Source organism: Sphingobacterium composti, assembly GCF_009829075.1.
Taxonomy (GTDB): domain Bacteria; phylum Bacteroidota; class Bacteroidia; order Sphingobacteriales; family Sphingobacteriaceae; genus Sphingobacterium; species Sphingobacterium composti.
Window position 1 is genome coordinate 1 of record NZ_WUQZ01000026.1, and the last position, 44,011, is coordinate 44,011.

Annotated in this window: 38 protein-coding genes; 25 read left to right on the plus strand and 13 right to left on the minus strand. The window is 34.6% G+C overall.

Features of this window, described 5'->3' with window-relative positions; translation table 11 throughout:
* On the minus strand, positions 1 to 455 hold a 455-nt coding region (locus GOQ17_RS13980; RefSeq protein WP_159638365.1), incomplete at its 3' end, for a DUF4372 domain-containing protein.
* An 88-nt stretch (positions 456 to 543) separates the two neighbouring features.
* Between GOQ17_RS13980 and GOQ17_RS13985 the strand changes: the two genes are divergently transcribed.
* Positions 544 to 1,815, plus strand: a complete 1,272-nt coding sequence (locus GOQ17_RS13985; protein WP_159638367.1) for a DUF2851 family protein — start codon at positions 544 to 546, stop codon at positions 1,813 to 1,815.
* Here the strand turns inward: GOQ17_RS13985 and GOQ17_RS13990 are convergent.
* On the minus strand, positions 1,812 to 2,465 hold the full coding sequence (locus tag GOQ17_RS13990) for an ankyrin repeat domain-containing protein (protein ID WP_159638369.1): 654 nt from the start codon (positions 2,463 to 2,465) through the stop codon (positions 1,812 to 1,814). The two genes, GOQ17_RS13985 and GOQ17_RS13990, sit on opposite strands and share 4 nt — an antisense overlap.
* Before the next feature lie 348 nt (positions 2,466 to 2,813).
* On the opposite strand from GOQ17_RS13990, the gene GOQ17_RS13995 reads away from it, so the two are divergent.
* From GOQ17_RS13995 to GOQ17_RS14035, 9 genes are all read left to right on the plus strand, one after another.
* The gene (locus tag GOQ17_RS13995) at positions 2,814 to 3,383 is read left to right on the plus strand and encodes a UbiX family flavin prenyltransferase (protein ID WP_159638371.1); all 570 of its coding nucleotides are present in this window, start codon (positions 2,814 to 2,816) and stop codon (positions 3,381 to 3,383) included.
* Between the two features lie 194 nt (positions 3,384 to 3,577).
* Entirely contained in the window at positions 3,578 to 4,846 is a 1,269-nt protein-coding gene (locus GOQ17_RS14000; protein ID WP_159638373.1) for a dihydroorotase, read from the plus strand.
* A gap of 4 nt (positions 4,847 to 4,850) precedes the next feature.
* A complete protein-coding gene (locus GOQ17_RS14005) occupies positions 4,851 to 5,519 on the plus strand; it encodes a hypothetical protein (protein WP_159638375.1) in 669 nt (222 codons plus the stop codon).
* Between the two features lie 3 nt (positions 5,520 to 5,522).
* Positions 5,523 to 6,128 carry a DUF4199 domain-containing protein gene (locus GOQ17_RS14010; protein ID WP_159638377.1) on the plus strand — a complete coding sequence of 202 codons (606 nt, stop codon included), beginning with the start codon at positions 5,523 to 5,525 and terminating at the stop codon, positions 6,126 to 6,128.
* Between the two features lie 35 nt (positions 6,129 to 6,163).
* Positions 6,164 to 7,114 carry a glycosyltransferase family 2 protein gene (locus GOQ17_RS14015; RefSeq protein ID WP_159638379.1) on the plus strand — a complete coding sequence of 317 codons (951 nt, stop codon included), beginning with the start codon at positions 6,164 to 6,166 and terminating at the stop codon, positions 7,112 to 7,114.
* 4 nt (positions 7,115 to 7,118) lie between these two features.
* Positions 7,119 to 8,126, plus strand: a complete 1,008-nt coding sequence (locus GOQ17_RS14020; protein ID WP_159638381.1) for a glycosyltransferase — start codon at positions 7,119 to 7,121, stop codon at positions 8,124 to 8,126.
* Positions 8,127 to 8,263: 137 nt separating this feature from the next.
* On the plus strand, positions 8,264 to 8,410 hold the full coding sequence (locus GOQ17_RS16430; RefSeq protein ID WP_236537158.1) for a hypothetical protein: 147 nt from the start codon (positions 8,264 to 8,266) through the stop codon (positions 8,408 to 8,410).
* Positions 8,411 to 9,181: an MBL fold metallo-hydrolase gene (locus tag GOQ17_RS14030; RefSeq protein ID WP_159638385.1), complete on the plus strand. Its 771-nt coding sequence runs from the start codon at positions 8,411 to 8,413 to the stop codon at positions 9,179 to 9,181.
* Between the two features lie 88 nt (positions 9,182 to 9,269).
* Positions 9,270 to 9,422: a lmo0937 family membrane protein gene (locus GOQ17_RS14035; RefSeq protein WP_159638387.1), complete on the plus strand. Its 153-nt coding sequence runs from the start codon at positions 9,270 to 9,272 to the stop codon at positions 9,420 to 9,422.
* 9 nt (positions 9,423 to 9,431) lie between these two features.
* Here GOQ17_RS14035 and ispD read toward each other — a convergent pair whose 3' ends face one another.
* Together ispD and queA are read right to left on the minus strand one after the other, a co-directional pair.
* Positions 9,432 to 10,124 (minus strand): 2-C-methyl-D-erythritol 4-phosphate cytidylyltransferase, encoded by a 693-nt coding sequence (ispD, locus tag GOQ17_RS14040; RefSeq protein WP_159638389.1) that lies wholly within the window; start codon positions 10,122 to 10,124, stop codon positions 9,432 to 9,434.
* A 77-nt stretch (positions 10,125 to 10,201) separates the two neighbouring features.
* Positions 10,202 to 11,251, minus strand: coding sequence for a tRNA preQ1(34) S-adenosylmethionine ribosyltransferase-isomerase QueA (gene queA / locus GOQ17_RS14045; protein WP_159638391.1), 1,050 nt, complete (start codon positions 11,249 to 11,251; stop codon positions 10,202 to 10,204).
* 248 nt (positions 11,252 to 11,499) lie between these two features.
* On the opposite strand from queA, the gene GOQ17_RS14050 reads away from it, so the two are divergent.
* Genes GOQ17_RS14050 through GOQ17_RS14065 form a run of 4 tightly spaced genes read left to right on the plus strand, consistent with a single transcriptional unit; the run spans position 11,500 to position 18,593 of the window.
* Positions 11,500 to 13,950 carry a glycoside hydrolase family 31 protein gene (locus GOQ17_RS14050; RefSeq protein ID WP_159638393.1) on the plus strand — a complete coding sequence of 817 codons (2,451 nt, stop codon included), beginning with the start codon at positions 11,500 to 11,502 and terminating at the stop codon, positions 13,948 to 13,950.
* A gap of 9 nt (positions 13,951 to 13,959) precedes the next feature.
* The gene (glgB, locus tag GOQ17_RS14055; protein ID WP_159638395.1) at positions 13,960 to 15,870 is read left to right on the plus strand and encodes a 1,4-alpha-glucan branching protein GlgB; all 1,911 of its coding nucleotides are present in this window, start codon (positions 13,960 to 13,962) and stop codon (positions 15,868 to 15,870) included.
* Positions 15,871 to 15,900: 30 nt separating this feature from the next.
* On the plus strand, positions 15,901 to 17,319 hold the full coding sequence (locus GOQ17_RS14060; RefSeq protein WP_159638397.1) for a glycogen synthase: 1,419 nt from the start codon (positions 15,901 to 15,903) through the stop codon (positions 17,317 to 17,319).
* A gap of 2 nt (positions 17,320 to 17,321) precedes the next feature.
* Positions 17,322 to 18,593, plus strand: a complete 1,272-nt coding sequence (locus GOQ17_RS14065; RefSeq protein WP_159638399.1) for a glucose-1-phosphate adenylyltransferase — start codon at positions 17,322 to 17,324, stop codon at positions 18,591 to 18,593.
* A 62-nt stretch (positions 18,594 to 18,655) separates the two neighbouring features.
* Here GOQ17_RS14065 and GOQ17_RS14070 read toward each other — a convergent pair whose 3' ends face one another.
* Positions 18,656 to 19,861: a pyridoxal phosphate-dependent aminotransferase gene (locus GOQ17_RS14070; protein ID WP_236537159.1), complete on the minus strand. Its 1,206-nt coding sequence runs from the start codon at positions 19,859 to 19,861 to the stop codon at positions 18,656 to 18,658.
* 289 nt (positions 19,862 to 20,150) lie between these two features.
* On the opposite strand from GOQ17_RS14070, the gene GOQ17_RS14075 reads away from it, so the two are divergent.
* Together GOQ17_RS14075 and GOQ17_RS14080 are read left to right on the plus strand one after the other, a co-directional pair.
* Positions 20,151 to 20,579 (plus strand): CBS domain-containing protein, encoded by a 429-nt coding sequence (locus tag GOQ17_RS14075; RefSeq protein ID WP_159638401.1) that lies wholly within the window; start codon positions 20,151 to 20,153, stop codon positions 20,577 to 20,579.
* A 65-nt stretch (positions 20,580 to 20,644) separates the two neighbouring features.
* The gene (locus GOQ17_RS14080) at positions 20,645 to 21,607 is read left to right on the plus strand and encodes a bile acid:sodium symporter family protein (RefSeq protein ID WP_159638403.1); all 963 of its coding nucleotides are present in this window, start codon (positions 20,645 to 20,647) and stop codon (positions 21,605 to 21,607) included.
* 6 nt (positions 21,608 to 21,613) lie between these two features.
* Here the strand turns inward: GOQ17_RS14080 and GOQ17_RS14085 are convergent, their stop codons facing one another.
* Positions 21,614 to 22,474: a PPK2 family polyphosphate kinase gene (locus tag GOQ17_RS14085; protein ID WP_159638405.1), complete on the minus strand. Its 861-nt coding sequence runs from the start codon at positions 22,472 to 22,474 to the stop codon at positions 21,614 to 21,616.
* Positions 22,475 to 22,662: 188 nt separating this feature from the next.
* Here GOQ17_RS14085 and GOQ17_RS14090 point away from each other — a divergent pair, with 188 nt between their 5' ends.
* The 5 genes from GOQ17_RS14090 (at position 22,663) to GOQ17_RS14110 (ending at position 26,440) form a co-directional block, all read left to right on the plus strand.
* On the plus strand, positions 22,663 to 23,268 hold the full coding sequence (locus tag GOQ17_RS14090) for a hypothetical protein (RefSeq protein WP_159638407.1): 606 nt from the start codon (positions 22,663 to 22,665) through the stop codon (positions 23,266 to 23,268).
* Positions 23,262 to 23,990, plus strand: coding sequence for a DUF3307 domain-containing protein (locus GOQ17_RS14095; RefSeq protein ID WP_159638409.1), 729 nt, complete (start codon positions 23,262 to 23,264; stop codon positions 23,988 to 23,990). Before GOQ17_RS14090 ends, GOQ17_RS14095 begins: the two co-directional genes overlap by 7 nt.
* 15 nt (positions 23,991 to 24,005) lie before the next feature.
* Entirely contained in the window at positions 24,006 to 25,136 is a 1,131-nt protein-coding gene (locus GOQ17_RS14100) for a serine hydrolase domain-containing protein (protein ID WP_236537160.1), read from the plus strand.
* Between the two features lie 100 nt (positions 25,137 to 25,236).
* Positions 25,237 to 25,737, plus strand: a complete 501-nt coding sequence (locus GOQ17_RS14105) for a hypothetical protein (RefSeq protein ID WP_159638411.1) — start codon at positions 25,237 to 25,239, stop codon at positions 25,735 to 25,737.
* Between the two features lie 64 nt (positions 25,738 to 25,801).
* A complete protein-coding gene (locus GOQ17_RS14110) occupies positions 25,802 to 26,440 on the plus strand; it encodes a YciE/YciF ferroxidase family protein (protein ID WP_159638413.1) in 639 nt (212 codons plus the stop codon).
* Positions 26,441 to 26,584: 144 nt separating this feature from the next.
* Here the strand turns inward: GOQ17_RS14110 and GOQ17_RS14115 are convergent, their stop codons facing one another.
* The 6 genes from GOQ17_RS14115 to GOQ17_RS14140 form a co-directional block, all read right to left on the minus strand.
* Positions 26,585 to 29,131, minus strand: a complete 2,547-nt coding sequence (locus tag GOQ17_RS14115) for a DUF5686 and carboxypeptidase-like regulatory domain-containing protein (protein WP_159638415.1) — start codon at positions 29,129 to 29,131, stop codon at positions 26,585 to 26,587.
* 279 nt (positions 29,132 to 29,410) lie between these two features.
* A complete protein-coding gene (locus GOQ17_RS14120) occupies positions 29,411 to 31,258 on the minus strand; it encodes a glycoside hydrolase family 2 protein (RefSeq protein WP_159638417.1) in 1,848 nt (615 codons plus the stop codon).
* Positions 31,259 to 31,289: 31 nt separating this feature from the next.
* A complete protein-coding gene (locus GOQ17_RS14125; RefSeq protein ID WP_159638419.1) occupies positions 31,290 to 31,958 on the minus strand; it encodes a DUF3823 domain-containing protein in 669 nt (222 codons plus the stop codon).
* A gap of 5 nt (positions 31,959 to 31,963) precedes the next feature.
* On the minus strand, positions 31,964 to 33,775 hold the full coding sequence (locus GOQ17_RS14130; protein WP_159638421.1) for a RagB/SusD family nutrient uptake outer membrane protein: 1,812 nt from the start codon (positions 33,773 to 33,775) through the stop codon (positions 31,964 to 31,966).
* Between the two features lie 4 nt (positions 33,776 to 33,779).
* A complete protein-coding gene (locus tag GOQ17_RS14135; RefSeq protein WP_201288627.1) occupies positions 33,780 to 36,950 on the minus strand; it encodes a SusC/RagA family TonB-linked outer membrane protein in 3,171 nt (1,056 codons plus the stop codon).
* Between the two features lie 282 nt (positions 36,951 to 37,232).
* A complete protein-coding gene (locus GOQ17_RS14140; RefSeq protein ID WP_159638423.1) occupies positions 37,233 to 38,171 on the minus strand; it encodes a LysR substrate-binding domain-containing protein in 939 nt (312 codons plus the stop codon).
* Between the two features lie 102 nt (positions 38,172 to 38,273).
* Between GOQ17_RS14140 and GOQ17_RS14145 the strand changes: the two genes are divergently transcribed.
* Both GOQ17_RS14145 and GOQ17_RS14150 read left to right on the plus strand, forming a co-directional pair.
* Positions 38,274 to 39,800: a catalase gene (locus tag GOQ17_RS14145; protein ID WP_317163277.1), complete on the plus strand. Its 1,527-nt coding sequence runs from the start codon at positions 38,274 to 38,276 to the stop codon at positions 39,798 to 39,800.
* A 69-nt stretch (positions 39,801 to 39,869) separates the two neighbouring features.
* Positions 39,870 to 40,382 (plus strand): ankyrin repeat domain-containing protein, encoded by a 513-nt coding sequence (locus GOQ17_RS14150; protein ID WP_159638425.1) that lies wholly within the window; start codon positions 39,870 to 39,872, stop codon positions 40,380 to 40,382.
* A 107-nt stretch (positions 40,383 to 40,489) separates the two neighbouring features.
* Here GOQ17_RS14150 and GOQ17_RS14155 read toward each other — a convergent pair whose 3' ends face one another.
* Positions 40,490 to 41,239: an isocitrate lyase/PEP mutase family protein gene (locus GOQ17_RS14155; RefSeq protein ID WP_159638427.1), complete on the minus strand. Its 750-nt coding sequence runs from the start codon at positions 41,237 to 41,239 to the stop codon at positions 40,490 to 40,492.
* 112 nt (positions 41,240 to 41,351) lie between these two features.
* Here GOQ17_RS14155 and GOQ17_RS14160 point away from each other — a divergent pair, with 112 nt between their 5' ends.
* On the plus strand, positions 41,352 to 42,218 hold the full coding sequence (locus GOQ17_RS14160; RefSeq protein WP_159638429.1) for a DUF808 domain-containing protein: 867 nt from the start codon (positions 41,352 to 41,354) through the stop codon (positions 42,216 to 42,218).
* A gap of 21 nt (positions 42,219 to 42,239) precedes the next feature.
* Positions 42,240 to 43,841 (plus strand): glycoside hydrolase family 31 protein, encoded by a 1,602-nt coding sequence (locus GOQ17_RS14165; protein ID WP_159638431.1) that lies wholly within the window; start codon positions 42,240 to 42,242, stop codon positions 43,839 to 43,841.
* Positions 43,842 to 44,011: the final 170 nt, after the last annotated feature.

Genomic DNA, 44,011 nt, shown 5'->3' on the forward strand with positions numbered 1-44,011 from the left:
TTAACAGCTCCCTTTGCACTGCGGAATTTAGCCCAGTCAAATACACTTAAGCATAAGGGAATAATAGTAGCATCCATGAGATATACTTTACGTTTAAGCCTATTAAGCTCAGCTCGTCTAGGAGAATTTTTATGCCACAGATGATCTAAAAGTTTGTAGTAAAGATCTCGGAATAGACGATGATCACGATGTTTGTTAATGTAGGAAAGATTGGATTTGCTAGGCGTTCTAGAGATACCCATATGACTCATGTTTCCTGTAGTACTACGAAGACCATTAGAGATATCACGAACGGAATCAGCCGATGAAAGATGGCAGAAAAGCATACTCACAAAATGTGTCCAGCTATTAATTCCCTTGTGATGTTTATCGGACTGATATTGTTGAACCAATTTGTTGAAAATATTGCGATTTACTAGTCCTAATATTTGAAAAAATACATTTATATTTACCATGGCGGTTGGTGGTTTTTAGCGAAATAAATATAGCAATCTCTGCTATATAAATCCACCGCCATTTTTTTCCTTATTTAGGACGCTTCTGTTGCTTCATTTTATTTGGCGTTATAAGCTAATTAATCAATCCTCCTTAATTACAACGAATGGAGATCCGATACGTATTTTAGATTTTGGACAACTAAATAATGATGCTGGTCCTGATTTTGAGTTAGCAAAAGTTGAAATTCATAATAGATTGTGGGTTGGCAATATTGAACTGCATGTCAAATCTATTGATTGGCAAAAACATGAGCATCATCTTGATCCTCGTTATAATTCAACGATATTGCATGTAGTATGGGATAATACTTCTGAAGAGCGAGTTATTCGTATGGATGGATCAATTATGCCTACTTTAGAATTGAAGAGGTATGTAGATCATACGTTATTGCAGCAATACCAATACTTAATGGAAAATGAGCAATGGATAGCTTGTCAAAATCTTCTATATAAGGTATCGGAATTAACTATTTCTACATGGCTAGATCGCTTGGTTATAGAACGCCTTGAGCTAAAAATTAAAGATATAAAATTGTGGTCTAACATTATAGGATATGATTGGGAGAAGATTCAATTGATAGCATTGGGAAGAGCATTTGGAATGAAGGTCAATAGCGGTGCTTTTGAGAAGTTAATGTTTAATATAAACGTTAATTTGCTATTCAAATACAGCAATAATTCTTTTAAATTAGAAGCATTATTATTTGGCAGTGCAGGATTTTTGTCAAGCGAAAAGAATACTGAAGACTATTATTTAGATTTAAAAACAGAATTTGACTATTTAAGACAGCTACATGGTTTAAAAAGTATGAACGCATTAGAATGGAAATTCTTGCGTATGCGACCATTTAATTTTCCGACTTTCCGTTTAGCACAATTTATCGGTCTTATAAGTAAGCGAGTACAATGGTTTGAGTTTATGCGCTCAGCTTCTCTTGGAGAGCTGAAAGAAAGTCTGGAATCGATAAGCACATCAGGATATTGGGCAGAACATTTTCACTTTAATAAACCTTCACGACGCCCTCATGAAACATTCTTAACGAAAGACTTTATAGAGCATATTCTCTTAAATGCCTTTGTGCCTGTATTGTTTGCCTATGGAAAATATGTTGGTGATGCTGACCTACAAAACAAAGCTATTGATTGGTTACAACAATTACATGTAGAAAAAAATAAAGTCATTACCAGTTTTCAAACATGTGGCATAAAGGTGCATAACGCAGCTGATTTGCAAGCATTATTGCATTTATACAAAAATTATTGTGCACAAAAAAAATGTTTGGATTGTGCGATTGGATATAGTGTTTTAAGTCGTTAAGAAATATTTAAAATTTCAGCAATTTCTCTAAATCCTTTCTTTGCAGCTAGGTCAGCAGCAGAATCGCCAGCATCTGTTTTAAATGTGATATCAGCACCTTGTTCCAAGAGTATAATTATTAAATCAATATTTCCATGTTGTGCAGCAAAATGCAAAGGCGTAAGACCGCCATGTTGTCTCACATTCACGTCTGCACCTGCCTCTATGAGCATTTTACTAATTAAATCGTTGTTGTTATTGAAAGCTGCATGAATAGGAAATACCTGATAGCCATTTTGAGAAGGGATATTCGGATTTGCTCTGTGTGTTAATAATAGGCGAATTATGTCCTCTTGGTTAAAGTGTGTCGCTATTCCTAATGGTGTAAAACCATGAGAAGAAAATTCCTCAATAATTTCTTTTTTATGCTCAATCATCATTTGGACGTGTTGGAGCAAACCTGCAGCACATGCTTCATGAATAGTAATACTGGTGGTATAATTAAGGATTACTTGAATAATTTGAGGCTTATTATAATAGCAAGCAAGCAAAAGTGGAGAGATATCATGACTAGTTTTCTCTTTGAGTAAGGAAGCATTATTATTCAATAGTCGTTCTAAATCCAAATGATTTCCTGTCTCAATATATTCTTCAAGATTTGTAATCCCCATAGTCTATAATATTTGTGCTTCCTAAGTAAATAAAAATATTTAAAATAATCAGATTATGTGGATAATTTTTCAATTCGGGTCTTAATAAAATTTTAATTCAAAGTGTCATAAAGTAAGCGATGTGATATTAAGTTTTTGTGATTTTTGCTTACGTTTTTGCTTGTTAAAATGCTTTGTAGTACGATAACTACAAATTTATTTGAAGTGTTAATGAATTAATGCATTTTTCTTGTAGTTAAGAAAACTCTTCTTACTTTTGTTATGCCCTCCCCAAGGGCATGTTTTTCATAGGTAGATGTAGGGGTCGAATATTTCTTATTCGACCCTTTTTTATTTAGCTTTGTTTTTATGAATAAAAGGAAGATAATTGTTGCAATTACGGGAGCGTCTGGATCTATTTACGCTAAAGTTTTATTGGACAAACTCACTATGCTTGGAGATGATCAAATTGCTAATGTAGGAGTAGTCATGTCTGATAATGCAAAGGATGTGTGGCGATATGAGTTAGGAAATGATTCTTACCAAAATTATGATTTTACCTTTTATTCAAAAAATGATTTCATGGCACCCTTTGCGTCTGGATCTGCACAATACGATAGTATGATCGTTTGTCCTTGTTCGATGGGAACATTAGCGCGTATTGCAACAGGGACTTCGTCAGATTTGACTACACGTGCAGCTGATGTGATATTGAAAGAACGTCGGAAATTAGTGCTGATAACGCGTGAAACACCACTGAACTTAATCCATATTAATAATATGGCTACTGTAACTCAAGCTGGTGGAATAATTTGTCCAGCTTCTCCTTCATTCTATAGCTTGCCCCAATCCATGGAAGATATTGCTTCTACTGTTGTAGATAGAGTATTATCACTTATCGATTTGAAAATCGATACGTATCGTTGGGGAGAGAAATAACGATTAACGCTCAAAATCCTTCTTTGTCTAAATGCATTTTTGTGTACATTTGTCTTTTGATGAAAAAACACAAAAATATCGTCTATTTATGGGGCAGCTTCAATGCGATTTCTATGGATATGATGTGTTATCTACCGTGTTTATCCCTAAAACTAAAATTTCAAATTCCAATATTTTTTAAGAATTAATATCTCATGAGTACATTTCTAATTACTTCTGCCAAATTGATTTCACCAGGTCATACTTTTCATGGTCAACAAGTCGATATATTGATAAAAGATGGAGTAATTGCAGATATAGCTGATAAATTAGCCATTTCGGAAAAAAATGTTCAAACTGTAGATGCATCAGGAGCAGTAGTAAGTGTCGGTTTTTTTGATTTGAATACCAATATTGGTGAGCCAGGTTACGAAACTAAAGAAAATGTTTATACTGGAACAGCTGCAGCAGCAGCCGGAGGTTTTACTGGAATAGCGGTTCATCCTAACACTAACCCTTCGATCCAAAGCCGCTCTGAAGTTTCTTTATTGGTTAATGCAGCTAAAGGTAATTTAGTGGATGTACATCCAATAGGAGCGATTTCAAAAAAACGTGAAGGTAATGAATTGGCTGAATTGTACGATATGAAGATCAATGGTGCATTAGCATTTTGCGATGGTAACAGAAGTGTACAACAGGCTGGTCTAATGGGTAGAGCATTATTGTATTCTAAAGGATTCAATGGATTGGTAATATCTTTTGCGCAAGATGATTCTATCGCTGGAGGTAATCAAATGAATGAGGGTGTAATGAGTACCTACTTGGGTATGAAAGGAATTCCAAATTTAGCAGAGTCCCTAATGGTGTCACGTGATCTTTACTTGGCAGAATATAACGATGCGCCTATTCATTTTACAACTATTTCGACAGCTGAATCCGTCGAATTAATTAAGAAAGCAAAAGCCAAAGGAATTAAAGTAACTTGTGATGTGGCTGCTCACAATTTATTATTTACGGATGATGATGTCGTGGGATTTGATTCTAACTACAAGGTTAGTCCACCATTGCGCACGAAAAAAGATGTAAAAGCGTTATTAAAAGGTTTAAAGGAAGGTGTTATTGATGCAATTGTATCACAACATACCCCACAAGAAATAGAATTCAAAGCTGTAGAATTCCAAATTGCTAAGAATGGTATCACTGGTTTGCAAACAGTACTGCCTATTTTGCTCAAGGCAGGGTTGTCTGAGGAGGAAATTGTTGATAAATTAGTAGTTGGTTCGCGCAAAGTGGTTGGTTTGGATTTACCAACAATTGAAAAAGGAGCAAAGGCGAATTTAGTTGTATTTGATACAAAAGAGAAATGGATATTTGACGAAAAGTCAAATAAATCGAAAGGTAAAAACAACCCATTGTTCGGAAGCGAACTTACAGGTAAAGTAAAATTGGTTGTAAATAATAACCAATTGATTTTAAATAATTAATACTATGGATAGAAAAGTACAAAATGCATTAGAAGCAGGTATTGCTTCTTACGCATCAATCGAAAATATTGAAAGTTCAGATTTTTATGCTGCACTCAAAAATGCCTTTGAATTAGATGCTCCATTCATGGAAAAAGTGGAAGCGTTGGATGCGGTGTTTGATGATTACCAACCTTTTGATGAATTGAGAGAACTTGCTTTTGATTTGTTGATGATTAATTTCTTTGCTGAAGATGTTCAAAAGCTGGAAGAGGATTATTTGGATTCAGAAGAATGGGAGCAAATAGAAGAAGATACATTGGATCGTGGTACAGAATTGCTTAATGTATTCTTGTATTTGAAAGAATGCGCAGATGACGAAATTGAGGCCGATTTGGATGATTACCTAAAAGAATTCTTGTTGGTAGAAGAAGATGAATTTCAAGATGAACACCGTATCTACGAAAAAGTGATCGCAAACCAAATTTTGGTAGAATCTGATTATTCAGAGATTGCTAAAGTAGCGAAGACTGTTGGTCCAATGGAAGAGTTGTATGAATTATTCAACCCAATTGTTTCATTCTTTTACGAACCGAATCCTACAGCTGAGCAATTAGAGCAATTCTCTACTCATGCATCGAATAAGTCGTATGAAACAGCAATTTATCAAGTTATCGTTAATTTCAATAAATAAGATATGGTCGAAGGTAAATTCGCTGAAGCTGGATTTAATGCTTCTTACAATAAAAAGGAAAGTATTAAATACGGTGTTATTTTAGGGGTAATTTCATTTATTTTAGGCTTAATAGTATTATTTATAAGCCGTAATATGCAGTCGTTTTGGGTGTTGACGTCAATGTCGTTTATTATCAATACAATTTTGTATATGGTTTTTGCCTTGGTGTTTGCTTATTCATTACGTAAAATTAATGGAGGTTTCTGGAATTTTTCAATTGCTTTAAAATCGACATTTTTAATGTTGTTGGTGTCTACAGTGCTAGCCACAGTATCTACTACTGTTTTTGTCCATGTTATCAACCCAAGTTTGCAAGAGGAAGTTTTGCGTAACACGATTAATATCACTATTGAGCAATTGGAAAATAGTGGAGCGCCGGATGATGTGATTGATTCACGTGTTGCAACTTTAGAGGAACAAATGAATTCATTAGGGCAACTAACTGTGAAAGATACATTTCGTAGTTTGATGATATCTATTTTAATGCAATTCATATTCTCGCTAATCTTAGCTGCTATTACGCGTAATGAGAAGCTTTCGCATGGGCAACCAGTAAATTTTAACTAATTCTGAACACCTTAACCATAAGTACGATATAAAAAATGGATATATCTGTAGTAATCCCGTTATACAACGAAGAAGAATCTTTGCCTGAACTAACTGATTGGATTCGTCGCGTTATGCTAACGCACAATTTTTCTTATGAAATTATCTTAGTTGATGATGGTAGCAAGGATTCATCTTGGCAAGTGATAATGGATTTGAAGAAAACGCACGAACAAATTTCAGGAATCAAGTTCAGAAGAAATTACGGAAAATCTGCGGCATTGAATGTTGGCTTTGCTGCTACGCAAGGGGATGTCGTGATTACGATGGATGCAGATTTACAAGATAGTCCAGACGAAATTCCAGAATTATACGATAGAGTAATGAATCAAGGTGCAGATTTAGTTTCTGGATGGAAACAAAAACGTTATGATCCCTTGACAAAAACTATTCCTACTAAATTGTTTAATGCTGTTACACGCAGTGTTTCTGGAATTGACAATTTACATGATTTCAATTGTGGCTTGAAAGCTTATAAAAAAGACGTGGTTAAAAGTATTGAAGTATATGGTGAAATGCATCGCTACATTCCCGTCATTGCAAAGTGGGCTGGATTTACAAATATTCAAGAACAGGTAGTACAGCATTATCCCCGTAAATATGGTACGACTAAATTTGGACCTGGACGATTTGTGAAAGGCTTTCTTGATTTAATGTCAATCTTCTTTGTTGGAAAGTTTGGTAAACGTCCAATGCATTTTTTTGGACCTGTTGGTGTAGTTAGTTTTCTCATTGGATTTTTTATCACGGTCTATTTGATTAGTGAAAAGTTAATGAGTATTGCAAATGGTACGGATTATCGTAATGTGACTGATCAGCCCTTATTTTTCTTATCATTGTTGGCGATTATGATTGGTACACAGTTGTTTTTGACTGGTTTTATTGCGGAATTGCTTTCTAGAAATAGTTCAGAAAGAAATAAATATCATATTGAACGTGTAATCTAAGTATATGTTTTTCTCTATCATTATACCTCTTTACAACAGACCAGAAGAAATTAAGGAATTGTTGACATCATTATTGCAACAAACTTATAAATCATTTGAGGTAATCATTGTAGAGGATGGATCGAGTAGAACTGCGGAAGAAATTGTTAGGTCATTTTCAGATCGTTTGGATATCCAATATTTCAAGAAGAATAACGAAGGACAGGGTTTTGCACGTAATTATGGTTTTGAACGCGCAAAAGGTGATTACTTTATAGTATTTGATTCGGATATTTTAGTTCCTAATACATATTTAGAGATTGTAGAGAAGGCAATCAACGAGCACCAGTTGGATGCATTTGGAGGTCCAGATGCAGCACATGAATCTTTTACTACTATTCAAAAGGCAATAAGCTATTCGATGACAAGTCCTTTTACGACAGGAGGGATCAGAGGAAATAATAAACATGTAGGGCAATTTCATCCGAGAAGTTTTAATATGGGGATTTCGAGAAAAATCTTCGAAACTATTGGAGGTTATAAGTTATCGCGACGCTCAGAAGATATCGAGTACAGTATTCGCATGATAAATTCGGGGTTTAAAGTAGGTTTGATTCCTCAGGCGTATGTATATCATAAGCGAAGAACTAGCTTTCCTCAGTTTTATAAACAAACTAATGCTTTTGGGAAAGGTAGGATAGATATTTCAATACTATATCCCAAAGAATTAAAATTAGTTCATGCTTTGCCAGCAGTTTTTACTTTTGGGGTTATAACACTGATCGTATTAAATATAATTAATTACAGCATATTTACAGACTTCAGGCCTTTGCAGATATTAGTGTATTTAGGTAATAGCTTTTTGGTGATGTACACAGTTTTGTTATTTGTGCATGCATTGTTTGCGACTAAAAGTCTTGCTGTGGCGTTGAATGGAGTAATAGCTGCATACACACAACTTTTTGCGTATGGTACAGGTTTTATGACAAATTATATAGATCGTATTTGGTTGAATAAAAATACTTCTAAGTAATCTTATTATTTATCGTGGTTTCTATTACACAATATAATTTAGACAAAATTGAAAATCTATTATTAGATTTGGGATATAAGGTTCGTTATGAAAAGGGGAATTTTAAAACGGGCGCTTGTGTTATACAAAATACAAAAATGATTATTGTAAACAAGTTCTCAAACTTAGAAATTAAAATCAATTCGTTGATTTTGCTTTTAAGAGAATTTGAAGTTACTAAAGAAGATTTGGACGACAAGCAATGGACATTTTATAAGTCATTGATCAAAAAGCAAGAAGCATAATTGAAAGTTAGATTTTTAGGTACGGGAACTTCGCAAGGTGTGCCAGTCATAGCTTGTGATTGTGTGGTTTGTACATCTACAGACGTACATGATAATCGCTTACGCTCCTCTATTCTAATCGAATTAGATAATGGTCGCAATATTGTTATTGATACAGGACCGGACTTTCGGTATCAGATGTTACGAGCAGGTGTCAAGCATTTAGACGCAGTGCTAATGACTCATTCGCACAAAGATCATATCGCAGGATTGGATGATGTTCGTGCATTCAACTACCAACAACAAAAAGCCATTTCTATCTATTCCAATACAGCGACTTTGGAAGCATTACAGCGCGAATTTTATTACGCTTTTTCAGCGATCAAATATCCTGGTGTTCCGCAGTTAGAATTAAAAGAGATTCGACCGCTTGATACTTTTGATATTTTTGGAACTACTATTTTACCTTTTGAAGTATTGCATTATAAGATGCCCGTTTTAGGATTTAGAATAGGAAATTTTGCCTATATCACAGATGCTAAGACGGTGACTCAAGAATCAAAATCAGTTTTGGAAGGTGTGGATGTATTAGTGGTGAATGCTCTGCAAGAAGAAACACATATTTCACATTTCACGTTAGATGAAGCCCTTGATTTTATTGCAGAAATAAATCCTTCAAAAGCTTATTTGACTCATATAAGCCATCGATTTGGTTCGCATGAGTATATTCAGTCCATACTGCCCCCCAATGTATTTCCTGCATACGATCAGCTAACCTTCGAGACAAAATAATTTATCGATTATCAAACTTTTCTAATTTTTAGTTGTTATAACCTAAAATAATTAATTCACTAGGTTCACAATTATAAAATTTAGAAATATGGGAAATCTACTTTATTTAATCGCAGTGGTATTGGTAATAATATGGGCGATTAGTTTCTTGGGAGGTTATGCAACTGGTGGTATCATCCACATTTTGTTGGTAATTGCAATCATTGTTGTATTATTACGAATCATACGCGGTAATGCTTAGTAAATAAGTTTACTTTGTATGTGCATACAGTTTGGCTATTTCAAAGTCTTCTGCGAAAGTCAGTTTGATATTTTTATAACTGCTTTCAATGAGATGGATGGAATAGCCAATTTTTTCTACGACTGAGGCATCATCAGTAAAAGTTGGAAGTTCCAGTTGTTGATAAGCTTCTTGAAGTACTTGAGCTGGAAAAGTTTGTGGAGTTTGAATCTGCCAAACAGTTTCTCTATCTACAGCATCATTAGCATGATGAGTACCTATTCGAATTGAATTTGTGCTTTTATGTGCCAAAACATTTGATTTTCCTTCAAATGCCATTTCAAACGATCTTTCTATTAAACTTTCTTCTACCAAAGGGCGTGCAGCATCGTGAATAGCGATGGTAGTATCCTCATGAAAAAAAAAGTCTGGAAAACGTGTTTCTAAATAATTTATAGCATTGCGAACACTTTGAAATCTTGTTTTTCCTCCTAATACTAATTCGTGAGGAATATCAAATTTGTATTCTTCACATAACTCGCCCCAATAATCAATCATTTCTGCATGTATCGCTACTATAATTTTATCTGCATGTGCTTCAAAAGCAGATATAGTGTGCATTAATACAGGTTTTTCATTTAGCAACATATATTGCTTTGGTAGATCTGCATTTAACCTAGAACCTGTTCCTCCTGCAGCAATTATAACAACACGACTTAGCATAATAGATTTGAGATTATAAAAAAAGCGTGACTGAAAATAATCACGCTCAAAAATATAGAAAAATATTATTAAAAATCTTAAATGATTAACATGGCATCACCGTAACTGTAGAATTTGTATTTTTCTTTTACAGCTACTTCGTAAGCGTTCATCACATTTTCATAACCACCAAAAGCCGCAATCATTACTAATAATGTTGATTCTGGTGTGTGAAAATTTGTAATCATCGAATTAGCAATACTGAAATCGTAAGGAGGATAAATAAATTTACTTGTCCAATCTGCAGCTGGTTTCAAGCGACGATCAGCAGAGACTGCCGATTCAATAGCACGCATAGAAGTAGTACCAACAGCACAAACACGTCTTTTGTTATCCAATGCTTTATTTACAGTACGTGCAGCTTCATCAGTAATGATGAATTGTTCCGAATCCATTTTATGCTTAGTCAAATCTTCAACTTCTACCGTACGGAATGTTCCCAATCCAACGTGAAGAGTGATTTCTGCAAAGTCAATTCCTTTTAATTCCAAACGCTTCATCAATTCGCGTGAAAAATGTAGTCCAGCAGTTGGAGCTGCTACAGCACCTTCATTTTTAGCGTAGATAGTTTGGTAGCGGAATTTATCTTCAGGAGTAGCTTTACGTTTTATGTATTTCGGAAGTGGTGTTTCACCTAATATTTCGATATTACGACGAAATTCTTCATCAGTTCCATCAAATAAGAAACGAATAGTACGTCCTCTTGAAGTTGTGTTATCTACTACTTCCGCTACTAATAAATCATCATCTCCAAAATACAATTTATTACCAACACGGATTTTACGAGCTGGATCTACCAATACGTCCCAAAGACGTAATTCTTTGTTAAGCTCGCGTAATAAGAAAACTTCGATAGTAGCACCAGTTTTTTCTTTATTACCATACATACGTGCAGGGAATACTTTGGTATTGTTCAAAATCATTACGTCCTTATCATCAAAATAATCTAGAACGTCTTTGAAAATCTTATGCTCAATTTTACCAGTGTCCTTATGAAGTACCATTAGACGTGCTTCATCACGGTGTTCAGAAGGTTCATTTGCTAATAGAGATTCAGGTAAGTTGAATTTAAATTGTGATAATTTCATTTGTATCCGTTTAATGTTTATTTGCCAGCTTACAGGGCTAGCTAAAAGCATACAAAGGTACGTATTTAAAAGAATATTATCGCACTATTACGTAAATATATGATGCTAAAATGAGAATTAAACAAATGGGTTTTATCAAGTGTTTTATGAAGAGTAAAAGAAATGTGAAAATTAATTAAAAGATTATGAAAAATAATTGTAATTTAAAATCCATTAAACAATCAGACTAAACTAATTACTATTAAATTATGACTGACACAAAGAAAGAAGGCATAGCTTCTGATCTAATTACTGAGGAAACTTTAGAGAATATTCAGCACGTTAATAATCCAGTATTGGATTTACCGACCATTGAAAAGACATATTTACAAGATGTTAAAAGCTTTACTAAAGAGGGGAATAACTACATATTTTCCGATGGCAAGGCGCGTGTTGAAATTAAAATTGTATCGGATGATATCATTCGAGTACGTTTAGCACCTATTGGTGTGTTTTTAGATGATTTTTCATATGCTGTAGTAGAGCAGGAGCACGAGCCTCATGCATATGAAGTTTCTGAAGACGAAAACAATTATTTTGTTAGCACGAATAACGTTACCTGCACTATAACTAAAAAGAATTTTTTAGTTTCTTTTGCTGATGCTAAAGGGAAATTAATGAATTCTGATTATTCTCCAATGCACTGGGAGGAGAATCAAGATTTTGGTGGCTATTACGTGTATGCTACGAAAAAAGCTTTTAATGATGAAGTGTTTTTTGGATGTGGAGATAAAGCTTCTCATCTAAATCTTAGAGGTAGAAGAATTATAAATTGGAATTCGGACACTTATTCCTATGCTTTCAATCAAGAACCTTTATACAAAACGATTCCTTTCTATTTAGGTGTGACGGGAGGTGACGCATATGGCATCTTTTTCGACAATACATTTAAAACTTATTTTGATTTTGCTGCCGAGCATAATGATCAAACTAGTTTTTGGTCAGAAGGTGGTGAATTACAATATTATTATATCCACGGACCACAATTAATAGATGTGGTAAAGCGTTATCACGACTTGACGGGTACGCATTACCTTCCTCCAATGTGGGCTATCGGTTATCATCAATGTCGATGGAGTTATTATCCAGAAGCTAATGTACGTCACGTCGCAGAGCAATTTCGTAAGCGTGAAATACCTTGTGACGCCATATATTTAGATATTGACTATATGGATGGCTATCGATGCTTTACTTGGAATAAGAAATATTTTCCAGACCCAAGAAAAATGATTTCTGATCTTGCTGCTAATGGATTTAAGACTGTAGTAATGATTGACCCTGGAATTAAGGTTGATGAAAATTATTGGGTGTTCAAAGAAGGGCAAGATAACAAATACTTCTGTAGACGTGGAGACGATTATTTCATGGAAGGATTTGTTTGGCCTGGGCGATGTCAGTTTCCTGATTATACGAACCCTAAAGTAAGGGAATGGTGGGGAGGTTTATATAAGGGTTTAGTAGAAGATGGAGTAGCAGGCTTCTGGAATGATATGAATGAGCCAGCAATTTTTGGTAAAGGAACATTCCCTGACGATGTTAGACATTATTACGAAGGATATCGTGGCTCACATCGCAAAGCGCATAATATTTACGGGATGCAAATGGTACGCGCCACATATGATGGATTGAAAAAATTATATCGTAATAAAAGACCTTTCACGATTACACGTGCAGCTTATTCAGGGACTCAACGTTATTCATCCGTGTGGACGGGAGATAATATTGCTACATGGGAACATTTAAGGATCGGTACATTACAATTGCAACGTCTATCCATGTCGGGTTTGTCTTTCTGTGGAACAGATATTGGAGGTTTTACGGGAAATCCAGACGGAGAACTATACACACGTTGGATGCAATTTGGTGTTTTCTCACCATTTATGCGTGTACACTCCGCAGGTGACACTGTTGATAGAGAACCGTGGTCATTTGGTCCAGAATGGGAAGCAATCTGTAAAAAATTTATTGAATTACGTTATAAATTGCTACCTTATATTTATTCAATCTTTTGGCAACAACATAAATACGGATTGCCGATACTAAGGCCTGTGGCAATGTTAGAACAGGATGTGTATAAGAACTTATTGCGAGAGGAAGAATTTGCTTTTGGAGATAAGATTTTGGTATCACCTGTTCTAAATCCTGGACAAAAATCAAAAGTTGTTTATCTACCGCAAGGTAATTGGTATTACTATTTCAATAATACGATGTACAAGGGCGCAAACGAAATAGAAATAGCAACTCCTTTTGATGAAATGCCAATTTTTGTAAAAGCAGGTACAGTGATGGCTGAATATCCCGTGATGCAATATACTGGTGAGAAAAAAATGGAATCGCTTAAACTATTAATGTATTTCGACGAAGGCGAAAATCATAGTTATGGTTATACAGATCATGGAGATACTTTCGCTTACGAGCAAAATATATATTTAGAAAAGCACTTCATACAGAATAGTACAAAAACTAGTGTGAAGTTATTGCAACAGCGTGAAGGATTATTTACTGAAAGATACGATGATTATAAAATTTACCCTATAGGATTACCATTTGTTTCTCAGAAAGTAATGGTTGATGGAATAGCATTAGATTTTCAAACTGATGAAGATGGTAATAAATACATTTTGGTAGATAATGATTTTAAAAAATTAACCATTGAATAATATACTATTATGAGTAAAGCTGTTGAAGTTTTTTCCCTATTCACAGATTTCGATATCAGTCTGTTTAGAAGTGGAAAGCATTATCGTCTATATGAAAAATTTGGTTCACAGACTGTCTTTTTGGACGGACGACAAGGCGTATACTTTGCCGTATGGGCACCTAATGCTAAAAAGATTTCCGTGATTGGAAACTTCAATGGTTGGAATCCATATAGTCACGAATTGTATGTCCGCTGGGATGAAAGTGGTATTTGGGAAGGTGTGATATTCAATATTGGTCTTGGTGAAGTATACAAATACCGAATTGAAACTTATAATGGAGAAATCTTAGAAAAGGCTGATCCATTTTCGCTTGCAATGGAAATTCCTCCAAAAACGGCTTCTGTCGTCTCTACAACATGGCATCAATGGCAAGACGATAAGTGGATGCGTGATCGACATGAAAAAAATCGATTAGATCGTCCAATGTCTGTATATGAATTACATATTGGATCTTGGATACGTGACCCCAATGACCCTGATCGTCTATTGACCTATCGAGAAATCGCGGAAAAGCTAGTTCCATATGTGAAAACGCTTGGTTTTACACACGTTGAATTTATGCCTATAATGGAGCATCCTTATTATCCATCATGGGGGTATCAGATTACGGGATATTTTGCCGCATCATCTCGATATGGTACACCGCAGGAATTGATGTTTCTTATAGAGCAATTACACAAAAATGATATTGGCGTAATTTTAGATTGGGTGCCATCACATTTTCCTGGCGATGCGCATGGACTTTATCGATTCGATGGATCGGCTCTTTATGAACATGAAGACATGCGTAAAGGATTTCATCCTGATTGGAAATCATATATTTTCAATTATGGACATAATGAGGTACGCTCTTTTCTTATCAGTAATGCTATCTTTTGGTTGGATCGTTATCATATAGATGGCCTGCGAGTAGATGCTGTTGCATCCATGTTGTACCTAGATTATTCACGAAATGAAGGAGAGTGGATACCCAATGAATTCGGCGGAAGAGAGAATTTAGAAGCCGTACATTTCCTCAAAGAATTCAATGAAGCTGTGTATGCTAATTATCCAGATGTACAAACTATCGCAGAAGAATCTACATCTTGGCCAGGCGTCAGTAAACCTACTTATGATGGTGGATTGGGATTTGGTATGAAATGGATGATGGGATGGATGCATGATACATTAAATTATTTCAAAGAAGATCCAATTCATCGTAAATATCATCATAGTCAATTGACGTTTTCATCAGTTTATGCATATCACGAACATTTTATGTTGCCCTTGTCACACGATGAAGTAGTTTATGGCAAGCAATCCTTAGTTAATAAAATGTCTGGTGATGAATGGCAAAAATTTGCTAATTTACGTGCACTATATTTGTTCATGTACACCTTTTCTGGCACAAAATTGATATTCATGGGAGGTGAATTTGGACAAACTTCCGAATGGAATGTAAATCAATCTTTAGATTGGCATTTGATGGCTTTCCCTCCGCACAAAGGAATGTTTGAATTTTTGAAGAAACTTAATGCATTATATAAAATGCAACCAGCATTGTACGAAAAAGCTTTCAGTCCCGAAGGATTCGAATGGTTAGAACTTAACGATGCTGATAATAGTGTATTAGCTTACATCCGTAAAGGTCACGATAGATCTAATGATTTGGTCGTGGTATTGAACCTTACACCAGTAGTTCGAGATAGCTATAGAGTTGGAGTTCCTTCAGTAGGAAATTGGGAAGTTGTTTTCAATTCTGATGAGATGGATTATTTTGGTACAGGCCTGACGATTGGAAATATTAAATCTGAGGCTATCCATTGGATGAATCAAGAAAATTCTGTGAACTTAAAGTTACCTCCTTTGGGTGGTATAATATTAAAATTGACAACCTAATAAAATTACAACCTAAACAAATAATACGGTATGAATGTCATTCATCTAAGTGTAGAGTGTTATCCAGTAGCTAAAGTAGGAGGGCTTGCAGATGTGGTAGGTGCTTTACCAAAATATCAACGGAAGCTTGGGATTGATGCCAGTGTAGTCATGCCTTGGTACGATAAACCTTTTGTTAAATCTTATGAACTTGAAATTGTAGCAGAAGGTGGATTTAATCAAGGATCACAATATCTTGACTATACTGTTTTTCATCTTGATGAATCAATTTTAGGTTTTCCATTATATCTTATTAAGGTTCCTGGTTTTCTTGATAGAGAAGAAGTATACGGATATGCAGATGATAGCGAACAATGGTTGGCTTTTCAACATGCCTTTTTACATTGGATATTGAATAATAATATTCGTCCAGATATTATTAACTGTCATGATCATCATGTAGGGCTGATTCCTTTTTTATTAAAGCATGGAAATGACTTTAAGGAGCTGTCGAATATTAAAACATTATTTACTATTCATAACGGGCAATACCAAGGTTGGATGAATTGGAATAAAGGAATTCTTCTTCCAGGATTTGACACATGGAAATGGGGATTATTGGATTGGAGTGGATCTATCAATCCTTTATCGTCTGCAATCCGCTGTTGTGATGCATATTCTACTGTATCGGAAGGTTATTTAGGCGAGCTTGTGCATGAAGCTAAAGGACTAGAAGGCTTATTCATAGAACAATCCTATAAAGCTCACGGTATAGTTAATGGGATTGACTTAGATATTTGGACCCCAGCAAATGATCCTTTGATTAATAGCAAATATAATGCACGGACAGTTAAGAGTGGTAAAAAGAAAAATAAGCAAATCTTTTGTGAGAAAAGTGGAATTTCAAGTGAAGGACTATTATTGACATATATCGGTCGATTTGCACATGAAAAGGGAGCAGATATCTTAGCCGCTGTAATGGATAATTATTATTCGAACAATGAAAAAAAATTAACTATATTTATTTTAGGTTCGGGCGATGAACAAATTCAGGCAGATATTAAACAAGTATTTTCTAAATATGCGCCAAAAATAGCTGTTTACTTTGGATATAATGAAGCATTAGCACATGAAGCATATGCAGCTTCTGATGTTATTCTGATGCCATCACGTGTAGAACCTTGCGGCCTTAACCAACTATACGCACTAAAATATGGTACTATTCCTATTGTTAGAGGAGTAGGCGGATTGAAAGATACTGTTATTGATGTGAATGAAGAGGAAGGATATGGATTTGTATTTAAGGATTTCACAGTAGAAAGTATAGTTAATGCGATTCAGCGAGCTTTAGACTATTACTCTAAAGAAAAGAAATGGTCAGATATTACAAAGAAAGCAATGTCTCTTGATTTTTCATGGGATAAATCAGCACAAAAATATATAGATTTATATAACCAGTTACTCAAATAATTATGTCACACAAAGTTGTATCCATTGTATTAGGAGGAGGTCGTGGTACTCGACTTTATCCGTTGACCGACCAACGTTCGAAGCCAGCTGTCCCAATTGCAGGAAAATATAGATTGGTCGATATTCCGATTTCTAACTGTTTAAATTCGGGTTATAACAAAATATTTGTTTTAACACAATATAATTCGGCTTCACTGAATAAGCACATCAAAAACACATACAATTTTAGTGTGTTTAGTAAAGGTTTCATAGATATTCTAGCCGCTGAACAAACTAATGAGGGGGACAGATGGTTTGAGGGTACTGCCGATGCGGTACGTCGTACGCAGAAGAATTTAGTGAACGTGGACTACGACTACGTACTTATTCTTTCAGGGGATCAATTGTATCAAATGGATTATGCTGCTATGGTTGATTATCACGTGAAAAATGGTGGTGAAATTACTATCGGTACAATCCCAGTAACTGGAAAAGAAGCTACAGGATTTGGTATTTTAAAATCAAGTGAGAATGGCGAAGTCCTATCTTTTATTGAAAAGCCTTCATCTGATTTGTTGCCTGACTGGACTTCAGAAGTGCCTGATAATTTAGCTAATCAAGGACGGAATTTTTTAGCTTCAATGGGTATTTATGTTTTTTCAAAAGGGGTACTTTCACGATTATTAGCTGAAAACCCAGGGATGGATTTTGGAAAAGAGATTATTCCAGAGGCAATTAGTCATAGTAAGGTGTTGAGTTATCCATTTGATAGTTATTGGACGGATATTGGTACTATTTCCTCATTCTTCGAAGCTAATATTAGTTTGACCGATAATATTCCATTGTTTAATTTATTTGGAGAGCCTGTATTTACACGTCCACGCATGTTACCACCATCTAAAGTTTCTGGGTCAACTTTAAATAATGCTTTACTAGCAGATGGTTGTATAATTTTGGGAGATAAAATAGAGCAATCTGTAATTGGTATCCGTTCTCGCATTGGGCGAAGTACGGTTATTAAGCGAACTTATATGATGGGATCTGATTATTATGAGGATTTAAATACTGTTGTAGAAAAAACTAATACGCAGCAACCGCCACCAATTGGAGTTGGTGAAAGATGTTATATAGAAAATGCAATATTGGATAAAAATTGTAGAATAGGCAATGATGTACGGATAGTAGGTGGTGTACATCTTAGTGATGAAGATTCAGATCAATATACAATCTGTGATGGAATAGTAGTGATAAAGAAAAATGCAATTATTCCTAACGGAACTGTGATTGGTCATTAATATTAAAGGGCTTCAAATTTAATTTTGAAGCCCTTTACCTTTGCTAATTTTATATTATAGCGTTAAGCTAATTTGCCTAAAGCTTCTTTCATTCTTCTTAAAGCTTCTTTCAGATTGTCATCCGAAGCTGCATAAGATAAACGGATATAATTGTTATTACCAAATGAGTCTCCACCTACAGTAGCAATATGTCCGAAATTTAATAGGTATAATGCTAAGTCCGAAGAATCTTTTATTACATTTCCTTCTGGATCTTTTTTACCAAAGAAAGAACTAATTTCTGGGAAGAAATAGAACGCACCTTCTGGTAAGTTTGTTTTTACTCCGGGAATATCATTCAATAAGTCATAAACCAATTGACGACGACGAGCAAAAGCCTCTTTCATTTCGTATACAGAGTCTAATCCTTGTTCGTACGCTATTATTCCAGCACGCTGTGAAATAGAGCATGTACCTGAGGTAGTTTGACCTTGTAGTTTGTCATTAGCAGCGGCGATTTCTTTGTTCGCAGCAATGTAACCCAATCTCCAGCCTGTCATAGCAAAAGCTTTGGAGAAACCGTTGATAATAATTACACGATCTTTTACACTATCGAATTGCGCAATTGATTCGTGTTTGTCTACAAAATTGATATGCTCATAGATTTCATCTGAGATAATAAAGATATTTGGGTGTTTTTCAAATACTTTTACCAATGCTTCTAATTCTTCTTTACTATAAACAGATCCTGTCGGATTACATGGAGAAGAAAACATGAAGACTTTAGATTTTGGCGTAATAGCTGCTTCTAATTGCTCTGGTGTAATTTTGAAGTTGCTCTCAATATCTGTATCAATAAATACAGATTTACCTTCAGCTAAATTTACCATTTCTGAGTAAGAAACCCAGTAAGGAGTTGGGATAATCACTTCATCACCAGGGTTTACCAATGTAAGAATTACATTTGATAATGATTGTTTAGCACCTGTAGATACAACGATTTGTGAAATATCGTAATCTAATCCGTTTTCATTTTTTAATTTGTTAACGACCGCTTGACGTAAATCTGGGTATCCTGGAACTGGTGAGTATCTTGTGAAATTATCGTCTAATGCCTTTTTTGCAGCATCTTTAACGTGCGTCGGTGTATTAAAATCTGGTTCACCAACACTAAGGCTTATTACATTAATACCTTTGGCTGCTAACTCGCGACCTAATTTGGTCATTTTCAATGTAGCCGATTCTGAAAGGCTATTGATTCTGTCTGATAAATATGATGCTGTACTCATAGTGGTACAAATATAATTATATAAAAACATTTTGCTATCAGATTTAAGAATATTTTAACAAAACATATGGAAGAATGAAATTTTGATATTAGATGTATAGTTTTATTTCGTTTCTACTGTTTTGGATTTTTGTTTACATATAAGATATTTATTTTTTAAAATATTGATTATCAATGTAAAATAATTATATTTATCTAAGAGGTTTTTAAAACAGTTAATTACAACCGCTTGCACATAACCATAAAGAGTTAACCATTTTTCCTTTTTAGGATTAAATAAATTAAAGATTATGAAAACTGTTAACCATATTCTTCAGTCTAAATCAGCGGCTATTTACGCTGTTTCTTCACACGCTTCTGTTTTAGAAGCTTTGCAAATAATGATGGAAAAGAACATCAGTGCTTTACTAATTATCGAAAACGATAAGCTTTTGGGTATTTTTACAGAAAGAGATTATGCACGTAAGGTTGTCTTGCACGGTAAATCTTCAAAAGTTACAGCTCTATCTGAGGTGATGACTGCTAATCCATATACCATCACTCGACAGGATTCTATTGAAAGTTGTATGGTATTAATGACTAATAATCATTTCCGACATTTACCCATTGTGGAAAATGATCAAGTAATAGGTATGTTATCTATTGGTGATTTAGTGAAATTTATCATCGAAGATCAAAAACAGACGATAGATCATTTGCAAAGCTATATTACTAGCTAATTCTAGTTTAAACAGCATTGTTATAATTTTAAATACTACATATTATCCTCTATATTTGAAGGTATATGAAAATTGACCTTTTTATAGTATATCTTCTTCTTAGCATTTTTGTAGCATATTTCTTTCCCGGGTTAGCCACTTTTCAAGATGGAGCGTTTTTAGATACTGTTACGTCTATTGGTGTCTCATTAATCTTTTTCTTTTATGGGTTAAAATTGAGTTTTGAGCAAATTAAATCTGGCTTAAAGAATTGGAAGCTTCATGTGGTTGTACAGTTAGCTACTTTTCTTATATTCCCATTAATTGTACTGCTATTTCGACCTTTTATTGGCGAATATATTGCAGAGAATACTTGGATTGGTTTCTTCTTTTTAGCTGCTCTCCCGTCAACTGTTTCTTCTTCTGTAGTTATGGTATCACTAGCCAAAGGAAATATTCCAGCAGCAATTTTTAATGCAAGTATATCTGGTCTTATTGGTGTCGCCATTACTCCTTTATGGATGAGTTTGTTTTTAGATTTTACCACCCAAAATGTTTTGTCAGATGTATATAGCGGGCTTATACTAGAAATAATTGTTCCCGTAGTCGCAGGTCTTCTTTTACAGAAATTTTTGGGAAATTGGGCTTTGAGATATAGTAAGATTCTTGCCAATTTTGATAAGTCGGTTATTCTGTTAATAGTATACAGTAGCTTTGCCCATTCTTTTACAAGTGGTGTTTTTGAAGCATTAACTAATCAGTACTTGGTCGAATTGTTTGTGGGGGTAATTGCGTTATTTGTTTTGATATATAGTGCTTTATACATTCTATGTAGATATGTTTTGAAATTCTCTGAAGAAGATCAAATTACAGCACTATTCTGTGGGTCAAAAAAGTCCTTAACACATGGAAGTGTATTTGGTAAATTCATTTTTCTCAATAATCCGTTTGCCGGATTGTATTTTTTACCGCTAATGATTTATCACGCAATTCAAATTTTCATCATTACTTTTATAGCTCAGAAGTATCACAATAGAAGCCAAGATTAATACTTTTTATTCATTTTCTAGTTCATCTCTATAGGATGCGATATCTTTTTCAATGTCTTCAGGTAATTCAGGATAGCTTATATCTTTGTGTTTTTTCAGTTCTTCAAGAATTTTTTTGGCGACTAAATATCTGGCTACTTTCTTGTCGTCTGCAGGTATAATGTACCAAGGTGCGTAATTTGTAGAAGTGTTTTTAATAGCATCTTCATAAGACTCCATGTATTTGTCCCATAATTTTCGCTCTTCCAAGTCGCCTGGAGAAAATTTCCAATTGTGATTTTCTTCTTCCAATCTTCTTAGCAATCTTTCTTTTTGCTCGTCCTTACTTAGGTGTAAATAGAATTTCAAGATGATTGTTCCATTTTGCGTGATATGTTTTTCAAATGCATTTATCTGCTCAAATCGTGCTTTCCAAAATGATGGTTTTACATCTTTGGTATCGTTTATTTTAGGCAAATTTTCATGTAATAAATACTTAGGATGAACACGTGTGACTAACACATTTTCATAATGTGTACGGTTGAAAACAGCGAATTTGCCTCGCTCTGGCAGTGCTACATAATGTCTCCATAGATAATCGTGCTGTAGTTCTTTAGAGGTTGGTGTTTTGAAACTATGTACGACTACCCCTCGTGCATTAAAATCTTTAAAAACCTCTCGAATCAAAGAGTCTTTTCCAGCTGTATCCATTCCCTGCAGACAGATAAGTACGCTGTATTTATTCTGCGCATACATTTTATCCTGAATTTTAGCGATCTCTTTTCTTAAATCTTTGAGATCGTTTTTAGCCTTATCAGGATTTATTTTATCTTCTTTAGTAGGATAATTTGATAGTTTGAAGTCTTTGTCAGCCTTTAGTTTTTTCATTTTCCGAACTTTAATAATTATGTTAACAACATTTGATGATGGATATTGTTTTTCATTAAATCGAGGATTTTACGTTGCATATTGCAGTATCATTCTTTTCAATGATAACTTTAATTATCAGTCATTTTAATGATATTTTGAATTATCACTTATTTTAATGATATTTAAACTTTGCAAAAGTTACAAATATGAAAAATATATATGCTATACTAACAGGTGACATTGTAAATTCCCGTCACGCAGATATTCAAGAATGGTTACCAATTTTAGAAGAAAGTCTTAAGTTTTATTCGAATAATTTCGATATTTTTAGAGGAGATAGCTTTCAAGTTGCGGTTCCATTAGATAAGAGTATTGAAGCAATATTTTTGATAAAATCTGCTTTACGAACAGTAGATAAACTTGACGTACGTATAGGATTGGGAGTGGGCGAAGTATCTTATTGGGATGATCATATTAAAAATTCGACGGGTGAGGCACTAATTAATTCGGGAGAAGCTTTTGACACTCTTGATAAAGAGCTTATTTATGTGAAGTCACCTTGGGCTGAATGGAATGAGCCTACAAATATAATGTTGCAATTAGCAATGGAGTTAGCAAAAAGATGGACTATTAATATGGCACAAACCGTGTTGATGCAGATCAGAACCCCAACCGCGAATCAAAGTGAATTAGCTCGATTATTGAAAAGAAAATACCAAAGTCAGGTTAGCACAGAATTAGGAAATGCTAATTGGCAAAAAATAAAAATGACCATTGATTATTGTACCAAAGATTTGATAAAAAGATGTTAGTCGTATTTTTAAAATTTCTGTTAGCTCATATTTTAGGTGATTTCGTATTTCAAACGAAATCAATGGTCGATAAGCGCAAAGAAAATGTAGGCTACTTATTACTACATGTTGGCATTCATGCAATTTTGTTGGGTTTATTTTTTTATAATCAATTACAAGAATTTTGGATTCCAATAGCTTGCATAACATTGTCTCACCTAGCTATTGACAGTTTGAAGATAGGATTGGAAAGTAAGTATCCAACAAAACCGTTACTTTTCTTTTGTATAGATCAGATAATGCATATTGCGGTATTACTAGGGTTAGTATTCTATAGTTTTGGAGTTAATAAATGGAATCATGAAGTATGGTTTTCAACAGATATACTTTTGTATGGAATAGCGTTATTATTGATAACCGTAGTAAGTCCTGTTTTCTTGAGGCTATTTTTTGCCAAATGGGATAAGGAATTCGAATTTAGAGCCAAGCGTAAAGAAAGTTTATTGCACGCTGGCTTATTGATTGGTATTATGGAAAGGCTAATTATTGTGCTTTTTATACAAGTAGGATTTTTGTCGGGAATAGGATTTTTATTAGCGGCAAAATCTATTTTCAGATTTGGTGACTTAACTAATGCAAAAGATACTAAATTTACGGAGTATATCTTATTAGGCACCTTGGCAAGTTTTGTTATTGCTATTGGGATAGGATATGCGTTACGATTAGCCTTGAAATATACCTAAAACATTATCTATACTATGAAAAAAACAATTGCTAGCTGTATGATCATGATCATATGTAATGTGTCACTTTTTGCCCAGGATGTAAAAACCGAAGTAAAGAAAATTTCCGATCAATATAAAGCCGTAGGGGTCGCTTATGTGGTGGTGAAGAATGGTAAAATAATTGAACAAAATGCAGTGGGGCAGAGCTCAATAGAAAATAATACACCATTGGATGTGAATCAAAATATCTTTCGGATAGCTTCTATTTCAAAATCTTTCACCGCTACAGCATTGATGCAATTGGTCGAAAAGAAAAAGATTTCATTGGATGATGATTTCGGAGATTTGATTGGCTTTCCAGTACGAAATCCAAAATTTCCAAATACCAAAATCACCTTGCGAATGGTACTTTCGCATACTTCAAGTATAAATGATGCAAATGGCTATTTTGAATTGGATGTAATTAATCCATCAAAGAATCCAGATTGGCAAAAAAGTTATAATGCGTATGAACCAGGGGCGGATTATCAATATTGTAATTTGAATTTTAATATTGCAGGTGCTGTTCTTGAAAAGTTAACTAATATTCGTTTTGATACCTACATACGTCAACAAATTTTAAACCCCCTAAGCTTATATGGAGGCTATTGTATAGACTCTTTGGATAATACAAGATTTGCTTCATTATATTCTTACGATAATAAGAATGACAAATTTGTCCTGCAACCTTTAGCTTATAACCCAAGGAGTGAAGAAATACGCAATTACAAGCTAGCGGAGAGTACGCCAATTTTTTCTCCGACAGGAGGAATGAAAATCTCTGCAGTAGATTTGGCTAAATATATGATTATGCATATGAATTATGGAAAGTCTGGGAAGGTTAAGATTTTGGGTAAAAAGTTTTCAAAACAAATGCAAACAAAAATTTCGGATAAGGAAGGATACGGTTTAGCATTATTAGAGACAACAAAATTAATCCCTGGACAGCATCTGGTTGGACATACAGGATCAGCGTATGGATTATATAGTTCCATGTTTTTCAACCCAAAGGAAAAGTATGGAATTGTGGTCATAACTAACGGATGTGTTCCAACGTACAAAGATGGTCATGTCGCATTGACTTCAGATGTCATCAATATGTTGTATGAAAAGCTTATTAAATAAATAACTACAAATATTTATTTTGATGTAAGAGTTCTAACAATTGGCTTATTTTTTGTAACTAGCTTTATGATTATAATTAAATTATAAAGGAGCATAAATTATGGGTAAATTTTTTGGAACTCTTGTCTTTGTATTTTTTCTAGTTACAGCAGAAGCTCAATCAATAAGCCTACATGACGTTCGCAAAGATTTCAATAAAGGTGTAAAAGATGAAAGTCTTTGTAAAAAATATTTACATTCTCTAAAGGCTAATGCCAAAACTCCATTAGAAAAGGGCTATGAAGCTGCATTTCATATGTTCATGGCTAAACATACCAATAATCCGATCAAAAAAATGAGTTATTTTAAAGACGGGAAAAAATTGTTGGAGAGCCAAATCAAAACAGAACCACATAATACAGAATTGCGATTTATTCGCTTATGTATTCAATATTATATTCCTGATTTTTTAGGCTACAAAAATAATATCGAGGAAGATAAAGAATTCTTAGTGGCTAATTTGTATAAGTTACAAGATGAAAAAACGAAAGATATTATTTATAATTACCTCAAAGGTGCGAAAATGTATAATTCAGAAGAGTTGAGTTTATTAGCTAGGTAATCTAAAGTAAAACATTATATCCTGTTTATTGTTGTTGTATGTATAACACACAAAACTAATAATTATGGCAACAGTAAAAAATAAGAAGGATGCAGTGAAAAAAAAGGATTCTACTGCTAAATCTAAGGATACGCAATCCAAAAAAATGGATACAAAATCTAAAAATAGTCCTAAAAGCAAAAAGGCTGATTCAACTAAAATTGAAGCGGCAAAAGATGCTGCTAAAGACTTGCAAGATTTATTCGAAGATGGTCTTAAAGATATATATTGGGCGGAAAAGGCGTTAAAAAAAGAACTTCCCAAAATGGAAAAAAATGCTTCTGCTAAAAAGCTCAAAGAAGCTATAGCAAGTCATCTTTTGGAAACTGAGGAACATATTAAACGTTTGGAATCAGCTTTTAAATCAATCGGTAAAAAGGCAAGTGCAGAAAAATGTGATGCTATGGCTGGATTGTTAGAAGAAGGCAAAGGTATCATGAAAGAAACTCAAGTGGGGGCTGTGCGTGATGCAGGTATTATAGCAGCTGCGCAAAAAGTAGAACATTATGAAATAGCAACATATGGTACATTAGCTGCCTTTGCTAAAGTTTTAGGACATAAAGAAGCGCTGAAGTTGTTACTAGAAACTTTGAAAGAGGAAAAGAAATGTGATAAAACATTAACTGATCTTGCTGACACAAATTTAAATTCTAAAGCAGAATAAATTATTGTATTTATACGTACAAAGAAATTGGGGTATACAGTGTTTATCCCAATTTTTTATTTATGAAAAATGCGAAGATTAACTTCGCATTACAAACTGTTTTTAGGAAAAACAGATCAATCACAAACTATTTAAAACACTCGATTAAAAATCTACTTTTATTCTTGCGCGAATACCTGAGTTAGATACATTTGGGTGATTGCGATAGTTTAGTCGTTGTACATAATCAATACGCAATACTTTAAAAATATTAGCTAAACCTACGCTAGCCTCCATATAAGGTTTAGTTCCGAAAGTAAATGATGATATTTCATTAATCGAATTTCTCTGCCATGCAAATAAATCTTTATTGTAAGAAGGATTATTATGATCACGTAATCCACCATATATTCCTTTGAAGCTGAATACTTCGCGCAATTGCAACTTTTTAATAAGGGGTAATTTATTTAAAATAAAGCCATTCATATAATATTGTACATTCAATGCTGCATGATGATCGGAAATAAATTCCATGAAATTCATCAAATTATAGGATTGCAATTGATAGGCATATGTTTGGTTGGCACGGTGCAATGTCAATAAAGGATAGGGAATTTTATCGCCTATGACGTAAGTTCCATCTAAATTCACATCTGCGTAGCCAAATTGGGATAAGTAAACACGTTTGAAAGCACCTGCGCTTATATTGTGGTAATTATATTCTCCACCCAAAAATCCTTTAATACCAGCTGTATAATTGAAATTAAATATTGGATATATGTTATAAATAGGAGTTCGGTACAACTTACCCTGATAAAATTGTTCTTTTGGTGCCCATCGGAATCCCAATGAAACCTCTGCAGTGTTTAATTCATGAATATTTAAGGGATCTCCAACTTCCGGAATGATTTGGTAGCGAATGACGCCAGCGGGATTTTGCCTCCATTTTGTCAGTCCAGCATTGATGGAGAAGTTTTTTTGAAACTCGGCTTTGTATTCTAATTTATAAATATCGTTGTACAAGTAACTTCTATTTTCACCACGCTTGAACGATAATAGAACATTGTCCTCCTGGATAAATTCTAGGTTTTGACCAGGGATCTTAGTATCGTGTTGATAAGAAGCTCGAATATAATGTTGTGGGAATTTATAAACAGATTTATTGTTCAATGAATAAGTTCCACTTAAGAAGTACTTCCATTTTTTGTCCTCAAATCCGTATGCAGCATAGCCTTCAGAGAAAAATCTCGTACTCAATTGCTCGGTCGTACGACCACCTATCCGCAGTCGCAAACCTTCAATAGGATTGTAGCTGTAGAATGTGTTTACGGGACCGATTTCTACGGGACCTGCTTGTTTATATCCCGATAATACTAGTGCAGCAACATCCATAAATCTTCTGAAAGAAGGCATAGTTTGCAGGGAGTCGATGTTCTGATAAATTGAAAGTTCTTGTTTTGTTAATGGGGCTTGACGCAAACCCGCCCAATATTGTTTTTGATTTGGAACAGATGAACTCGGGTTAATTTTTTCCACTTCTGCCCCTGCGTATAAAGAATCTGGTCTTGGCTTCCCATTTACATAATCCGTATAATATACTTCACGATTGCCTTGAACACCAGTGCCTTTTTCTGTTAAAGCAAAATCAATCCCTAAAGCACTTCTACTTAGAAAGTATTTATTCAAATTGTCCTTTTCGAATGACAATTCAATATTTAGATCGCGTACAAAATTTAAATTAATATCATCGCTAACTTTCATTTTGGCACCTTGAACAGCATATTGACCATCTAAAGTGACATACAATTTTCCTTGGAACAAGAAGTCTGTCTTACTACGTGGAAAGAAACTTAATTCTACAAGGTATGGAGTTGATGTTTTGATCGTGTCCGTAATATAAAAGCGATAAAATGTCGGTGCACTGTTCGCAATAGGACTTAGAAATTGATTGGTCAAAAGTGTGATATTATTATCATAAATGTCAACTTTATCATACAGCTTATTAAAATAATTAGACAATCCTTGGTTATCTACAAATTTTGGGTCGAATTCTGCCTTTTGTTCCGCGATGATGTATTGCTTTGTCTTCTTGGGATCGTTTCTAAAATACACTTTCGAAACTTTCTCTTCCATAAACGCTGGAAGCATATATGTAGAAGTAGTATCAGATTGCTTTTGAAATAGGAATTGATAATTTTTGAAGGCTTTTCTGCCTACAAACTTTGGAGAAAGATTGCTTAGTCCAAGTGAAATTTTCTCATATTGCTCAAATTCTACAAAGTCTTGTCCAGTTAAGCGATTGTTGTCTCGATTAGCAATAACTTTTCTAATCAATTCTACCGCAGGATTATTCTTGTTAGAATATTTTAATTTTGGACGTTTTACTATGACCTCAGCAATTTCATTTTCTGAAGCTAGTTCAATGTTGAATTGAGTTTTACCAGAAGATAAATCTATGTCTTGCGAAGGATAGCCTACATAGGATACCCTAACTTTTAAACTTCTATTTGGAATTGTAAACTCGAAATTACCTTGTTCATCAGTTTTGGTTGCATGAGATCCTCCAACAATAGCAATGGTTGCAAATTCAATCGGCTCTTGTGTATTCTTATCCGTCACCGTTCCTTTAATTGTGAACGATTGTGCTATGGAAACCAAACTAAAAAATATGCCAATAAGTATTAATATACTTCTATTTATGTAGTAATTCATAACGAGCTAAAATAAATATTTTTGACTTTTTGTATAAATTGTTCAAAAATTCTACTGCAAAAGAAATATTTATTTTGCTTAATAAAAAGAAGCTAAAATGAGTTTGACTTTTTGGTGATAAAAGAGAGTCAAGTATACAATTTTATTACAAATGCATACTTAAAATTGGGAGGGGAACAACTGTGGAGATTGAAATAAAAACCTTTTAATGAAATAATAGCTAATGGTTCGACTTTAAATACAAAAGGCATTCTATGAAGAATGCCTTTTGTATTGATGCTATTTAACTAAGCTTTTATCATAGAGTTTACTATGGATCTTGTTTAGTTCTTGTTCAGATATTTTAATGACTTTACGATCATAAGTCATTAAGCCATTGGTTTCGACTTCTACATCAGTTGTTTGCGTATAAACTCCCGCAGACAAACCCAACGGAATAAGTCTCCATAGTTCGTGGACTACTTCTTCATATCTTCTCTTTAAATCTTCCTTGTTCTTGAAGGATTGATAACCCCAGTTATCTTTTTGTTGCCAAGTATGCCCTTCAATAGGTAATCCTAAACCTCCATATTCACCCAATGCTAATACATATTTATCTCCATAAATATTAGGATCAGGCATAATTGCGTCAGGGTAATTGTGAATATCGAATATATGACCAGGCTCTTGGAAGTTACCACCACTTGCGCCATTTACTAATCTAGACTTGTCATAGTTGATTGTCCAATTAACGATTTCTTTAGTTTTAAATTGCCCCCAAGCCTCATTAAATGGCACCCAAACTACGATGCTAGGAAAGTTATGTAATGCATCCATTATGCTTTTCCATTCTTTACGGAAAATTGCTTCAGATTCAGGGGTACGGTCTTTGTCATGTTTTCCCGCTCTGATCTTACCAGGTTGCATATCCCAAATATTTCCCCCCAAATCACCTGATGGCATATCTTGCCAAACCAAGATTCCTATACTGTCGCAGTGTCTGTACCATCTTGCAGGCTCAACTTTTATGTGTTTACGAATCATATTGAAGCCCATTTCTTTGGTTTTAATAACGTCAAACTTAAGTGCTTCATCCGAAGGAGCAGTATGCAATCCGTCTGGCCACCACCCTTGATCCAATGGTCCATAATGGAATACAAATTCGTCATTCAGATACATTCTCTTTACGCCTTGGGCATCATTTTTTACATTGATTTTTCGCATTGCGAAGTATGATTTTGCTTCGTCAACTACTTTACCTTTACGGAGCACTTTAACACTTAAATCATATAATTTCGGTGAATTTGGAGACCATAATTTTGGATTGTTTAGTTTTAAGTTTATGGAAGTACCAGAATTTGCAGTTGCTTCCGCTATTTTTGCTCCATTGTCATAGGCTTCTATAAGGATTTGATCATCTGCTAAAGCATTAGATACATCTGCTGAAAATTGCAATACTGAATTATCAACATCTGGGGTATGCTTGGTAGAAACTATGTAAGTATTTGGAACATTTTCTAGCCATACAGTTTGCCAAATTCCCGATACTGGTGTGTACCAAATACCGTGTGGGTTTAGTATTTGCTTTCCTCTTGGCTGTGGACCATCACTTGTTGGGTCCCATACACGTATGCTGATAGTTTGGTTTTCATTTTTACTTAGATGACTTGTGACATCAATTGTAAATGGGTCAAAGCCACCTTCGTGGCTACCCGCCAATACTCCGTTCACGTACACATCACATTTCCAATCAACTGCCCCAAAGTGTAAAAGCGTTTTTCCATTACGTTTCTTAGGAACTTTTATAGTGTTATTATACCAAAGAGCTTGATCCTTGGAAAGAGATTTTCCAACACCTGAAAGAGCTGATTCAACGGCAAACGGCACCAAAATATCACCATCCCAAGATGTAGGGATAGCCGAATGATCTTTATTGGTTATCTTATATTTCCACAAACCATTTAAATTCTTCCAGTTATTTTTACGCTCTAAATGAGGTCGTGGATATTCTGGGTGTGGTTGATTTGGATTGATTTTTTCAGCCCAAGGAGTCATAATTTTGTCTCCAGCAGGCTTCCAGTTTTGTGCTATACCGTCTGAAAAAGTAGCAGCTAAAATTAAAGCAATAGCAAGTGATTTTTTTAACATGTTTAATAATTTATTTTGGTTTACATTTTGGTTATTTAACCCTGAAAATATTAGGATCATAGACAGCTTCGGTAATACCATTCATTTTGACGGCAACACGCGCAAACAAAGTGTTTTTTGTATTAAGTTCGTTTGCTATATCTAATTCAATAGTAATAGCTCCTGACTGATTTCCATCAATAGATGATCTTTTTTCAAAATTACCTAAATCTACAAATTTTGTATCATTTATTAATAAATTCACATTATCTAAATTGCGTGTTTCATCTATTTTGTTAAGTTGAAAGGTGGCTTGCAATTTAGTCCCATTTAATTGATATTGTATGTTTTCAAGTGTATAGTAAGGACGTACATTAATATCAACAGTTGTATTACCTTTCACTTGAACTTGAAGAGTGTCTGTACTGTGTGCCCACGGACCGTTTCCAGATACTGTTATCAGTTGATAGTCACCATCAAATAACTTTGCCGTGTATGATCCATCTTGCGCAACATAGACATCAATTGGGGTTTTGAGGGCAAATCCATTTTGCCATAATTGAAGTCTTACTGAGTTATTAGACCCTCGGACACCAATTGGTTTTCCCTCGTGCACCACACGTCCAGTTAGCGTAGCTTGAGGTTCGTCATAATTGTCTTTCCCACAAGAGAGTAAAAGACCAATCGATACAATTTGAATAAAAATATATTTAAATTTCATAGCGACTATTGATAAGGGTTACGAACTAATTTTGGGTTACTATTTAACCAATTTTGATCAATGAAATTATAGTAGTTTTGATATCTGAAGTAACGAGGATTCATTGTATGACTTGCTACTCTTTTTTCAAATACCCATTTATTATGTTTATCAGTGCCGGGTGCATACACTTTGTAAGGAAACAAAACGTAATGGACAGCTTTAGGATTGCTATTTTGTCCATCCCAGACTTCGTGAGCAATACGCCAACGTTTTAAATCCCAATATCTATGGTCTTCAAAAGCTAGTTCTACTCGACGTTCCTGGATGATATCATTTAGAGTAACTTGAGTAAGCGGTTGTATACCGGCTCTATTTCTAATTGCATTGATATATGAAGCAACTTCAGTTTGAGCTTTATTCAACTCTAGTGATGCTTCTGCTGAAATAAGATACAATTCCGCAAGTCTAAACCTCACAAACCACATATCACTTCCTCGACCTCGTGTAGAAGCGTCCCTGTTTTCTTCAACAAACTTCCTAAGATTAAAACCCGTTTTATTCACAAATTGGTCATTCGATGTGGTCGGTCCATCTACACTTGTAACTAAGCCGTACGGAGCTTCATTAGCTCCAGGCGCTGCTGTTTTAACTTTCCATTGACCGTCTTCAAAATAGCGAACTCCAGCTTGATAAACTATTGTAGAACCTGCAAAGTCAGCACCTGAGTATATAACCGTTCCATACAATCGAGGATCTTTGTCTGCAAATATATCAGATGGGTTGTCATAATAGATATAATCTCCGTTAGCTGTAAGTTTAAGATCTCCATTACGGTTATTTTTATACTCAAAACTTTCGACAAGGTTTAGGATTGGTGTTACAATATTAGCATCGATATCACCTCTTACGGAAGAGGCAATTGTATTATTGGTAAACATATGGGTTTGTCCTGGGTATTTATAATCTCTAGCCCAGATTACTTCTTCACTACCTTTTAAACTCACAGCTTCATAAAAGTTGCGACCTTTGTCTGCATTTTTTTGATAAAGTAGGTAAGGTCCATTATTTATGACTTCATTTGCCGTTTCTAAGGCTGTATTATAATAAGTATTAGCTTCTGTAGAAGGAATACCGACCTCACCACCCGGTGTAATAACATCAGGCGTTTTGTAGTTGTATTTGGCTATGGATGCAGCATAAAGAGCAGCTCGTGCTTTTAACGATAAAGCAGTCCATTTATTAGCTCTTGATGAGTTAGTAGTTTTATTAGGTTTTAATTTTTCACTGATTTCCGTACATTCACTTATGATATAATCGTATACTTGTTTTTCCGTTGATCTTGGGTGTTGTAAATCGGCAGCCAAAGTTCCACTCGAATAGTCAAACACTTGATCGCCAATAAGTGGTACGCCTCCCAATGTTCTAGCCATATTAAAATAAACCCAGGCGCGAATAAAACGAGCTTCTCCTTCGTAATTATCTTTGGATGCCGCGGAAAGCGTAGATGTTTTTATTCCATTGATAAACATATTTAAATCACGAATCAGTCCATAATCGTATACACGCCAAAGATTGTCTTCATAATTTTGACGGTTGTTAGGTCCTCCTGATGAAAAGCCTGCTTCATCTAAAATAGCCATAGAAGCCACATCTCCAAGGTGTTGTCCCCAGCTGATGCGGCCGTAATAATTTGCTAAAACAGATAAAACCATATTGTCATCTGAATAAACTTGCTGTTCGGTTAAGATATTTTGAGATTCTTGATCCAAAAAACTGTCACATGCACTAAATGTTAATGCAGTTGACAACGCTAATATGATGGATGATTTTTTCATGTTATTAGAATGTTAAGTTTAATCCAACGTTGATTACTCTGTTGGTAGGATATTGCACCCCAGATTCCGCCGTAATTTCTGGGTCTATTTCCATTTTACCCAAATTGTCTATACTAAATACATTTTGCATCATCGAATAGATGCGTACATTCTTCATTCCCCAACGATCTATTAGTGATTTAGGAAGTGAATATCCAATTTGAAGATTTCTTAATTTGAGGTATGTAACATTCATCAACCAAAAGTCACTATGCCAGTAGTTACTATGATTTTGATTGCCACGTAATAATGTAGGGAATTTTCCAGGAATCAATTCGGAGTTAGGATCTGTAATATCACTTAGCATCCATTGATTTTCCATGTAATATGCTGCGTTGTTACCACCATCGTGGAAGGGTAGAAGAGACTCCCAATTGTTTCGGAAAGATGCAAATGATGCTCCAGTGAAATCTCCCGCAATATCAAAACCTTTATATTGAAATCCTAAATTCAAAGCATAATTCAAATATGGTAATCCACCTTGTCTGTATCCTATAGGTCTTTGGTCGAGACCATTGATTACTTTATCTCCGTTTACGTCTACGTATTTAACGTCACCAGGTCTTAAGGATGTGTTACCTCGGCCATCATTGTCAATTTCATGATTTTGAATTTCTTCCCAATTTTGGAATTGTCCATCAGATACATATCCCCAATTTAAGAATGCATAACGGTTAGTAATAGAATTTCTATATACATTGTACGAATTGCCAAAGCGTGGTTTGTACTGTTCACCATCAAGTTGTCTTGCATAGGTAAAATTACCCCCGATGAAATAATTTATATCTTTGAAATTACTGCGCCATGTAAGATTTCCATCCATTCCTCGGTGAATGTCCGAATTTAAGTTTTCATATGGTAAACTAAATCCTACTTCTGAAGGTATTAAAATGTCATATCTAGACGCTGGAAGTCCAGTTCTCTTGCGATTAAAATAGTCTATAGCACCAGTAAGTTTTCCTCCTAAAACCGCGAAATCAATTCCAACATTGAATGAATTAGCTCTTATCCAAGATAATGTTGTAACAGGTAATCCTCGTGGTTGAGTTCCTACCACAAAATTACCATCGATAGCAGAACCGCCAGTATTATATGTATATCCTGGAAGGAATCCAAAGGCATAATATCCCCAAGCATCAAGATTGTCATCACCAAGTACACCATAGGAGGATCTGATTTTTAAGTCTTGAATCTTTTCACCCAGTAAACCGTTTTTCCAAAAATTTTCATTCGAAATTCTCCATCCTGCTGACACAGAAGGGAAAAGACCCCACCTTTTATTTGGAGGAAATTTCCATGAACCATCATATCTTGCAGACACTTCTAATAAGTATTTACTCGCATAATCGTAGTTAAATCTCCCTGCAAATCCAGCTCTAGCTTGTGGGTTTATACCATCGTCATTAAATGTATCCATGGTTTGGAAATAAAGTAATGACAAAGCATTAGACGCAGGTCGATCATGAATCCAGAAACCAGGAGTTTCTCTTTTAATTGCTTCAGCAGCAAATACAGCGTTTATATTATGATCTCCTAGACTTTTGTTATAATTTAATGTGGACTGATAACTCAACTCTTCCACTTGACGAATATCTCGCTCACGCCATGGGTTGTCCATACTGAATATCACTGGATATGTATCCGTAGCCTCATCGTATCCGTAAAGTTTATAAGTAAATTCTTGGTTATCCATCCATTTGTTTGCCAAATAATAGCCCACCAATCCAGTTAACTTTAAGTTGTCATTAAATTTATATTCTGCGTTAAAATTCAATTGCATAACGCGCCATGTCTCTTTATATTCTCCTGAAAGATCATAATTTAACATAGCAAAATTCGTCTCTGTATTAGATGCTGTGCGCGTAGGATAAAGAGGATTATCGTTGGCAAATGGTCGTGCAATAGGTAAATTTCTATAAATAGCAAAGAGCGCTTGCCAAGTATCATCAGCACCAGGTACGCCTGGTTGTCTACGTTTTTCTATACGTCCATTTAAATTGGCTCCAATTTTTAATTTTTGCGATACATTTGCATCAATATTTAATTGTACATTAGTACGATTGAATCCACCATAATTTCTTATTATGGATTTTTGATTAAGATGTCCTGCACTAAAATAGTAGTTTATCTTTTCAGAACCACCGCTAGTATTTCCCGAGATATATGTTTGAGGACTTGTTTCAAGTATATAATCATACCAATCAAATGGGCGGTAATTTTTTTCTTCACCAATTTCCCATTTTTCTAAATCCTCTAAAGAATACAAAGGGTTCGATACACCTTGAATAGCATCTGATTGTATATAGCTGCGGATATAAGTTGTCGCAGAAGCTGGTTTTGGAAATCGAAACATATTTTGCCAACCATAATAAGAATTGATATTAAATTCATTTTGGTCGTTACGCTTTCCTTTTTTGGTAGTTACCACAATTACACCATTAGCTGCACGCACACCGTATATTGCTGCAGATGCATCTTTCAATACAGAAATAGATTCAACGTCATTGAAATCCAGGTTATTGAATTGACCTTCATCTTTTTGTACACCATCTATTACATATAGTGGTGTTCCCATATTCCTAATATTAATACTTGTAGAAGCTCCCGGTCTTCCGTCAGGCATGCGACTATTCACACCCGCAATTTTACCTACTAAAGCGCCAGAAGTTGTTGCCGCAACAGATCTTGATAGATCTTCTGATCCTACTGTAGAAATTGCTCCCGTGAGTGATTCTTTCTTCATAGAGCCATATCCTACGACCACAACTTCATCAATTCCTTCGGTACTTGATTGTAGCGTAACATTCATAGGTCCTTTTGCATTAGGAATTTCTAATGTTTCATAACCTACAATAGTAAACACCAATGTAATACTTTCAGAAGCAACATTTAAGGAGAAAATACCATTTGAGTCGGTCTTAGTTTGACTAACAGGGTTGTTTTTTGGATGTACTGTTACACCTTCCAATGGTATACCATTGGCATCTTTCACTACGCCCTCGATTTTCTGCTGGACAATAGCCAAATTATGGAATGAAATTTCCTTTGCTTGGATTAGCTGAGGAATTGTGGACAATGACATTCCATAGACTATTAAATAGCAAGTCTTCCAAGATTTTAGTAATCTTCTTTTCATAGGAATTTGTGATTAATGGTTTATAATAGTTAATCAAATATATTTCTTTATGAAAAAAACTTAAATCCATATCGTCTCAAATTTTTGCTGAATTGTCTCAATTAAAAATAATAGAGCAAATTAGATTTGCCTTAAAACTATATTGTAAGATAAATCTATAATAGGGGATGTGTCTATACCATTATTTGATTCTTGATATAATTGCTATATGAAGGTTAATTAAATAAGGTAGTAATTGAATTTATTTCGTAAAATTTCTGTTAGGTTTTTTACCTAAATTAATTATATCTCAACAATGTGTTTTTCACTATTCATGTTATTTAAATAAGGTTGTACAGCTTTTTTTATTTCATCAGAAATAAGCTCAATTAATTTATTTTTGGTGAAATAACGGTAAGTCAATATACTTATCTCACGAACAGGTACTGGTGACACGAAACGTTTGATTCCGCTTTTCCGTTTTTCAGATAATGATTGTATAGCTAATTCAGGAATTACAGTAATACCCTCATTTATATTTACAATATTCAATAGAGTTTCTATACTGCCTGCTTCAAAATCAAACTGGATATTTTTACCATATTTGTTTTTTAAAGAACACAAATTCGCTACTTGGGCACGCAGACAATGATCTTCTTCAAGTAGCCATAGTCGTTTAAGATTAATATCTTGTGGTGCAAGGTATTCCTTATTTTCTGTAAGGTTTCTGTCTGTTGTGTAAGCAACTAATTCCTCGTAGAATAGTGGATGTTCTTTTAATTCTTGTCTATTTAAAGGTGTCGCTGCAATACCAATATCTAGTCGATCATGGTTTAATGCTTCGATTATTTGATTTGTATTCCACTCATAAAGTTTTATTCTTAAGTTAGGATATTTTTCTATAAATGATGGAATAAAAAGATGGCTGAGATAAGGGGAAAGTGTCGGAATTATTGCAATACGTATTTCACCTGACATATCATTGCTATTATCTTTGGCTGTACTCTCAAGATCCTTTATATGGTATAAAACAGTCTTAGCTTTCTCAATAACTGAATTTCCAATATCTGTTGGTACAATTGGATACTTACTTCTATCAAAAATTATGATGTTTAATTCTTCTTCTAGTTTCTTGATCATCATACTTAGGGTTGCAGGCGTAACAAAACAAGACTCCGCAGCGCGTTGAAAATGACGATGTTCGTCTGCTGCGACAATGTATTGCAACTGTTGAATATTCATGTTGTTAGATTTTATCTAATCAAAGTTAGATATTTTCAACATTATTTAATAAAAAAGTTCTTCTACTTTCGCGTCATCAAAATAATTAAACAAACAACTAATATGAAGATGAGGAAGCTTTCGATTTTAGCATTTACAATGATGTCTTTATCTGGCAATGCACAAACATTGACTACTAATACTGGGACGCCAGTTGGAGATAATCAAAATTCAAAGACTATTGGAAATAATGGTCAAGTTTTATTAGAAGATATACATTTAATCGAAAAATTAGCAGCTTTCGACAGAGAGCGCATTCCAGAACGTGTAGTTCATGCGCGTGGTGCTGGTGCTTATGGTGAATTCGTTGCTGCGCAAGATTTCTCGAATGTGACTATGGCACATTTTTTAGGACAAGCAGGTCGTAAAACTCCTTTGTTTGTTCGTTTTTCAACCGTAACACACCAACAAGGTTCGCCAGAAACTTACCGTGATCCGCGTGGATTTGCTGTAAAATTTTATACTGAGCAAGGTAATTATGATATAGTTGGTAATAATTTGCCTGTATTTTTTATCCGTGATGCAATCAAATTTCCAGATATGGTTCATGCATTTAAACCATCTCCATTGACAAATGGCGCATCGGATCCTAATCGTATATTTGATTTCTTTTCCAATATTCCTGAGTCAACACATATGTTAACTTGGCTGTTTTCGGATTATGGAATTCCTGCCAACTACCGTGAAATGGTAGGAAATGGTGTTCATGCGTATAAATGGGTTAATGAAAAAGGAGAGGTTACGTATGTAAAATACAATTGGAAACCTAAACAAGGGGAACGAAATTTGACTCAAGAAGAAGCAAATGCTATTCAATCCACGCAAATTGAACACGCAACTTTAGATTTGTACAATGCTATCAATGAAGGAAATTTTCCACAATGGGATTTGTATGTTCAGATGCTAAAGAGAGAAGATTTCGACAGATTGGATTTCAATCCAGTAGATGTGACTAAAATTTGGCCAGAAAAAGTTGCTAAATCTGTTTTTGTAGGTACAATGACACTGAACAGAAATGCGAATAATTATTTTCAAGAAGTAGAGCAAGCGGCTTTCTCTCCAGTTACATTGGTTCCTGGTATTGAGCCTTCAGAAGATAAATTATTGCAAGGTCGCTTATTTTCATACTTCGATACGCAGCGTCACCGTTTAACTGGTAATTTTCAACAAATTCCAGTAAATAAACCTAAGAATCAAGTGAAGACTTACAACCAAGATGGTTATATGTCCATACGCCAACAATCGGGAGATATAAATTATCAACCATCAACAAACCTTCCTGAGGTAAAGGAAGATACTAAATTTAAATATTCTAAATCTGTATTCCCAGTAGGAACAAGTACAGCGCAATCAACTATAGATAAAGAAAACAATTTTGCGCAAGCCGGTGACTTGTATAGCTCATTTGCGAAAAAAGATCAAGATAATTTAATAAAAAATTTGTCAGGAGCTTTGAACGCAGTAAAGAATAAAGTTATAGTTCACAAGATGATTGCTCATTTCTATCAAGCAGATAAAGAATATGGTACACGTCTTCTAAAAGCTACAAACACTACATGGAGTGATGTAGAAAAATACATTAAAAAATAGGATCCTATACAAATAAATAGTGCTAGCAGTTACAATTTGCTAGTACTATTTTATAAAACATTTATAGTCATGAAAAATTTATTCTTAATCATATCATTATTATTCTGTAGTTCAATTGTTTTTGGACAAGATATTTTCTCTGCAGCAAGATCAAATGATACTACTTTTGTAAAACAATATATCCAAAATCGAGGTGTGATTGATACGGCTAATGTAAGAGGGTTCACACCTTTGATTTTGGGCATTTACAATGATAATTTTGATGTAGCGGATTTGCTGCTTAAAAATGGAGCGAATGTGAATGCACAGGACAAAAGTGGAAATACGGCATTAATGGGTGCAGTATTTAAGGGAAATCCACGTTTGGTAAAATTGCTAGTAGCTAATAAGGTCGATGTTAATCAGCAAAATTTTAATGGTGCAACAGCGTTAGTATTCGCTGCTACGTTTGGTCAAAATGAGATTGCTAAAAATCTTTTAGAAAGTGGGGCTGATAAATCTATTAAAGATTTCACAGGTAAGACAGCTTTGGATCATGCGATTTTTCAAGAAAATTCCGCGATGGTGGAAATATTAAAATAATTCGAATCTATATACTATAGAAAAATAGCTTATATCCTTGGACGGATTAAATTGGGGTAAAGTACCATTCGGCATAAAGCCAATGGTACTTTTTAATTTTGTGAAAACTACTTTGGTAATTTCGGATTATTGATGAAATCTTGAAACACTTTAGTGTTTTGTGTCACAAGCCATTCGTACACTTTTGCGCCATGACTCACTCTTTTTACACCAAGTTTATTAAGTTCTTCTATTGATGGTAAATTAGGAGTTAGAAAAACATTTAAAGGAATGGTAGTAGCTTCCAAAAATGCTTTAATATCTGCCTCTGTTTCAATCAATGGAACAAAACTTCCATCTGCTCCAGCCTTGCTATATAATTGTATACGTCTGATAGATTCATCCAATGCAGAAGCGTGTTTGGTTGTATATGTATCTGTTCGCGCATTAATAAATATATTGTTGGTTTCGGCTTTAATAGCTTCTATTTTTTGCTTGTGCAGATCCGAATCACCTAATACACGTTTACCATTTTCTACTTGTCCATCTTCTAAGTTTATTCCTACTACACCTAGATCAACAAATTTTTTTACATTTTTAGCGACTTCATCAGGATTATCAGAGTATCCCGATTCAAAATCTACCGAAACAGGGATTTTAACTGCTTTAACTATTCTTTCAACAACGAAGAGTAATTCATCTACGGTAATTTTTTCACCGTCTTCGTATCCCATCGCATTTGCGATAGCGTGACTCGAACTACCTAATGCTTTAAAACCTGCATCTTCTGCAATTTTTGCTGACTGGGCATCCCACACATTTCCTAAAATAAGTAATTTCGGCTGAGCGTGTAATTTTTTAAAATTTTGATATGGCATATTTATCTAGTTTTATTAGTAGAACAATCTACAGATATAAAATGTTTTCTTCAGTTATGACACTTTATTTTCGCTAAAATTTATATTTTTATAGGCAAAGCTAAAAACATACATGGCATCAGGAATTTTCGCAGTGTTGGATGACATTGCAGCATTAATGGACGACGTCGCTGTGGCGAGTAAAATTGCGACACGAAAAACTGCAGGTATATTGGGGGATGATCTGGCAGTTAACGCAGAGAAGGCAACAGGATTTTTATCCTCACGTGAGATACCTGTTTTGTGGGCTATCACAAAAGGCTCGTTTATCAATAAATTGATTATTATTCCTGTAGCCATTTTGCTAAATGTGTTTTTCCCAATTGCTATTAAAGTCATTTTAGTTTTAGGAGGATTATATTTAGCATACGAGGGCGTAGAGAAGATCGTTGAATTTTTATTTCATCGAGCAAAGAAAGGTGAAGAGGTTATTGAAGCCGTCAATATGGATGGTGATGCCGTAGAGCGTGCGAAAATAAAATCCGCCATTACAACGGATTTTATCTTATCTGTAGAGATTGTCATAATTGCGTTAGGTACAGTATTGGATAAGCCTTTAAGTCTTCAGATTATGACTGTCTCCGTGGTAGCTTTGTTAGCGACAGTAGGTGTATACGGTATTGTAGCATTGATAGTTCGTATGGACGATGCTGGGTACAAATTAATCAAAAGTTCTAAAAATGAAGGTGCTCTTGCATTTTTAGGAAAGGGATTGGTGAATTCTTTGCCCATCGTAATTAAAGTATTATCAATTGTTGGTACCATTGCCTTGCTCATGGTTTCGGGAGGAATCTTTGCGCATAATATTGAGTATTTCCATCATTTATTTCCAACTTGGAATCCTACTTTAAAAGAAACTTTAATTGGCCTTGTAATGGGGATAATAGTTGTTATTGTGATTACAATGGTTAAAAAAATTCTTAATGGAGTAAAAAAATAATAAACTAAACTATAACAAATTATGAGAATTCAATCAATTCTAAGCCTATTCTTATTTTTCCTTACTATTCATCTTGGTTTTTCGCAATCTAAATCCACTGTAGAATTACAAATTGGGCAAGATGAATATTGGTGGGGAGGAGTAGTAGCACAAGGATCGACTATGCCTTTTCTGAAACCCGCTAAGGAATTTGACTTAGCAAGGGAAAATTGGAATAACCAAGTTGTTCCTTTATTTGTATCAAACAAAGGACGATTTATATGGAGTGAGAAACCATTTAAATTCAAAGTGACAACTGATAAAATTATTCTTCAATCAGAGTATGAAGAATTAAAAGTACAGCAGTCTGGTGCAACTTTAAAATCTGCTTACTTAGCGGCTAGTGCAAAATATTTTCCAGCTAACGGTGTACTTCCTGCGGAGGAATTTTTCACAAAACCGCAATACAATACTTGGATTGAATTGATGTATAATCAAAACCAAGATGATATTTTGAAATATGCACAGGATATTTTGGATAATAATTTTCCAACAGGGGTATTGATGATTGATGATAATTGGCAGCGTTATTATGGCAACTTTGATTTCAGAGCAGAGAAATTTCCAGATCCAAAAGGTATGGTGCAAAAACTTCATGCTCAAGGTTTTAAAGTCATGCTGTGGGTTTGTCCTTTTGTGAGTCCTGATAGTCCAGAATATCGTGAATTGGCTAAAAAGGGTTATTTAATCAAGAAAAAGGGAATAAATGAGCCTGCTATTTTGAATTGGTGGAATGGTCAATCTGCGTGTTATGATTTGACAAATCCGGATGCTTTCAAGCATTTTGTAGGTATTTTAAAAAAAATGCAAGCTGATTATGGTATTGATGGTTTCAAATTTGATGCTGGAGATAATGCATTTTACAATGAAAACCTGATCGATAGCTACAATAAGAAAGCATTGGCAGTAGACCATACATTAGCTTGGGAAAAAGTAGGTCTGGAGTTTCCGTTTAATGAGTACCGTGCCGGTTGGAAAATGGGTGGTCAACCATTAGTTGAGCGCTTGGGTGATAAGACTTATTCTTGGAATTCAGTACGTATATTGATTCCAGATATGATTGCTGCAGGTTTGTTAGGGTACGCTTATACCTGTCCTGATATGATTGGCGGAGGTGAATTTACAACATTCTTAAATTTGAAATCTGATGATTTTGACCAATCATTAATTGTGCGTTCTGCTCAGGTTCATGCCTTGATGCCAATGATGCAATATTCTGTAGCTCCCTGGCGTATATTGAGCAAAGAAAATTTAGAAATTGTGCGTCAATGTGCGGTCCTACACGAAAAATTTGGCTCTTATATCTTAGAAAATGCACGTCAAGCTTCTAAGACAGGAGACCCGATCTTGCGACACATGGAATATGAATTTCCTGATCAAAATTTTGCAACTGTAACGGATCAATTTATGCTTGGGGATAAGTATTTAGTAGCACCCGTTGTAGACGATAAGTTGGAGCGGGAAGTGAAATTACCAAAGGGTTATAGATGGAAAGATGATTTGGGGAAAGTTTACAAAGGTGGTAAAACTTATAAATTGGATGTTCCACTTTCAAGATTACCTTATTTTGAGAAAATCAAATAGTTAATTAATAAATCAAAACCGGATTACAATGTAAGCCGGTTTCTTTGTTGTGCGCCCGGCATGGGCGATAACTCTAGGGTGCAAGTCCCGAACACGCCATTACAGTTGGAAGTGTTAGCCGAAGGCAAGGGTGTCCACCGTGAGGTGGAATCTGAAGGAAGCCACAGGCA

Excerpts from the sequence above, each read along its gene's own strand:
- GOQ17_RS14035 (WP_159638387.1), top strand. The coding sequence starts at position 9,270 with ATGGGAAATCTACTTTATTTAATCGCAGTGGTATTGGTAATAATATGG.
- GOQ17_RS14165 (WP_159638431.1), top strand. The coding sequence starts at position 42,240 with ATGAGAATTCAATCAATTCTAAGCCTATTCTTATTTTTCCTTACTATT.
- GOQ17_RS14085 (WP_159638405.1), bottom strand. The coding sequence starts at position 22,474 with ATGAAAAAACTAAAGGCTGACAAAGACTTCAAACTATCAAATTATCCT.
- GOQ17_RS14080 (WP_159638403.1), top strand. The coding sequence starts at position 20,645 with ATGAAAATTGACCTTTTTATAGTATATCTTCTTCTTAGCATTTTTGTA.
- queA (WP_159638391.1), bottom strand. The coding sequence starts at position 11,251 with ATGAAATTATCACAATTTAAATTCAACTTACCTGAATCTCTATTAGCA.
- GOQ17_RS13995 (WP_159638371.1), top strand. The coding sequence starts at position 2,814 with ATGAATAAAAGGAAGATAATTGTTGCAATTACGGGAGCGTCTGGATCT.
- GOQ17_RS14110 (WP_159638413.1), top strand. The coding sequence starts at position 25,802 with ATGGCAACAGTAAAAAATAAGAAGGATGCAGTGAAAAAAAAGGATTCT.
- GOQ17_RS14020 (WP_159638381.1), top strand. The coding sequence starts at position 7,119 with ATGTTTTTCTCTATCATTATACCTCTTTACAACAGACCAGAAGAAATT.
- GOQ17_RS16430 (WP_236537158.1), top strand. The coding sequence starts at position 8,264 with ATGATTATTGTAAACAAGTTCTCAAACTTAGAAATTAAAATCAATTCG.
- GOQ17_RS14095 (WP_159638409.1), top strand. The coding sequence starts at position 23,262 with ATGTTAGTCGTATTTTTAAAATTTCTGTTAGCTCATATTTTAGGTGAT.
- ispD (WP_159638389.1), bottom strand. The coding sequence starts at position 10,124 with ATGCTAAGTCGTGTTGTTATAATTGCTGCAGGAGGAACAGGTTCTAGG.
- GOQ17_RS14090 (WP_159638407.1), top strand. The coding sequence starts at position 22,663 with ATGAAAAATATATATGCTATACTAACAGGTGACATTGTAAATTCCCGT.
- GOQ17_RS14130 (WP_159638421.1), bottom strand. The coding sequence starts at position 33,775 with ATGAAAAAATCATCCATCATATTAGCGTTGTCAACTGCATTAACATTT.
- GOQ17_RS14015 (WP_159638379.1), top strand. The coding sequence starts at position 6,164 with ATGGATATATCTGTAGTAATCCCGTTATACAACGAAGAAGAATCTTTG.
- GOQ17_RS14120 (WP_159638417.1), bottom strand. The coding sequence starts at position 31,258 with ATGTTAAAAAAATCACTTGCTATTGCTTTAATTTTAGCTGCTACTTTT.
- GOQ17_RS14150 (WP_159638425.1), top strand. The coding sequence starts at position 39,870 with ATGAAAAATTTATTCTTAATCATATCATTATTATTCTGTAGTTCAATT.
- GOQ17_RS14060 (WP_159638397.1), top strand. The coding sequence starts at position 15,901 with ATGAATGTCATTCATCTAAGTGTAGAGTGTTATCCAGTAGCTAAAGTA.
- GOQ17_RS14065 (WP_159638399.1), top strand. The coding sequence starts at position 17,322 with ATGTCACACAAAGTTGTATCCATTGTATTAGGAGGAGGTCGTGGTACT.
- GOQ17_RS14115 (WP_159638415.1), bottom strand. The coding sequence starts at position 29,131 with ATGAATTACTACATAAATAGAAGTATATTAATACTTATTGGCATATTT.
- GOQ17_RS14145 (WP_317163277.1), top strand. The coding sequence starts at position 38,274 with ATGAAGATGAGGAAGCTTTCGATTTTAGCATTTACAATGATGTCTTTA.
- GOQ17_RS14135 (WP_201288627.1), bottom strand. The coding sequence starts at position 36,950 with ATGAAAAGAAGATTACTAAAATCTTGGAAGACTTGCTATTTAATAGTC.
- GOQ17_RS14005 (WP_159638375.1), top strand. The coding sequence starts at position 4,851 with ATGGATAGAAAAGTACAAAATGCATTAGAAGCAGGTATTGCTTCTTAC.
- GOQ17_RS13990 (WP_159638369.1), bottom strand. The coding sequence starts at position 2,465 with ATGGGGATTACAAATCTTGAAGAATATATTGAGACAGGAAATCATTTG.
- GOQ17_RS14100 (WP_236537160.1), top strand. The coding sequence starts at position 24,006 with ATGAAAAAAACAATTGCTAGCTGTATGATCATGATCATATGTAATGTG.
- GOQ17_RS14010 (WP_159638377.1), top strand. The coding sequence starts at position 5,523 with ATGGTCGAAGGTAAATTCGCTGAAGCTGGATTTAATGCTTCTTACAAT.
- GOQ17_RS14075 (WP_159638401.1), top strand. The coding sequence starts at position 20,151 with ATGAAAACTGTTAACCATATTCTTCAGTCTAAATCAGCGGCTATTTAC.
- GOQ17_RS14050 (WP_159638393.1), top strand. The coding sequence starts at position 11,500 with ATGACTGACACAAAGAAAGAAGGCATAGCTTCTGATCTAATTACTGAG.
- GOQ17_RS14125 (WP_159638419.1), bottom strand. The coding sequence starts at position 31,958 with ATGAAATTTAAATATATTTTTATTCAAATTGTATCGATTGGTCTTTTA.
- GOQ17_RS14160 (WP_159638429.1), top strand. The coding sequence starts at position 41,352 with ATGGCATCAGGAATTTTCGCAGTGTTGGATGACATTGCAGCATTAATG.
- GOQ17_RS14070 (WP_236537159.1), bottom strand. The coding sequence starts at position 19,861 with ATGAGTACAGCATCATATTTATCAGACAGAATCAATAGCCTTTCAGAA.
- GOQ17_RS14105 (WP_159638411.1), top strand. The coding sequence starts at position 25,237 with ATGGGTAAATTTTTTGGAACTCTTGTCTTTGTATTTTTTCTAGTTACA.
- glgB (WP_159638395.1), top strand. The coding sequence starts at position 13,960 with ATGAGTAAAGCTGTTGAAGTTTTTTCCCTATTCACAGATTTCGATATC.
- GOQ17_RS14140 (WP_159638423.1), bottom strand. The coding sequence starts at position 38,171 with ATGAATATTCAACAGTTGCAATACATTGTCGCAGCAGACGAACATCGT.
- GOQ17_RS14000 (WP_159638373.1), top strand. The coding sequence starts at position 3,578 with ATGAGTACATTTCTAATTACTTCTGCCAAATTGATTTCACCAGGTCAT.
- GOQ17_RS14155 (WP_159638427.1), bottom strand. The coding sequence starts at position 41,239 with ATGCCATATCAAAATTTTAAAAAATTACACGCTCAGCCGAAATTACTT.